Source organism: Enterobacter wuhouensis (assembly GCF_004331265.1).
Classification (GTDB): Bacteria; Pseudomonadota; Gammaproteobacteria; order Enterobacterales; family Enterobacteriaceae; genus Enterobacter; species Enterobacter wuhouensis.
In genome coordinates, this window is record NZ_SJOO01000007.1 from 170,928 (window position 1) to 227,812 (window position 56,885).

The 56,885-nt window shown below is 55.7% G+C and carries 52 protein-coding genes and 1 pseudogene (2 of these 53 cut by a window edge); 29 read left to right on the plus strand and 24 right to left on the minus strand.

Translation table 11 applies throughout. From position 1 onward, the window contains the following. A protein-coding gene (gene menE, locus E0L20_RS16505; protein WP_131634895.1) for an o-succinylbenzoate--CoA ligase crosses the window boundary here: on the plus strand, nucleotides 1-647 show its final stretch. The gene continues 715 nt to the left of window position 1, outside the view; 647 of the gene's 1,362 nt are visible here — the last part of the coding sequence; its start codon lies beyond the left edge, outside the window; the stop codon is at nucleotides 645-647. Here menE and E0L20_RS16510 read toward each other — a convergent pair whose 3' ends face one another. Genes E0L20_RS16510 through E0L20_RS16520 form a run of 3 tightly spaced genes read right to left on the minus strand, consistent with a single transcriptional unit; the run spans nucleotide 648 to nucleotide 3,597 of the window. Then, complete coding sequence (locus E0L20_RS16510) at nucleotides 648-2,162, minus strand: tripartite tricarboxylate transporter permease (protein WP_131634896.1); 1,515 nt, start codon at nucleotides 2,160-2,162, stop codon at nucleotides 648-650. Between the two features lie 11 nt (nucleotides 2,163-2,173). Then, nucleotides 2,174-2,605, minus strand: coding sequence for a tripartite tricarboxylate transporter TctB family protein (locus E0L20_RS16515; RefSeq protein WP_131634897.1), 432 nt, complete (start codon nucleotides 2,603-2,605; stop codon nucleotides 2,174-2,176). Between the two features lie 11 nt (nucleotides 2,606-2,616). Further along, nucleotides 2,617-3,597, minus strand: coding sequence for a Bug family tripartite tricarboxylate transporter substrate binding protein (locus E0L20_RS16520; protein WP_131634898.1), 981 nt, complete (start codon nucleotides 3,595-3,597; stop codon nucleotides 2,617-2,619). A 150-nt stretch (nucleotides 3,598-3,747) separates the two neighbouring features. Between E0L20_RS16520 and tctD the strand changes: the two genes are divergently transcribed. From tctD to E0L20_RS16545, 4 genes are all read left to right on the plus strand, one after another. After that, entirely contained in the window at nucleotides 3,748-4,422 is a 675-nt protein-coding gene (gene tctD, locus E0L20_RS16530; protein ID WP_131634900.1) for a transcriptional regulator TctD, read from the plus strand. Continuing rightward, on the plus strand, nucleotides 4,409-5,818 hold the full coding sequence (locus E0L20_RS16535) for a sensor histidine kinase (RefSeq protein WP_131634901.1): 1,410 nt from the start codon (nucleotides 4,409-4,411) through the stop codon (nucleotides 5,816-5,818). Before tctD ends, E0L20_RS16535 begins: the two co-directional genes overlap by 14 nt. A 129-nt stretch (nucleotides 5,819-5,947) precedes the next feature. Next, nucleotides 5,948-6,487 (plus strand): YfaZ family outer membrane protein, encoded by a 540-nt coding sequence (locus tag E0L20_RS16540; protein ID WP_131634902.1) that lies wholly within the window; start codon nucleotides 5,948-5,950, stop codon nucleotides 6,485-6,487. A gap of 94 nt (nucleotides 6,488-6,581) precedes the next feature. Then, nucleotides 6,582-7,781 (plus strand): nicotinamide mononucleotide deamidase-related protein YfaY, encoded by a 1,200-nt coding sequence (locus E0L20_RS16545; RefSeq protein WP_131634903.1) that lies wholly within the window; start codon nucleotides 6,582-6,584, stop codon nucleotides 7,779-7,781. Between the two features lie 32 nt (nucleotides 7,782-7,813). On the opposite strand, the gene glpC is transcribed toward E0L20_RS16545, so the two are convergent. Genes glpC through glpA form a run of 3 tightly spaced genes read right to left on the minus strand, consistent with a single transcriptional unit; the run spans nucleotide 7,814 to nucleotide 11,836 of the window. Further along, nucleotides 7,814-9,004 carry an anaerobic glycerol-3-phosphate dehydrogenase subunit GlpC gene (gene glpC / locus E0L20_RS16550; protein WP_131634904.1) on the minus strand — a complete coding sequence of 397 codons (1,191 nt, stop codon included), beginning with the start codon at nucleotides 9,002-9,004 and terminating at the stop codon, nucleotides 7,814-7,816. Then, nucleotides 9,001-10,218, minus strand: a complete 1,218-nt coding sequence (glpB, locus tag E0L20_RS16555; RefSeq protein ID WP_131634905.1) for a glycerol-3-phosphate dehydrogenase subunit GlpB — start codon at nucleotides 10,216-10,218, stop codon at nucleotides 9,001-9,003. The genes glpC and glpB overlap by 4 nt, the downstream gene beginning before the upstream one ends. Further along, entirely contained in the window at nucleotides 10,208-11,836 is a 1,629-nt protein-coding gene (glpA, locus tag E0L20_RS16560) for an anaerobic glycerol-3-phosphate dehydrogenase subunit A (RefSeq protein WP_131634906.1), read from the minus strand. The genes glpB and glpA overlap by 11 nt, the downstream gene beginning before the upstream one ends. Nucleotides 11,837-12,087: 251 nt before the next feature. Here glpA and glpT point away from each other — a divergent pair, with 251 nt between their 5' ends. Both glpT and glpQ read left to right on the plus strand, forming a co-directional pair. Next, the gene (glpT, locus tag E0L20_RS16565) at nucleotides 12,088-13,440 is read left to right on the plus strand and encodes a glycerol-3-phosphate transporter (RefSeq protein ID WP_131634907.1); all 1,353 of its coding nucleotides are present in this window, start codon (nucleotides 12,088-12,090) and stop codon (nucleotides 13,438-13,440) included. An 11-nt stretch (nucleotides 13,441-13,451) separates the two neighbouring features. Further along, entirely contained in the window at nucleotides 13,452-14,507 is a 1,056-nt protein-coding gene (gene glpQ, locus E0L20_RS16570; RefSeq protein WP_131634908.1) for a glycerophosphodiester phosphodiesterase, read from the plus strand. An 83-nt stretch (nucleotides 14,508-14,590) separates the two neighbouring features. On the opposite strand, the gene yfaE is transcribed toward glpQ, so the two are convergent. The 4 genes from yfaE to ubiG all read right to left on the minus strand — a co-directional run bounded on the left by yfaE (nucleotide 14,591) and on the right by ubiG (nucleotide 19,436). Beyond that, complete coding sequence (gene yfaE, locus E0L20_RS16575) at nucleotides 14,591-14,845, minus strand: class I ribonucleotide reductase maintenance protein YfaE (protein WP_119937067.1); 255 nt, start codon at nucleotides 14,843-14,845, stop codon at nucleotides 14,591-14,593. Beyond that, nucleotides 14,845-15,975: a class Ia ribonucleoside-diphosphate reductase subunit beta gene (gene nrdB / locus E0L20_RS16580; RefSeq protein ID WP_131634909.1), complete on the minus strand. Its 1,131-nt coding sequence runs from the start codon at nucleotides 15,973-15,975 to the stop codon at nucleotides 14,845-14,847. Before nrdB ends, yfaE begins: the two co-directional genes overlap by 1 nt. Before the next feature lie 100 nt (nucleotides 15,976-16,075). Continuing rightward, a complete protein-coding gene (gene nrdA, locus E0L20_RS16585; protein WP_131634910.1) occupies nucleotides 16,076-18,361 on the minus strand; it encodes a class 1a ribonucleoside-diphosphate reductase subunit alpha in 2,286 nt (761 codons plus the stop codon). Nucleotides 18,362-18,707: 346 nt separating this feature from the next. Next, complete coding sequence (gene ubiG / locus E0L20_RS16590) at nucleotides 18,708-19,436, minus strand: bifunctional 2-polyprenyl-6-hydroxyphenol methylase/3-demethylubiquinol 3-O-methyltransferase UbiG (RefSeq protein WP_131634911.1); 729 nt, start codon at nucleotides 19,434-19,436, stop codon at nucleotides 18,708-18,710. A 146-nt stretch (nucleotides 19,437-19,582) separates the two neighbouring features. On the opposite strand from ubiG, the gene gyrA reads away from it, so the two are divergent. Both gyrA and rcsC read left to right on the plus strand, forming a co-directional pair. Then, nucleotides 19,583-22,219, plus strand: a complete 2,637-nt coding sequence (gyrA, locus tag E0L20_RS16595; RefSeq protein WP_131634912.1) for a DNA topoisomerase (ATP-hydrolyzing) subunit A — start codon at nucleotides 19,583-19,585, stop codon at nucleotides 22,217-22,219. A 136-nt stretch (nucleotides 22,220-22,355) separates the two neighbouring features. Continuing rightward, a complete protein-coding gene (gene rcsC / locus E0L20_RS16600) occupies nucleotides 22,356-25,202 on the plus strand; it encodes a two-component system sensor histidine kinase RcsC (RefSeq protein WP_131634913.1) in 2,847 nt (948 codons plus the stop codon). 90 nt (nucleotides 25,203-25,292) lie between these two features. Here rcsC and rcsB read toward each other — a convergent pair whose 3' ends face one another. Both rcsB and rcsD read right to left on the minus strand, forming a co-directional pair. Next, entirely contained in the window at nucleotides 25,293-25,943 is a 651-nt protein-coding gene (rcsB, locus tag E0L20_RS16605) for a response regulator transcription factor RcsB (protein ID WP_003859405.1), read from the minus strand. A 16-nt stretch (nucleotides 25,944-25,959) separates the two neighbouring features. Next, the gene (gene rcsD, locus E0L20_RS16610; protein ID WP_131634914.1) at nucleotides 25,960-28,632 is read right to left on the minus strand and encodes a phosphotransferase RcsD; all 2,673 of its coding nucleotides are present in this window, start codon (nucleotides 28,630-28,632) and stop codon (nucleotides 25,960-25,962) included. A gap of 742 nt (nucleotides 28,633-29,374) precedes the next feature. On the opposite strand from rcsD, the gene E0L20_RS16615 reads away from it, so the two are divergent. The 6 genes from E0L20_RS16615 (at nucleotide 29,375) to mgtE (ending at nucleotide 36,744) form a co-directional block, all read left to right on the plus strand. Then, nucleotides 29,375-30,487 (plus strand): porin OmpC, encoded by a 1,113-nt coding sequence (locus E0L20_RS16615; RefSeq protein ID WP_131634915.1) that lies wholly within the window; start codon nucleotides 29,375-29,377, stop codon nucleotides 30,485-30,487. Nucleotides 30,488-30,603: 116 nt separating this feature from the next. Further along, nucleotides 30,604-31,659, plus strand: coding sequence for an FAD:protein FMN transferase ApbE (apbE, locus tag E0L20_RS16620; protein ID WP_131634916.1), 1,056 nt, complete (start codon nucleotides 30,604-30,606; stop codon nucleotides 31,657-31,659). A gap of 72 nt (nucleotides 31,660-31,731) precedes the next feature. After that, a complete protein-coding gene (gene ada / locus E0L20_RS16625; protein WP_427854511.1) occupies nucleotides 31,732-32,790 on the plus strand; it encodes a bifunctional DNA-binding transcriptional regulator/O6-methylguanine-DNA methyltransferase Ada in 1,059 nt (352 codons plus the stop codon). Beyond that, nucleotides 32,790-33,440 (plus strand): DNA oxidative demethylase AlkB, encoded by a 651-nt coding sequence (gene alkB / locus E0L20_RS16630; protein WP_131634918.1) that lies wholly within the window; start codon nucleotides 32,790-32,792, stop codon nucleotides 33,438-33,440. Before ada ends, alkB begins: the two co-directional genes overlap by 1 nt. A gap of 75 nt (nucleotides 33,441-33,515) precedes the next feature. Continuing rightward, nucleotides 33,516-35,159, plus strand: coding sequence for a multidrug ABC transporter permease/ATP-binding protein (locus tag E0L20_RS16635; RefSeq protein ID WP_131634919.1), 1,644 nt, complete (start codon nucleotides 33,516-33,518; stop codon nucleotides 35,157-35,159). Between the two features lie 148 nt (nucleotides 35,160-35,307). Further along, complete coding sequence (gene mgtE / locus E0L20_RS16640) at nucleotides 35,308-36,744, plus strand: magnesium transporter (protein WP_131634920.1); 1,437 nt, start codon at nucleotides 35,308-35,310, stop codon at nucleotides 36,742-36,744. Here mgtE and E0L20_RS16645 read toward each other — a convergent pair. After that, nucleotides 36,707-37,996, minus strand: coding sequence for a SulP family inorganic anion transporter (locus tag E0L20_RS16645; protein WP_131634944.1), 1,290 nt, complete (start codon nucleotides 37,994-37,996; stop codon nucleotides 36,707-36,709). The two genes, mgtE and E0L20_RS16645, sit on opposite strands and share 38 nt — an antisense overlap. Nucleotides 37,997-38,184: 188 nt before the next feature. Here E0L20_RS16645 and mqo point away from each other — a divergent pair, with 188 nt between their 5' ends. Further along, on the plus strand, nucleotides 38,185-39,834 hold the full coding sequence (mqo, locus tag E0L20_RS16650) for a malate dehydrogenase (quinone) (RefSeq protein ID WP_131634921.1): 1,650 nt from the start codon (nucleotides 38,185-38,187) through the stop codon (nucleotides 39,832-39,834). Between the two features lie 103 nt (nucleotides 39,835-39,937). Here the strand turns inward: mqo and eco are convergent, their stop codons facing one another. Beyond that, entirely contained in the window at nucleotides 39,938-40,447 is a 510-nt protein-coding gene (gene eco, locus E0L20_RS16655; RefSeq protein WP_131634922.1) for a serine protease inhibitor ecotin, read from the minus strand. A 201-nt stretch (nucleotides 40,448-40,648) separates the two neighbouring features. On the opposite strand from eco, the gene E0L20_RS16660 reads away from it, so the two are divergent. The 4 genes from E0L20_RS16660 (at nucleotide 40,649) to E0L20_RS16675 (ending at nucleotide 43,894) form a co-directional block, all read left to right on the plus strand. Further along, entirely contained in the window at nucleotides 40,649-40,909 is a 261-nt protein-coding gene (locus E0L20_RS16660) for a DUF2534 family protein (protein ID WP_010433451.1), read from the plus strand. 139 nt (nucleotides 40,910-41,048) lie between these two features. After that, on the plus strand, nucleotides 41,049-42,236 hold the full coding sequence (locus E0L20_RS16665; RefSeq protein ID WP_131634923.1) for an MFS transporter: 1,188 nt from the start codon (nucleotides 41,049-41,051) through the stop codon (nucleotides 42,234-42,236). Nucleotides 42,237-42,750: 514 nt separating this feature from the next. Next, on the plus strand, nucleotides 42,751-43,521 hold the full coding sequence (locus E0L20_RS16670; protein WP_131634924.1) for a hypothetical protein: 771 nt from the start codon (nucleotides 42,751-42,753) through the stop codon (nucleotides 43,519-43,521). Continuing rightward, a complete protein-coding gene (locus E0L20_RS16675; protein ID WP_112017773.1) occupies nucleotides 43,508-43,894 on the plus strand; it encodes a hypothetical protein in 387 nt (128 codons plus the stop codon). The genes E0L20_RS16670 and E0L20_RS16675 overlap by 14 nt, the downstream gene beginning before the upstream one ends. Before the next feature lie 29 nt (nucleotides 43,895-43,923). Here the strand turns inward: E0L20_RS16675 and E0L20_RS16680 are convergent, their stop codons facing one another. The 10 genes from E0L20_RS16680 to E0L20_RS16725 form a co-directional block, all read right to left on the minus strand. Then, nucleotides 43,924-45,120, minus strand: a complete 1,197-nt coding sequence (locus E0L20_RS16680) for a tyrosine-type recombinase/integrase (protein ID WP_131634925.1) — start codon at nucleotides 45,118-45,120, stop codon at nucleotides 43,924-43,926. Between the two features lie 2 nt (nucleotides 45,121-45,122). Further along, the gene (locus E0L20_RS16685; RefSeq protein WP_001515618.1) at nucleotides 45,123-45,332 is read right to left on the minus strand and encodes a hypothetical protein; all 210 of its coding nucleotides are present in this window, start codon (nucleotides 45,330-45,332) and stop codon (nucleotides 45,123-45,125) included. A gap of 44 nt (nucleotides 45,333-45,376) precedes the next feature. Continuing rightward, nucleotides 45,377-45,949: a 3'-5' exonuclease gene (locus E0L20_RS16690; protein ID WP_131634926.1), complete on the minus strand. Its 573-nt coding sequence runs from the start codon at nucleotides 45,947-45,949 to the stop codon at nucleotides 45,377-45,379. Between the two features lie 90 nt (nucleotides 45,950-46,039). Then, nucleotides 46,040-46,261 carry a TraR/DksA family transcriptional regulator gene (locus E0L20_RS16695; protein WP_131634927.1) on the minus strand — a complete coding sequence of 74 codons (222 nt, stop codon included), beginning with the start codon at nucleotides 46,259-46,261 and terminating at the stop codon, nucleotides 46,040-46,042. Then, nucleotides 46,258-46,722: a hypothetical protein gene (locus tag E0L20_RS16700; protein ID WP_131634928.1), complete on the minus strand. Its 465-nt coding sequence runs from the start codon at nucleotides 46,720-46,722 to the stop codon at nucleotides 46,258-46,260. The genes E0L20_RS16695 and E0L20_RS16700 overlap by 4 nt, the downstream gene beginning before the upstream one ends. After that, entirely contained in the window at nucleotides 46,719-46,916 is a 198-nt protein-coding gene (locus E0L20_RS16705) for a hypothetical protein (protein WP_016247400.1), read from the minus strand. The genes E0L20_RS16700 and E0L20_RS16705 overlap by 4 nt, the downstream gene beginning before the upstream one ends. Further along, nucleotides 46,904-47,443, minus strand: coding sequence for a hypothetical protein (locus E0L20_RS16710; protein WP_032667290.1), 540 nt, complete (start codon nucleotides 47,441-47,443; stop codon nucleotides 46,904-46,906). The genes E0L20_RS16705 and E0L20_RS16710 overlap by 13 nt, the downstream gene beginning before the upstream one ends. A 135-nt stretch (nucleotides 47,444-47,578) precedes the next feature. Further along, the gene (locus E0L20_RS16715; RefSeq protein ID WP_131634929.1) at nucleotides 47,579-48,409 is read right to left on the minus strand and encodes a YfdQ family protein; all 831 of its coding nucleotides are present in this window, start codon (nucleotides 48,407-48,409) and stop codon (nucleotides 47,579-47,581) included. Nucleotides 48,410-48,462: 53 nt separating this feature from the next. Further along, entirely contained in the window at nucleotides 48,463-48,834 is a 372-nt protein-coding gene (locus tag E0L20_RS16720; protein ID WP_131634930.1) for a hypothetical protein, read from the minus strand. Between the two features lie 634 nt (nucleotides 48,835-49,468). After that, nucleotides 49,469-50,095: a LexA family protein gene (locus E0L20_RS16725; RefSeq protein WP_131634931.1), complete on the minus strand. Its 627-nt coding sequence runs from the start codon at nucleotides 50,093-50,095 to the stop codon at nucleotides 49,469-49,471. Between the two features lie 99 nt (nucleotides 50,096-50,194). Here E0L20_RS16725 and E0L20_RS16730 point away from each other — a divergent pair, with 99 nt between their 5' ends. The 9 genes and pseudogenes from E0L20_RS16730 to E0L20_RS16770 form a co-directional block, all read left to right on the plus strand. Next, the gene (locus E0L20_RS16730; protein ID WP_001515606.1) at nucleotides 50,195-50,410 is read left to right on the plus strand and encodes a Cro/CI family transcriptional regulator; all 216 of its coding nucleotides are present in this window, start codon (nucleotides 50,195-50,197) and stop codon (nucleotides 50,408-50,410) included. A 22-nt stretch (nucleotides 50,411-50,432) separates the two neighbouring features. Beyond that, nucleotides 50,433-50,981 carry a YmfL family putative regulatory protein gene (locus E0L20_RS16735; RefSeq protein ID WP_131634932.1) on the plus strand — a complete coding sequence of 183 codons (549 nt, stop codon included), beginning with the start codon at nucleotides 50,433-50,435 and terminating at the stop codon, nucleotides 50,979-50,981. 172 nt (nucleotides 50,982-51,153) lie between these two features. Then, nucleotides 51,154-51,333, plus strand: coding sequence for a DUF4222 domain-containing protein (locus E0L20_RS16740; protein WP_131634933.1), 180 nt, complete (start codon nucleotides 51,154-51,156; stop codon nucleotides 51,331-51,333). Next, nucleotides 51,323-52,186 carry a conserved phage C-terminal domain-containing protein gene (locus E0L20_RS16745; protein WP_023294082.1) on the plus strand — a complete coding sequence of 288 codons (864 nt, stop codon included), beginning with the start codon at nucleotides 51,323-51,325 and terminating at the stop codon, nucleotides 52,184-52,186. The genes E0L20_RS16740 and E0L20_RS16745 overlap by 11 nt, the downstream gene beginning before the upstream one ends. After that, nucleotides 52,183-53,082 (plus strand): phage N-6-adenine-methyltransferase, encoded by a 900-nt coding sequence (locus E0L20_RS16750; RefSeq protein WP_427854512.1) that lies wholly within the window; start codon nucleotides 52,183-52,185, stop codon nucleotides 53,080-53,082. The genes E0L20_RS16745 and E0L20_RS16750 overlap by 4 nt, the downstream gene beginning before the upstream one ends. After that, nucleotides 53,075-55,012, plus strand: a pseudogene (locus tag E0L20_RS16755) (DNA cytosine methyltransferase). Before E0L20_RS16750 ends, E0L20_RS16755 begins: the two are co-directional and overlap by 8 nt. Nucleotides 55,013-55,026: 14 nt before the next feature. Continuing rightward, entirely contained in the window at nucleotides 55,027-55,719 is a 693-nt protein-coding gene (locus E0L20_RS16760; protein ID WP_131634934.1) for a phage antirepressor KilAC domain-containing protein, read from the plus strand. Then, nucleotides 55,716-56,777, plus strand: coding sequence for a DUF968 domain-containing protein (locus tag E0L20_RS16765; RefSeq protein WP_131634935.1), 1,062 nt, complete (start codon nucleotides 55,716-55,718; stop codon nucleotides 56,775-56,777). The genes E0L20_RS16760 and E0L20_RS16765 overlap by 4 nt, the downstream gene beginning before the upstream one ends. A 21-nt stretch (nucleotides 56,778-56,798) precedes the next feature. Further along, nucleotides 56,799-56,885 carry the 5' portion of a bacteriophage antitermination protein Q gene (locus E0L20_RS16770; RefSeq protein WP_131634936.1) on the plus strand. Its footprint extends 606 nt past the window's final position, so the window shows 87 of its 693 coding nt (coding positions 1-87); its start codon is at nucleotides 56,799-56,801; its stop codon lies off the right edge, out of view.

Sequence of the window (56,885 nt, forward strand, 5' to 3'; positions counted from 1 at the left end):
AGGCCGTTCTGCTCGGCGGGGCGGCCATTCCCGTTGAGCTGACGGCGAAGGCGCGGGAGAAAGGCATTCGTACCTTCTGCGGTTACGGCCTGACGGAGTTTGCCTCAACCGTTTGCGCGAAAGCGGCGGACGGCGAGCCGGATGTGGGAACCGCCCTGCCGGGTCGGGAAGTGAAGCTGGTCGAGGGGGAAATCTGGATCAAAGCGCAAAGCATGGCGGCGGGCTACTGGCGAGACGGTGCGCTTCTTCCGCTCACTAACGCGCAGGGCTGGTTTGCCACCCGCGATCGCGGGGAATGGCAAAACGGTCGTCTGACGATTTTAGGTCGTATGGACAACCTCTTTTTCAGCGGAGGAGAGGGGATCCAACCCGAATCGCTGGAGCGCGTTATCGCCACGCATCCGCAGATAAGCCAGGTGTTTATCGTCCCGCTGGACGACGCCGAGTTCGGACAGCGTCCGGTGGCGGTGGTGGAGTGCGAGCCGGGAACGGATATCGCGCAATTCCCTGACTGGATCCAGGGCAGGCTGGCGCGTTTTGAACAGCCGGTGCACTGGCTGGCACTGCCCGCAGAGCTAAAAAATGGCGGGATTAAAATCTCCCGCCAGGCGTTAAAACAGTGGGTCAATGCCCTGCTTAGAAGCTGATCAGCCGACGTCCGGCTGAGGCTTGCGCTGGCGCCGACGCACCAGGCGCAGTACCGGCGGCACCACAATGACCACGATCGCCATCGCCAGCAGAACCTTCGTCACGCTGCTCTCCCACAGGATCGCCATATTGCCGTTGCTGATGGAAAGGGCGCGGCGCAGGTTTTGCTCCAGCATCTCACCCAGTACGAAGCCTAAAATCAGCGGCGACATCGGGAAGTGCATCTTGCGTAAGATGTACCCCAGCACGCCAAGCAGCACCATCAGCACCAGGTCGAAGGTTGTGCTGTGCACCGCGTACACCCCAACCGCAGAGACGGCGGCGATAGCCGGAACCAGGAACCACAGGGGAATGGTCAGCATGCGGGTGAACAGGCCGATCAGCGGAATGTTCATCACCAGCAGCATCACGTTGGCAATCAGCAGCGCCGCAATTAGGCCCCAGACGATATCCGGCTGCTCTGTGAACATCGCCGGGCCCGGGGTAATGTTATAGAGCGTCAGCGCGCCCATCATCACCGCCGTGGTGCCGGAGCCCGGCACGCCGAGCGTCAGCATCGGGATAAACGAGCCGCAGGCCGAGGCGTTATTGGCCGCCTCTGGCGCAGCGACGCCGCGAATATCGCCTTTGCCGAAGCTGTCGCTGTTGCCGCTCAGCTTTTTCTCGGTCATGTAGGTGATGGCGCTGGCGATGGTTGCCCCCGCGCCGGGCAGGACGCCGACGAAGAAGCCAATCACCGACGAACGCAGGGTGGCACCGATACACTGCGCCCCCTCTTTGGCGTTAAAGAGCATTCGGCCGGTCTTGCGCACCAGCGTCTGCCCGCTGCTGGTATGTTCCAGCATCAGTAAGATCTCCGATACAGAGAACAGGCCAATCACGACGACGATAAACTGCACGCCGTCGGACAGGTGAACGCTGTCGAAGGTGAAGCGATAAACCCCGGTGTTGGCGTCAACGCCGACGGTGGCCAGACTGAGGCCAATCAGCGCGGACAAAAACGATTTGAGCGGGTTCTGCGCCATCATGCTGCCGAGGCAGGCGATAGCAAACACCATCAGCGCAAAATACTCCGCCGGGCCAAACGCCAGCGACCACTGGGCCAGCGCAGGGGCGAACAGAATGATGCCGCCAATGGCGATCATGGAGCCAAAGAACGAGCTGACGGCGGAAATAGAGAGCGCCACGCCGCCGCGACCCTGCTGCGCCATCGGATAACCGTCGAGGGCGGTCATAATGGCGGCGGCATCGCCGGGAACGTTGAGCAGTATCGACGAGATACGTCCGCCGTATTCGCAGCCGATATAGACCGTTGCCAGCAGGATCAGCGCGGACTCCGCCGGCAGGTGCAGGGCAAAGGCCAGCGGCAGTAAAATCGCCACGCCGTTGATGGGGCCCAGGCCGGGCAGCAGGCCGACGATCGTCCCCACAAAGCAGCCGATCAGGGCAATCACCAGGTTTTCAGGGGTCATCGCCACCGCGAACCCCTGCGAGAGGTAAATCCAGGTATCCATAGCGTGCTCCGTCAGTTAAACCATGCGCCAAGGGGTAGGGTCACGTCCAGCAGGCGGTCGAAGGCGTACCAGAGCAAAATGCCCAGCACCGCGCCCGACAGCCCGGCCGCGGGCAGGGTAGCGTTAAACAACATGCCGATGACCATCGTCAGAATGGCGGTAGCAACCGGGAAGCCGAGCCATTCAAAGCCCCAGGCGTACATCAGCAGCACGATCACCATCACCAGCAGGCGTTGTAAAATCCGACGTGGCGGCCACTCCACGGTATCCGGATGGCGCAGCAGCAGCGCCACCGAGCAGAGCAGCATCAGGCCGACAATGCCCATCGGGAAGGGGCGCGGCCCCACGGGTTCATAGCTGTACTCGCTGTGGATCTGCCAGGCGACGAACAGTCCGCCTACGCAGAGCAGCAGCCATATCCCGGCAAAAATACGATCGCTCATAGCGTCTCCGGTTATTTCGCCAGGCCAAAGGCTTTCGCCTGCTCGCGGTAGTCATTCACCTGTTTTTTGACGTAATCATCCAGCTGCTGACCGTTGAGGTTGAACTCAAACAGCCCGCGCAGATCGCGCTGCTTTTTGAACGCGTCGGTCTGCTGAAGTTTGGCGAAGGTCTCAACCCACCACTGGTACTCGGCGTCGGTCACTTTTGGCCCAACGAAGAAGCCGCGAATGATCGGCCAGACCAGGTTATAGCCCTGCTCTTTGGCGGTAGGAACGTTCGCCAGCTGGCCCGGCAGGCGGTTTTCCGCGAAGACCGCCAGCACGCGGATTTTGTCCCCGCTCAGGTAAGGCACCATTTCACTGAGATCGCCGGAGACCGCCTGAACGTGGTTGCCCATCAGCGCCGTGACCGGCTCGCCGCCGCCTTCAAAGGCCACGTAGCGCATCTTGTGCGGATCGACCTTTGCCTGCTGCGCCAGCAGGGCGGCTTTCATCCAGTCCTGGCTGCCGATCGACGCGCCCGCGCCAATCACCACGCTGTTCGGATCTTTTTCCATTGCGGTCAGCAGATCTTTCAGGGATTTCCACGGGGAGTCCGTGCGCACGGCGATCATGCCGTAATCCGTTCCCACAGTCGCGAGCCAGCGCACGTCGTTCACGTCGTAACGGCCAAATTTCCCCTGAGACAGGTTCAGCAGCGAGCCGCCGGAGAAGGCCACCACGGTGCCGGCTTCGGCAGGGCGCTGCGCCACGATGGCGTTGTAGGCTACCGCGCCCACGCCGCCGGGCATGTAGGTGACGCGCATCGGCTTCTCGATGGCCTTCGTCTCCAGCAGGCTGACCTGAATCAGCTTGCAGGTCAGGTCGAAGCCGCCGCCGGGCTTAGCCGGGGCGATGCACTCCGTGCGGGACGGAGCGTCCTGCGCCTGGACGACAGACGCGCTCAACAGCAATACGCTTGCAGCAAAAGTCGAAAGTAATTGTTTTTTCATCATTTATCCTCACGCCGGAAAACCGGGGGTACGGGTACAGGTCTTTTTTCTGATTATGTGAACCGCCTTGTAGCGGTTCCGTTGCGTGATTGTTAAAACAATAACCTTTCATTTCCCTTTCACTGCGACAACAACTTTACAGGATGTGATATGCGTCTCTTACTCGCGGAAGATAATCGTGAGCTGGCTCACTGGCTGGAGAAAGCGCTGGTGCAGGGAGGTTTTGCCGTGGACTGCGTTAACGATGGAAGGGCGGCGGACCATCTGCTGCAGGGGGAAAACTATGCCGTTGCGATTCTGGACATCGGCATGCCCGGCTTCGACGGGCTGGAGGTGGTCCACCGCCTGCGAAAGCGCGGGCAGACGCTTCCCGTGCTGTTTCTCACCGCCCGCAGCAACGTGGCGGACAGGGTGAAGGGGTTGAACGCCGGGGCGGATGACTATCTGCCGAAGCCCTTCGAGCTGGAAGAGCTTGATGCGCGCCTGCGCGCGCTGCTGCGCCGAAGCGAAGGACGCACGCAGGAGCGCCAGCTTCTGGGGGCGCTGGAGTATGACGATGAAGGCTTTTTCATGCTGCACGATGAACCGCTCTCCCTGACGCCGCGCGAACTTTCCCTGCTGAAGGTGCTGATGCATCGCCGGACCCGGCCCGTCTCGCGGCAGCAATTATTCGACCAGGTGTTCAGCCTGAACGATGACGTCAGCCCGGAGAGCATCGATCTCTATATTCATCGCCTGCGCAAGAAGCTGAGCGGCAGCGGCGTGAAGATCACCACCCTGCGCGGGCTGGGCTACGTGCTGGAGTGCGGCGATGAAGTGGGCTAAGCCGCAGTCGCTTTATCTGCAGCTATTGCTCTTTCTGGGCTTACCGCTGCTGCTGTTGTGGGGACTGTCGGCGTTTAACAGCTACGTTAGCGCCCTGCAGGCGGCGACGCAGGCGTATGACCGAACGCTGCTATCGTCGGCGCGAACGGTGTCAGAGCGGCTGGTGGTTCACGACGGCAGGCTGGAGGTCAACGTACCCTGGGTGGTGCTCGACAGCTTCGAGCTTAATATGAACGACAGGCTGTACTACAAGGTGGTCGATCCCGACGGGCGGGTGATCTCCGGCTACGACGACCTGCCAAAGATGCCGCCCTCCACGTCGCGCACCACGCTTTACCCGGCGCTGGCCTGGTTTTATCACACCGAATATCGCGGGCAGGCGATCCGCGTGGCGAAGCTGCTTCAGCCCGTTAATGAGGACAATATCGTCGGCATGGCGGAGATCTACGTCGCCGAAACGCTGCAGTCCCGTCGCTATCTCGCCAGCCAGCTGCTCTTTTCCTCCTGGGTTTCTCAGGGGCTGCTGGTGCTGCTGACGCTGATCTTAACGGCCTGGCTGTTGCGCCGCGTGCTCCGCCCGATGCGCCAGCTCTCCTCGCTGATGGTGCGGCGCGAGCCGGGACTGCTGGCGCCGCTGCCGGAGCTGCTGCCGTGGTCAGAAACCCGCCTGCTGATTGTGGCCTTTAACCGCTACATTGACCGGCTGCGCGGCGTGCTTTCGCGCCAGGAACGCTTTAATGCCGACGCCTCTCATCAGCTTAAAACCCCGCTCGCGGTGCTCAAAACGCAGGTCTCGGTGGCTTTAACCCGCAACGATCCCCCGCTGTGGCAGGAAAGCCTCCGGGCGATGAACGTGACGCTGGATAACACCATTGTGCTGACTGAGCGCCTGCTGCAGCTTTCGGCGGTGAAGCGCAAAGAGCAGGGAGAGCGCCAGTTCACGCCGGTAGATCTGGTGCAGGTGGTGCAGAACTGCTGCTTTTCCCGGCTGGCGCAGGCGCGCAGCAAAGCGATCGATTTGGGGTACGACGGCGAACAACAGCCGATGTTGATGGAAGGCGATGTTGTTTTACTGAGCGAACTCTGCGCCAACCTGCTGGATAACGCCATCAAATACACGCCGGAGAGAGGGATCGTGACGGTTTTCCTGCGCGCGGGTAGCGGGGCGGTTGAGCTAAGCGTAGAGGACAGCGGACCGGGTATTGCAGAAAATCTGATCCCACAGGCCGTGCTGCCGTTTCACCGTCTCGATAACGTGGGCGACGCGGCCGGATCGGGCATTGGGCTGGCGCTGGCGAGCGATATTGCCCGGCTGCACCGTAGCCATCTGCAGCTGACGCGCAGCGAAGCCTTAGGCGGACTGAGCGTGAAAATCCGTTTTTTGCTGATGGAATAAAGGCGGATATTATCAAATCGTTACAAACTAATCGTCCGACGCACGCAGAGTCCATTGATCCCAGAGAGACTCAGGTTAAAATCTCGCGGTTTTGGGACATCTCTAATTAAATTGTGCGGGATCACGACAATGAAAAAAGTGGCATTGATGGGCTTAGGCCTGATGATTATCTCTTCGGCGGCTAACGCCATCAGCTTTAACGGCTCGGCGGGTCAGGATTATACCCACCTGGGCTTTGGCCTGGGTACGGAAACCTCCGGCCTGGCGATGACCGGCGGCTGGACGCATAACGATGACGACGGCGATGCGGCAAGCCTCGGCCTGGGTCTGAACGTTCCGCTGGGCCCGTTCCTGGCGACCGTTGGCGGGAAAGGCATTTACACCAACCCGAACGACGGTGATGAAGGCTACGCGGCGGCAGTGGGCGGCGGCCTGCAGTGGAAAATCGGCGACAGCTTCGGCCTGTTCGGCGAGTACTATTACTCTCCGGACTCGCTCTCCAGCGGTATTGACAGCTATGAAGAGGCCAACGCCGGTGCGCGCTGGACCATCATGCGTCCGATCACTATCGAAGCGGGCTATCGTTATCTGAACCTGGCCGGTAAAGACGGCAACCGCGATAACGCGCTGGCCGACGGCCCGTACGTGGGCGTGAGCGCAGGCTTCTAATCTCTCCGGCGCGGCGTTCCGTCGCGCCTGTTTCTCTCTTCTCCCTCGTGCCATATGCGTTATAGTGTTTTGACCATAGAAGTGGGAGAACACAATGATAAACGTGGAAATGCTATCCACTGGCGACGAAGTGCTGCATGGTCAAATTATTGACACCAATGCCGCCTGGCTCGCCGATGTATTCTTTGAGCAAGGATTACCCTTAACGCGCCGCAACACCGTGGGCGACAATCTTGAGTCGCTGGTGAATATTCTTCGCGAGCGCAGCGAGCACTGCGACGTGCTGATTGTGAACGGGGGACTCGGCCCCACCAGCGACGATCTCAGCGCGCTGGCCGCCGCCACCGCCAAAGGCGAGGGGCTGGTATTGCACGAGGCGTGGCTGACGCAGATGGAACGCTTCTTTTCCGATCGTGGACGCGTGATGGCACCCAGCAACCGCAAGCAGGCCGAAATCCCCGCCAGCGCGGAGCTGGTGGATAACCCGGTCGGCACCGCCTGTGGATTCGCCGTTCAGCTCAACCGCTGCCTGATGTTCTTCACCCCGGGCGTGCCGTCGGAATTTAAGGTGATGGTTGAGCAGCAGATCCTGCCCCGCCTTCGCCAGCGCTTTACGCTGCCGGAGCCGCCGCTGTGCCTGCGCCTGACCACTTTTGGCCGCTCGGAAAGCGATCTGACGCAGAGCCTTGACCACCTGCAGCTGCCGCCGGGCGTCTCGATGGGCTATCGCTCGTCGATGCCAATTATCGAACTCAAGCTGACCGGCCCGGCGACGGAAAAAGCCGCCATGCTGGCAATATGGCCTGAAGTGCAGCGCGTGGCGGGCGAGAGCCTGATCTTTGAGGGAACGGAAGGGCTGCCCGCGCAGATCGCGCAGAACCTGCAGGCCCGCCAGCTGAGCGTCACCCTAAGCGAGCAGTTCACCGGCGGCCTGCTGGCGCTGCAGCTTTCGCGTGCCGACGCTCCCCTGCTGGCAAGTGAAGTCGTGCCGTTCCAGCAGGAGACGCTGGCGCAGACCGCGCGCTGGGCGTCCGAGCGCAGGGTGAAGCATTTTGCCGGGCTGGCGCTGGCCGTTGGCGGCGTGGACGACGAGCATCTGAATTTTGCCCTCGCGACGCCGGAAGGTACCCACGCCCTGCGGGTGAAAATGAGCATCACGCGCCACAGCGTGGCGGTGCGGCAGGAAGTGTGCGCCATGATGGCGCTGAACATGCTCCGCCGCTGGCTGAACGGTAAAGAGGTTGCCAGCGAGCACGGCTGGATCAACGTCGTAGAATCGCTGTTCGTTGAGTGAGCCGTGTGCCGGGGCCGTCGCCCCGGCAACGTTTAGCCCAGCGCCTTCGCCAGCAGGGTGATTGGATGTTCGCAGCGCTTGCTGGTGGACATCTCAATCTGCCATTTGCAGGTTTCGCAGTCGGTCACCACGATATCCGCGCCGCTCTCCTCAATCTGCCTGAACAGCGGGGCGACAATCGCCTGCGAGGTGGCATAGTTTTCACGCTTAAAGCCGTAGGTGCCCGCGATGCCGCAGCAGCGCGAGTCCAGCACCGTCAGCTCCAGCCCCGGAATAAGCCGCAGTAGCTCCAGCGTATAAAGCGACCAGCCCATCTTCTCCATGTGGCACGGCGTGTGATACACCACCTTAAGCGGTAAGGCCTTCAGCGGTAACGTTTTTCCGCTGTCCAGCCTGCGCCACAGGAAGCGCGTCGCCAGCTCAATGTGTTCGCGCAGGCCGGTGTTATCCACGTCCAGCAGGTGCGGATATTCGTCGCGCAGCGTGAAGGTGCAGGTGGACGAGGTGGCCAGCACCGGAATGCCTTTGTCGACAATCGCCTCGCGTAGGGAGGTGACGTTGGTGTTGGCCTGCCTGCGCGCTTTATCGGTAAAACCGTTGGCAATCAGCGGCACGCCGCAGCATTTTTCCTTACTCAGCAGCTCCACGCCAGTGCCCATGGCGTTCAGTACCTTGAGCAGATCTTTTCCCAGCTGCGGATGGTTGTAGTTCACGTAGCAGCCGTGGAAGAAGGCCACCCGATCGGCGTACTGCGCCTGTTCCGCCGCGACGGATTTGTACCAGCGGCGGAAGGTGCCGTGAGAATATTTCGGCAGGCTGCGGTGATGGTCGATTTTAAGCGTGGCATCCAGCAGCTGGCGCACCGGCTTGAGTGCGGTTGCGGCGTTCACCAGCGGGGCAAACGGCGTTGAAACGCTGCCCATTAGATCGGTATGGCTCAGGATCGCGTCGCGCAGTGTGGGTTTCTGCGTGCTGTAGCGCGCGCGGGCGCGCTGGATGATATCGCCGATTTTAACGTCCGACGGGCAGGCGACTTCGCAGCGCTTGCAGTTGATGCAGTATTTCAGCGCTTCATCGTAAAGCCTGCCGTCCTTCAGGCGCAGGCGCTCGCCGTCCGGCCCGGCCTGCTTCGGACCGGGGTAGCGCGGGTTGACGCCGCTGACCGGGCAGACGGTGGTGCATACCGTGCATTTGATGCAGCTTTCAAAACGGGTATCGTTCATCGCTCAGCCTCCGTGCGCTGGATAATCTGCTCTGCCACGTGGAGCGCCGTCACCGCGCAAACGCCGCCGCCGCAGCCCTGCACGATGGGATCGTAGCCGCCCAGCAGCGAGCCGATGGCGAAGAGATTACTGACGGGTTTACCGGAAAGTTGCGGATGCAGCTGGTTATCGACAATCACGCCGAACTGCTGCCAGGGCTGCGGGGTGAAGAAATCACTCTGATACCAGTCCGCGCGCGAGGCGCTTTGCCGGACGTCCAGCCCCAGGATCGCCTCCCGAATGCCCTCCCGGCTGCTGAGCAATCCGTTGCTGAAAAAGCTGCCGCTGGCCAGCACCGTATAGCGTGCCCGAAGGGGAATATCGCCGTGGTTTCGTGTCCACACCTCGCTGGCCTCGCCGCCGTTCAGCGTGATTTTTTTTACTTCATCACCCGCCATCCACACGCCGCCCTGCGCCACGAACCGGCGCTGCAGCTGGGTATGCAGGCGAATGCCCGGAATGGACGGTGGAAGCGTGGGAAGCAGCCCGAGGGTGCAGGAAAGACGTTCCGACAGCCAGCGCCAGAGACGGTTGTCCGCAAGGCCAAAGCAGGCGGGCATAAACAGCGCGTCGTATTTCTCACCGAGGGGTTTGAGCGCTTCATAGATCAGCGGCCACTTATCTTCGTTATCCAGCAGTCGGGCAATATTGACCGCACGGAACTCGCTGGGATTATCGCGCAGAACGTCAAGCTCGGGCAGGTCTATCTCCGCTGTTTCTGCATTAACGCCCTGGCGACAGAGCGATGCCGCCGCGAGGTGCGGCTGAAAATCGAGAAAACCACTGATGCCGACCACCAGCACGGTCTCATCCTTAAACGGTGCGACGGGAACGTCTTCCGGGCTGAGCCAGGCGGAGCGCAGGGTGCCAAGCGGCGTCACGCGCTTATGGTTTTGCCGCGCGCTGCCCTGCAGCCGCGCGCCGCACTCTGCCAGCAGCGCTTCGGTTTCAAGGGCAAAGCGGTCGATATGCTGCGCGCCAATCAGGTGATAGGGGTGCTCGGGCGGCAGTTTATCGCGCCAGGCGTCGTCCACCAGATCCAGCGATCCCGACGAGAAGTGCAGGGCGCTCTGGCCCCGGGTGATAATGGCGCAGCGCAGCCCCTGCTTCGTGAGCTTAATGCCGCAGAGCAGGCCCGCCAGGCCGCCGCCGATAATCACGGTATCAAATTTCATCCTGTGGCTCCTTTTCAAGGCCGCAAAGTCCCTGGTAGACCCAGCGGGTGAACTCGCTTTCGCGCAGGGCGTCCCCCCAGGCGACGGGCTGAATGCCTTTCCAGCGTTCGTTCAGAAAATCGCTGAGCTGAGCAAGCGACTGGGTAGAGGAAGTGGCGTGAAAACGCTGCAATAGCCCGGCGGCACGGCAGGCGCATAGCTCGCCCTGACAGGTCCCCATCCCGACGCGCGTGCGGCGGCGTAAATCGAGCAGGTTATTGACCGTCAGATTCTCCACGGCGTACTGCACTTCCCCGGCGGTGACCGCTTCGCACTCGCACACCAGGCTGCGGCTCAGGCGACCTTCACCCAGCCACTGCGGCGTTCTGTCGCCGTGGCGGTAGATAGCGGACCCGCGCAGCGGCGCGGGGAGCGAGATGATTTTTTGCAGCGTCTTCTCGGTGGACTGCCGCGAGCCGGGCAGCGGCTGTTCCGCCGTCACGCAGCGTTCGGTATTCCCCAGCTTGCGGCAGACGGCATCGGTAGCCCACTCGGCCATCAGGCGGAAGGTCATCAGCTTGCCGCCGGTGATGGTGATAAAGCCCTCCATGCCGTCGCGCTCGGCGTGATCGAGCAGCACGATCCCCCGGCTGACGTTGCGCCCGCTCGGGTCATTGTCGCTGGCAACCAGCGGACGCACGCCCGCGTAGGCCCGCAGAATGCGCGTCTGCGCCATGACCGGAGCCAGCTTTTCCCCTTCGCGCAGCAGGATGTCGACCTCTTCGGCGGTCACGCGGTTGTAGTCAATCTCGCTGTAGTCGACGTGCGTGGAGGTGGTGCCGATCAGCGAAATGGTATCGCCAGGCACCAGAATGTCGGCGTCGGACGGTTTGCGGCAGCGGTTGATGACATGGTTGTTGATGCGGTGATCGAGGATCAGCAGCGACCCTTTGGCCGGGAACATGCGGATCGACAGATCGGCGTACTCTGCGATGCGCTGCCCCCAGATCCCCGCGGCATTGATCACGACGGCGGCAAACAGCTCGCTGTGCTCGTTATACTGCGTATCAAAGACCCGTACGCCACGCACGGTACTGCCTTCGCGGATAAGCCCGGTGACCTCGTGCCCGGTCAGTATGCGCGCGCCGTGCTCGCGGGCGTCCAGCATATTGGCGGCGGTCAGGCGGAAGGGATCGACGGTGCCGTCAGGCACTTTCACCGCGCCGATAAGCGCCGGGTTCACCGAGGGTTCCAGCCGCTGCGCCAGCGCCGGGTCCATCGCCTCTGCCTGAATACCGGCTGCATTGCAGGCGGTGATAAAGGTCGACTGAAACGGCAGGTCATCTTCGGGAAGGGTAATAAACAGGCCGTCGGTGGGTTCAACGCAGTGTCGGGCGATGCGCTTGAGGATCTGGTTTTCGGCAATACACTCGCGCGCGGATTCGCCGTCGGTGACCGCATAGCGCGCGCCGCTGTGCAAAAGGCCATGGTTGCGCCCGGTCGCGCCGGTGGCGATATCATGGCGCTCCAGCAGCGTAACGCTTAGGCCTCTCAGGGCGCAGTCACGGGCGATCCCGGCGCCAGTGGCACCACCGCCAATGATTATCACATCGCTGTAGCGAGGATCGTGAATGGTCATTGTTTACCCTCTATGTTCGTTTTTTACCATTTAGCCACATCAATAATGTGGTTTGTTTGATTTCGAACATAAACGCGCGCAAATCGAAAGTGAAACGTGATTTCATGCGCTTTTTTGCGCATCCTGTCATATTTCTGTAACAATCTGTGCGTTGATTCACAGTAACAATCACCGTGATTTCTTAACATCCCCGCCTCTGGAATCCAGGTGCGAGCCACCTGCTCTCTCAATACAAGGCCACGGAGGCTGTTATGCTCAGTATCTTCAAACCTGCGCCGCACAGGGCGCGTCTGCCTGAGGCAGAAATAGATCCGCTTTACCGCCGTCTGCGTTGGCAAATTTTCCTGGGGATTTTCTTCGGGTACGCGGCGTATTATCTGGTACGTAAAAACTTCGCGCTCGCCATGCCGTATCTGGTGGAGCAGGGCTTCTCCCGCGGCGATCTGGGGTTCGCGCTGTCGGGGATCTCCATTGCCTACGGTTTTTCCAAATTCATTATGGGCTCGGTATCGGACCGCTCGAATCCGCGCGTGTTCCTGCCTGCCGGTCTGATCCTGGCCGCTGCGGTGATGCTGTTTATGGGCTTTGTGCCGTGGGCAACCTCCAGCATTGCGATTATGTTCGTGCTGCTGTTCCTCTGCGGCTGGTTCCAGGGGATGGGGTGGCCGCCGTGCGGGCGTACCATGGTGCACTGGTGGTCGCAGAAAGAACGCGGCGGCATCGTGTCGGTGTGGAACTGCGCCCATAACGTTGGCGGCGGTATTCCGCCTCTGCTGTTCCTGCTCGGTATGGCCTGGTTCAACGACTGGAAGGCCGCGCTGTATATGCCCGCCTTTGGCGCCATCGTGGTGGCGATTATTGCCTTCGCGCTGATGCGCGATACGCCGCAGTCCTGCGGCCTGCCGCCGATTGAAGAGTACAAAAACGACTATCCGGATGATTACAGCAAGGAGCACGAAGAAGAGCTGACCGCAAAACAGATCTTCATGAAGTACGTCCTGCCTAACAGGCTGCTGTGGTATATCGCGGTGGCGAACGTCTTCGTTTACCTGCTGCGCTACGGCATCCTCGACTGGTCACCAACCTACCTGAAAGAGGTGAAGCACTTCGCGCTGGATAAATCGTCCTGGGCCTATTTCCTGTATGAATATGCCGGGATCCCGGGCACGCTGCTCTGCGGCTGGATGTCGGATAAAGTGTTCCGCGGCAACCGCGGTGCGACGGGCGTGTTCTTTATGACCCTGGTCACCATCGCGACCGTCGTGTACTGGCTCAACCCGCCGGGCAATCCTGGCGTTGATATGGCCTGTATGATCGTGATTGGCTTCCTGATCTACGGTCCGGTAATGCTGATCGGTCTGCACGCGCTGGAACTCGCGCCGAAAAAAGCGGCGGGCACGGCGGCGGGCTTTACCGGTCTGTTCGGCTATCTGGGCGGTTCGGTCGCGGCGAGCGCCATCGTGGGCTACACCGTTGACTTCTTCGGCTGGGACGGCGGCTTTATGGTGATGATTGGCGGTAGCGTGCTGGCGGTACTGCTGCTGATTGTCGTGATGATCGGTGAAAAACGCCACCACGCCGAAGTGCAGGCGCGTCGTCAATAAGGAGCATTGCGATGAAATTAACTCAATTAGCGACCGGCCTGCTGCTGGCCGGTTTGATGACCGGCTCCGCGCTGGCGGCGGAGAAAATCGTTATCGCCCACCGCGGCGCCAGCGGATATCTGCCGGAGCACACGCTGCCGGCAAAAGCGATGGCCTATGCGCAGGGGGCGGATTACCTGGAGCAGGATCTGGTGATGACCAAGGACGACCGGCTGGTCGTCCTGCATGACCACTATCTTGACCGCGTAACGGACGTGGCGGAACGTTTCCCCGACCGCGCGCGAAAAGATGGCCGCTACTACGCCATCGACTTCACGCTGGCGGAGATCCGCTCGCTGAAGTTTACCGAAGGCTTCGAGATTGAGAACGGCAAGAAGGTGCAGGTCTATCCGGGGCGCTTCCCGATGGGCAAATCCGACTTCCGCATTCATACCTTTGAAGAGGAGATTGAGTTTGTTCAGGGGCTGAACCACTCTACCGGTAAAAACATCGGCATCTACCCGGAAATCAAAGCGCCGTGGTTCCACCATCAGGAAGGGAAGGACATTGCCGCGAAAACGCTGGAGGTGCTGAAACAGTACGGCTACACCAGCAAGCAGGACAAGGTCTACCTGCAGTGTTTTGACGCTGCCGAGCTGAAGCGCATCAAAACCGAGCTGGAACCGAAGATGGGCATGAACCTCAACCTGGTTCAGCTGATCGCCTATACCGACTGGAATGAAACCCAGGAGAAGCAGCCGGACGGTAAGTGGGTTAACTACAGCTACGACTGGATGTTCAGGCCGGGCGCGATGAAGCAGATTGCGCAGTACGCCGACGGCATCGGGCCGGATTACCACATGCTGGTGGCGGAAGGCTCTACGCCGGGCCACGTGAAGCTGACGGCGATGGTGAAAGAGGCGCACGCCAGCAAGATGCAGGTGCATCCGTATACGGTACGTGCAGACCAGCTGCCGGAGTATGCCACGGACGTGAATCAGCTTTATGAGGTGTTGTATAACCAGGCGGGGGTGGACGGGCTGTTTACGGATTTCCCGGATAAAGCGGTGAGCTTTTTGAAGGATTAACGCTGAAATTGCCGGGTGGCGGCTGCGCCTTACCCGGCCTACGAACTAACCCTCTCCCACCGGGAGAGGGGATAAGGAAGCAATCACATCTCGATCTCAATATCGCCTTTTGCCCGGCAGCAGCAGGGCAAAATTTCCCCATCGTTAATAAAGGCCAGCGGTTCGGTCAGCCAGTCCACCTGGCCTGCGACCAGGCGGCAGCGGCAAGAGCCGCAGTAGCCGGAACGACACTGGTACTCTACTTCTACCTGATGCGCCTCAAGCGCCACCAGCAGAGAAGGGTGCTCTTCCCGACACAGCACCTCAGTGCCGGAAAGACGTAGCGTCACGCGTGACATCAGAGCTGGAAGTCGCTCAGGTCGTCAGTATTCACTTCTGAGTCAATCTGACCGACCAGGTAAGAACTTACCTCTACTTCCTGCGGCGCGACCTGCACGTTATCGGACACCAGCCAGGTATTGATCCACGGGATCGGGTTGGAACGCGTCTGGAAAGGCAGATCCAGACCGACAGCCTGCATGCGGATGTTGGTGATGTACTCCACGTACTGGCACAGGATGTCTTTGTTCAGGCCAATCATGGAGCCGTCGCGGAACAGGTAGTCTGCCCACTCTTTTTCCTGCTGGGCCGCCAGCACGAACAGGTCGTAGCACTCCTGCTTGCACTCTTCGGCGATTTCCGCCATCTCCGGGTCGTCCGTGCCGCTGCGCAGAAGGTTCAGCATGTGCTGGGTGCCGGTCAGGTGCAGGGCTTCGTCACGGGCGATCAGGCGGATGATTTTGGCGTTGCCTTCCATCAGCTTGCGCTCGGCAAAGGCGAAGGAGCAGGCGAAGCTCACGTAGAAGCGAATTGCTTCCAGGGCGTTCACGCTCATCAGGCACAGGTACAGCTGCTTTTTCAACGCGCGCAGGTTCACGGTAATCGTTTTGCCGTTCACGTTGTGCGTGCCTTCACCCAGCAGATGCCAGTAGCTGGTCATCTCGATCAGCTCGTCGTAGTAGTGCGCAATGCCTTCCGCGCGCTTCTGGATCTGCTCGTTGGTTACGATATCGTCAAACACCACCGCCGGATCGTTCACGATGTTGCGGATGATGTGGGTGTAAGAGCGGGAGTGGATCGTCTCGGAGAACGCCCAGGTTTCCACCCAGGTTTCCAGCTCAGGAATCGAGATCAGCGGCAGCAGCGCCACGTTCGGGCTACGACCCTGAATGGAGTCCAGCAGCGTCTGGTACTTCAGGTTGCTGAGGAAGATATGCTTTTCGTGATCCGGCAGGGCCTGGAAATCGATGCGATCGCGCGAAACGTCCACTTCTTCGGGGCGCCAGAAGAAGGAGAGTTGCTTTTCAATCAGCTTTTCGAAGATGTCATATTTTTGCTGATCGTAGCGTGCCACGTTGACCGGTTGGCCGAAGAACATCGGCTCTTTGAGCTGGTCGTTTTTCGTCTGTGAAAAGGTGGTGTATGCCATTGTGGTGAGTCCTGTTGAGATTGTATTGCCCGGCGGCACTGCGTTTGCCGGGCCTACAAAACCGTAGGCCGGGTAAGCGTAGCGCCACCCGGCGAAGTGCTTAGATCTTACATGCGCCGCTTTCGCAGCCATCGTCCTGAATTGACGGCACCATGTCGTCCTGCGCGTCTTCTGCACCGTCACGGGTGTTGTGATAGTACAGCGTTTTCACGCCAAATTTATACGCGGTCAGCAGGTCTTTCAGCAGCTGCTGCATCGGCACCTTGCCGGACGGGAAGCGGGTTGGGTCATAGTTGGTATTGGCAGAGATCGACTGGTCGATAAACTTCTGCATGATACCCACCAGCTGCAGGTAGCCGTCGTTGTTTGGCATTTCCCACAGCAGCTCGTAGTTGCCGCCCAGGGTTTCGTAATCCGGTACGACCTGACGCAGCACGCCGTCTTTCGAGGCTTTGATGCTGACGTGGCCGCGCGGCGGCTCAATACCGTTGGTGGCGTTGGAGATCTGCGAGGAGGTCTCGGACGGCATCAGGGCAGAGAGCGTGGAGTTACGCAGGCCGTGGGTCTTGATGGACTCGCGCAGGCCTTCCCAGTCGAGGTGCAGCGGCTCGCTGACGATCGCATCCAGGTCTTTCTTGTAGGTGTCGATTGGCAGAATGCCTTTCGCGTAGGTGGTTTCGTTGAACCACGGGCACGCGCCTTGCTCTTTCGCCAGCTCGTTGGAGGCTTTCATCAGGTAGTACTGAATCGCTTCGAACGTCTGGTGCGTCAGGTTGTTGGCGCTGCCGTCGGAGTAGCGCTTGCCGTTTTTCGCCAGCCAGTAGGCGAAGTTGATCACGCCAATGCCCAGGGTACGACGACCCATTGCACCGCGTTTAGCGGCCGGGATCGGGTAATCCTGGTAATCCAGCAGGGCGTCGAGCGCGCGAACCGCCAGCACCGCCAGCTCTTCCAGCTCATCCAGGCTCTTAATTGCGCCCAGGTTGAATGCGGACAGCGTACACAGCGCGATTTCGCCGTTTTCGTCGTTCACGTCTTCCAGCGGCTTGGTCGGCAGGGCGATCTCCAGGCACAGGTTAGACTGGCGCACCGGGGCGACGACCGGGTCGAACGGGCTGTGGGTGTTGCAGTGGTCCACGTTCTGGATGTAGATACGGCCGGTAGAGGCACGTTCCTGCATCATCAGGGAGAACAGGTCGACCGCCTTCACGCGCTGCTTGCGGATGCTGTCGTCTTTTTCGTATTTGGTGTACAGACGCTCGAACTCGTCCTGATCGGCGAAGAACGCGTCGTACAGGCCCGGCACGTCGGACGGGCTGAACAGGGTGATGTCTTCACCTTTCAGCAGACGGGTGTACATCAGCTTGTTGATCTGCACGCCGTAGTCCATGTGGCGCACGCGGTTGCCTTCAACGCCGCGGTTGTTTTTCAGAACCAGCAGGCTTTCCACTTCCAGGTGCCACATCGGGTAGAACAGGGTTGCCGCGCCGCCGCGCACGCCGCCCTGAGAGCAGGATTTCACTGCCGTCTGGAAGTGTTTATAGAACGGGATACAGCCGGTGTGGAACGCTTCACCGCCGCGAATCGGGCTGCCCAGCGCACGGATGCGACCGGCGTTGATGCCGATACCGGCGCGCTGGGAGACGTATTTCACGATGGCGCTGGAGGTGGCGTTGATGGAATCCAGGCTGTCACCGCACTCGATCAGTACGCAGGAGCTGAACTGACGGGTTGGGGTACGCACGCCGGACATGATCGGCGTCGGCAGAGAAATCTTGAACGTGGATACCGCATCGTAGAAACGCTTCACGTATTCCAGACGGGTGTCACGCGGGTAGTTAGAGAACAGGCAGGCGGCCACCAGAATATAGAGGAACTGGGCGCTCTCGTAGATTTCGCCGGTTACACGGTTCTGAACCAGGTATTTGCCTTCGAGCTGCTTCACCGCCGCGTAGGAGAAGTTCATGTCGCGCCAGTGATCGATAAACCCGTTCATCTGCTCGAACTCTTCTTCCGTATAGTCTTCCAGCAGATGCGTGTCGTATTTGCCCAGCTCAACCATTTTCACCACGTGATCGTACAGCTTCGGCGGCTCAAACTGGCCGTAGGCTTTTTTACGCAGGTGGAAAATGGCCAGACGTGCGGCGAGGTACTGATAGTCCGGTGCGTCGCGGGAGATCAGATCCGCCGCTGCTTTGATAATGGTTTCGTGGATATCAGACGTTTTGATGCCGTCGTAGAACTGGATGTGGGATCGCAGTTCCACCTGGGAGATAGATACGTTATTCAGTCCTTCTGCTGCCCAGTCGAGAACTCGATGGATTTTGTCCAGATTGATACGCTCGGTGGTACCGTCGCGCTTTGTCACCAGCAGACTCTGATTCATTGGGTTTTACCTGTCCGTGAAATAAAAAATATCCCCCGTTTATCCACAGATCCGTCTTGTGACTAAGTCTGTGGATAAATACTACATATAGGGGGTTTGCGATAAGAGAAACGCTATATGGTGAGTATTCTAGTATCGAATCATTTCAGCACAAGGGTTGATTTTGAGGTTAAATTGAGGTTGTGAAAGGGTAAAAAAGCCTAAGTCCTCGTACCGTAAGGCCTGGACGACATGTCAATAATTAAGAAAAAAAATTCAAAATTTGATCGAGTGCTGATTTCTTCAACGGGAGGTCAGAATTGCGCAACATGATGTCGCGCAATCTTTATAAGAATAGTTGATGACGTTAGTCGTTTTTGGCGGTTGTATGCAACATATAGTTAACATCTACGCCCGGCGCGAGCTTGAATTTATCCGTCAGTGGATTGTAATGCAGGCCGGTGATGTGCTGCTCTTTGAGCCACGTTTGGTCAACCCAGCTCAATAGCTCAGCAGGCTTGATGAATTTCTTCACGTCGTGCGTGCCTTTCGGCACCATGCGCAGCACGTACTCCGCGCCTACGACCGCCATCAGCCAGGCTTTACCGTTGCGGTTGATGGTCGAGAAGAAGACCTGTCCGCCCGGCTTCACCAGTTTTGCGCAGGCCTGCACCACCGATTGCGGATCGGGCACGTGTTCCAGCATCTCCATGCAGGTCACCACGTCGTACTGGTGGGCATGTTTTGCCGCGTGCTCTTCCACGGTTTCCTGCACGTATTCCACCTGCACGCCGGACTCCAGGGCATGAAGCCGGGCAACCTGCAGCGGTTCAAAGCCCATGTCCAGGCCGGTAACGGTAGCCCCTTCGCGCGCCATGCTCTCCGCCAGGATGCCGCCGCCGCAGCCGACGTCGAGCACCTTTTTACCGAACAGACCGCCGGAACGCTCTGCGATGTAGCCCAGACGCAGCGGGTTAATGCGATGCAGCGGTTTGAACTCACCTTCGAGATCCCACCAGCGGGACGCCACCGCTTCAAATTTGGCAATCTCTTCGTGGTCAACGTTGTGAGCCACCGGGGATTTTTCGGCATTCATGGGCGCTTTTACTCCTTATTTAGCAAGACAAAGGAGTATATCAGGCAATCCCCGTGAATAAAGCGTATAGGTTTACCTCAATCACCGCGGCTGTGTTATAATTTGCGACCTTTGAATCCGGGATACAGTAGAGGGATAGCGGTTAGATGAGCGACCTTGCGAGAGAAATTACACCGGTTAACATCGAGGAAGAGCTGAAAAGCTCCTATCTGGACTATGCGATGTCGGTCATTGTTGGCCGTGCGCTGCCGGACGTCCGCGATGGCCTTAAGCCGGTACACCGTCGCGTACTATACGCCATGAACGTATTGGGCAATGACTGGAATAAAGCCTATAAAAAATCTGCCCGCGTCGTGGGTGATGTCATCGGTAAATATCACCCGCACGGTGATACCGCCGTTTATGACACCATCGTTCGTATGGCGCAGCCATTCTCCTTGCGGTACATGCTGGTAGATGGTCAGGGTAACTTTGGTTCTGTTGACGGCGACTCCGCAGCGGCGATGCGTTATACGGAAATCCGTATGTCGAAAATCGCCCACGAGCTGATGGCCGACCTGGAAAAAGAGACCGTTGATTTCGTCGATAACTACGACGGCACAGAGCGCATTCCTGATGTTATGCCAACCAAGATCCCGAACCTGTTAGTGAACGGTTCGTCCGGCATCGCGGTTGGTATGGCCACCAACATTCCGCCGCACAATATCACCGAAGTGATCAACGGCTGCCTGGCCTATATCGACGATGAAGAGATCAGCATTGAAGGGCTGATGGAACACATCCCGGGGCCGGACTTCCCGACGGCGGCGATCATCAACGGTCGTCGCGGCATTGAAGAAGCGTACCGCACCGGCCGCGGCAAGATTTACATCCGTGCCCGCGCCGAAGTGGAAGCGGACGCTAAAACCGGCCGTGAAACCATTATTGTTCACGAGATCCCGTATCAGGTGAACAAGGCTCGTCTGATTGAAAAAATCGCCGAGCTGGTAAAAGAAAAACGTGTTGAAGGTATCAGCGCGCTGCGCGACGAGTCTGACAAAGACGGTATGCGCATCGTGATTGAAATCAAACGCGACGCGGTGGGCGAGGTTGTGCTGAACAACCTGTACTCACAGACTCAGCTTCAGGTCTCCTTCGGTATTAACATGGTTGCCCTGCACCATGGTCAGCCGAAGATCATGAACCTGAAGGAGATCCTGAGCGCGTTCGTGCGTCACCGCCGTGAAGTGGTGACCCGTCGTACTATTTTCGAACTGCGCAAGGCGCGCGACCGTGCGCACATCCTTGAAGCACTGGCCGTTGCGCTGGCAAACATCGACCCGATTATCGAGTTGATTCGCCGTGCACCGACCCCTGCGGAAGCGAAAGCGGCGTTAGTGGCCCGTCCTTGGGCGCTGGGTAACGTCTCCGCGATGCTTGAACGTGCGGGCGATGATGCTGCGCGTCCTGAGTGGCTGGAACCTGAGTTCGGCGTGCGCGACGGTCAGTACTACCTGACTGAACAGCAGGCCCAGGCGATTCTGGATCTGCGTCTGCAGAAACTGACCGGCCTTGAGCACGAAAAACTGCTCGACGAATACAAAGAGCTGCTGGAGCAGATTGCTGAGCTGCTGCACATCCTGGGTAGCGCAGAGCGCCTGATGGAAGTGATCCGCGAAGAGCTGGAACTGGTCCGCGATCAGTTCGGCGACGAGCGTCGCACCGAAATCACCGCAAACAGCTCTGATATCAACATTGAAGATCTGATCAACCGCGAAGACGTGGTGGTCACCCTGTCTCACCAGGGCTATGTGAAGTATCAGCCGCTGACCGACTACGAAGCACAGCGTCGTGGCGGTAAAGGCAAATCTGCAGCACGTATTAAAGAAGAAGACTTTATTGACCGCCTGCTGGTGGCCAACACCCACGACACGATCCTCTGCTTCTCAAGCCGCGGTCGTTTGTACTGGATGAAGGTCTATCAGCTGCCGGAAGCGAGCCGCGGTGCGCGTGGTCGTCCTATCGTCAACCTGCTGCCGCTGGAAGCGAACGAACGTATTACGGCTATCCTGCCGGTGCGCGAGTACGAAGAGGGCGTGAACGTCTTTATGGCGACCGCCAGCGGCACCGTGAAGAAAACCGCACTGACCGAATTCAGCCGTCCGCGTTCTGCCGGTATCATCGCCGTGAACCTGAACGAAGGCGACGAACTGATCGGCGTGGATCTGACCTCCGGTTCCGATGAAGTGATGCTGTTCTCCGCCGCCGGTAAAGTGGTGCGCTTCAAAGAGAACGCGGTGCGCGCAATGGGCCGTACGGCGACCGGCGTTCGCGGCATCAAGCTGGCGGGTGAAGACGCCGTGGTTTCCCTGATCGTTCCACGCGGCGAAGGGGCTATCCTGACCGTCACGCAGAACGGCTACGGTAAACGTACGGCGGAAAGCGAATACCCGACCAAGTCTCGCGGCACCCAGGGCGTTATCTCCATCAAGGTAACCGAGCGCAACGGTTCCGTTGTGGGCGCGGTGCAGGTGGACGATGCTGACCAGATCATGATGATCACCGATGCCGGTACGCTGGTGCGTACCCGCGTGTCTGAGATCAGCGTGGTAGGGCGTAACACCCAGGGCGTTATCCTCATTCGTACGGCGGAAGATGAAAACGTGGTGGGTCTGCAGCGCGTTGCTGAGCCGGTGGATGACGAAGAGCTCGACTCCATCGACGGCAGCGTCGCGGAAGGTGATGATGAAATCGCGCCGGAAGCGGAGAGCGACGACGACGCAGCGGATGACGCTGACGAGTAATGTCTCCTGATGCAAAAAAGGGCCGATTTCCGGCCCTTTTCTTTTGCAGATGCAGAAACGTGAACGTTGCGACCTGTCGCGTTTACCGCTACCTTAACCACATTCTTTTTGACCCCGACGGCGGAGCCTCGCCCCTTTGAAATACCTCGTCTCCTTTCGTACCACGCTGAAAGTCTCTCGCTATCTGTTTCGGGCGCTGGCGCTCCTGCTTTGGTTGCTGGTGGCTCTGTTCTCGGTGTTCTACATCGTAAACGCGCTACATCAGAAAGAAGCGGAGATCCGCCAGGAGTTCAACCTCAGCTCCGATCAGGCACAGCGCTATATTCAGCGAACCTCCGACGTCATGAAGGAGCTGAAGTACATTGCCGAAAATCGCCTCACCGCTGAGAATGGCGTGCTTGCGCTGCGTGGGCGTAATGATAAAACCGAAGTGCCGGACTTTGAGCCGCTGTTTCCAGACTCCGACTGTTCCGCAATGGGCAATACCTGGCGCGGATCGCTGGAATCACTGGCGTGGTTTATGCGCTACTGGCGCGACAATTTCTCCGCCGCGTACGACCTGAACCGCGTCTACCTGATTGGCAGCGAGAATCTCTGCATGGCCGACTTCGGCCTGCGCGATATGCCCGTCGAGCGCGACGATGCCCTGAAGAGCCTGCACGAACGCATTGTGAAATACCGCAACGCGCCGCAGGACGAGCGCGGCAATAACATCTTCTGGATTAGCCAGGGCCCGCGCATGGGCGTTGGCTATTTCTATGCCCTGACGCCGGTTTACCTCGGCAACCGCCTGCAGGCGCTGCTGGGCATAGAACAAACCATCCGCATGGAAAACTTCTTTACGCCGGGCAGCCTGCCGATGGGCGTGACTATTCTGGATGAAAACGGCCACTCCCTGATTTCGCTCACCGGGCCGGAGAACCGCTTAAAAGTCGATCCGCACTGGATGCAGGAGCGCTCGTGGTTTGGCTACACCTCTGGCTTCCGCGAGCTGGTGCTGAAGAAAAGCCTGCCGCCATCCTCGCTGAGCATCGTCTATTCCGTGCCGGTCGACGTGGTGTTGGAGCGGATACGCATTCTTATCATGAATGCGATCCTGCTTAACCTGCTGGTGGGTGGGGCGCTGTTTACCCTGGCGCGTATGTACGAGCGCAGGATCTTCATTCCAGCTGAAAGCGATGCCCAAAGGCTGGAGGAGCACGAGCAGTTTAACCGTAAGATTGTTGCCTCCGCGCCCGTCGGGATCTGTATTCTTCGCACCCAGGACGGGACCAACATTCTTAGCAACGAGCTGGCGCATAACTACCTGAACATGCTGACGCACGAGGACAGGCAGCGGCTGACGCAAATCATCTGCGGGCAGCAGGTGAACTTTGTCGACGTGCTGACGAGTACCCATACCAATCTGCAAATCAGCTTCGTCCATTCCCGCTATCGTAATGAAAACGTGGCGATTTGCGTGCTGGTGGATGTCTCCGCGCGCGTGAAGATGGAAGAGTCTCTGCAGGAGATGGCGCAGGCGGCGGAACAGGCCAGCCAGTCGAAGTCGATGTTCCTTGCGACGGTCAGCCACGAGCTGCGAACGCCGCTGTACGGAATTATCGGCAACCTAGACCTGCTGCAAACCAAAGAGCTGCCGAAAGGGGTCGATCGCCTCGTCACGGCGATGAACAACTCCTCAAGCCTGCTGCTGAAAATCATCAGCGATATTCTCGACTTCTCGAAAATCGAGTCCGAGCAGCTGAAAATCGAGCCGCGCGAGTTCTCCCCGCGTGAAGTAATGAACCATATCAGCGCCAACTATATGCCGCTGGTGGTGCGTAAACAGCTGGGGCTTTACTGCTTTATCGAACCGGACGTACCGCTGACGCTGCACGGTGACCCGATGCGTCTGCAGCAGGTCATCTCTAACCTGCTCAGCAACGCCATTAAGTTCACCGATGTCGGCTGTATCGTGCTGCACGTCTGCAGGTCAGGGGATTACCTCAGTATCCGCGTGCGTGACACCGGCGTGGGTATTCCTGCGAAGGAAGTGGTTCGTCTCTTTGATCCGTTCTTCCAGGTCGGGACGGGCGTGCAGCGCAATTTCCAGGGCACCGGGCTGGGGCTGGCGATTTGCGAGAAGCTCATCAGCATGATGGACGGGGATATTTCTGTTGATACCGAGCCGGGCATGGGGAGCCAGTTCACCATCCGCATTCCGCTCTATTCTGCGCAGTATCCGGCGAAAACGACGGTCGACGGATTGAGCGATAAGCGCTGCTGGCTGGCGGTGAATAATGCCTCGCTAAACGATTACCTGACGGCGATGCTAACGTACAGCGGCATACGGGTATCGCGCTATGATGGGCAAACGCCGGACGTGGACGATATGCTGATAGCGGACGACATGCTGGAGCAGGCATGGCCGGGGCGTGGGGCGATTATCTTCTGCCGCCGTCACATCGGTATCCCGCTTGAGCATGCGCCCGGGGAGTGGCTGCACAGCGTGGCAACCCCGCACGAGGTGTTAGGGCTGCTGGCGCGTATTTACAGCGTTCAGCTGGAGGACAGCGATGGCGCGGCCGCGCTGCCGTCCCCGGACTCCCTGACGCCAGCGAATGACGATATGATGATTCTGGTGGTGGACGACCATCCGATCAACCGCCGCCTGCTCGCTGACCAGCTTGGCTCTCTGGGCTACCAGTGTAAAACCGCCAACGACGGCGTGGATGCGCTGAACGTGCTGAGTAAAAACCATATTGATATCGTACTGAGCGACGTTAACATGCCGAATATGGACGGCTACCGCCTGACGCAGCGTATTCGCCAGCTTGGCCTGACGCTGCCCGTCGTCGGCGTGACGGCAAATGCCCTGGCGGAAGAGAAGCAGCGCTGTCTGGAATCCGGCATGGACAGCTGTCTGTCGAAGCCGGTGACGCTGGACGTGCTGAAACAGACATTGTCGATTTATGCGGATCGCGTGAGAAAAACCAGAATATAAAAAAGGCCCTTACGGGCCTTTTACGTTTTTCACCCTCTACCTGTGGGAGAGGGGCGGGGTGAGGGCATCAGGCCGCACACCCGTCCGGGGTCAATCCTTGTCCGTTGCGCTCAGCGTCACGGAGGAGAGATAGTTGAGCAGCGCAATATCATTGTCCACACCCAGCTTCATCATTGCTGATTTCTTCTGGCTACTGATGGTTTTAATACTGCGGTTCAGCTTCTTGGCAATTTCGGTCACCAGGAAACCTTCCGCGAACAGACGCAGAACTTCACTCTCTTTTGGAGACAGACGTTTGTCGCCATAGCCACCCGCGCTGATTTTCTCCAGCAGACGAGAGACGCTTTCAGGCGTGAACTTCTTCCCTTTCTGCAGCGCAGCGAGCGCTTTCGGCAGGTCGGTTGGTGCGCCTTGTTTAAGCACAATCCCTTCGATGTCCAGATCCAGAACGGCGCTCAGGATCGCCGGGTTATTGTTCATGGTCAGAACAATTATCGAAATGTCCGGGAAGTGACGTTTGATGTATTTAATCAGCGTAATGCCGTCACCGTATTTATCACCGGGCATGGAGAGATCGGTAATAAGCACGTGTGCATCAAGCTTTGGAAGGTTATTGATCAGTGCTGTGGAGTCTTCAAATTCACCGACTACATTCACCCACTCGATCTGCTCAAGTGATTTGCGAATACCGAACAGTACAATCGGATGGTCATCGGCAATAATTACGTTCATATTGTTCATGTATAAGGCTACCTTGCTACAGCAAGCTCTTGACGTAGGCGTCAATGTCGCTGATGTATTTTTCAATGCCAGAGGCATCTTTCTCACGAATTAGATGTTCCAGCGTTTCACATAACTGCTTGCCGGGAACCAGATTAAGCATGGCAAACACCCCTTTAAGCCGGTGTGCTGTCTGTGCCAGCGCTGCAAAATCATTCGCAGCGGACTCAGTATACAACCGCTTAACATCATCTGGAACTGTATCAACAAAGAGTGAATAGTAGCCGCTGGCATGGAGCTCGGCATTTTCATTGCCGCCTAACGGTGACTCCGATATCTCTTCCTGCGCCAGCTGCTCTTCTATTAGTTGTAGTACAGCCTCCTGCATCGCATTGCTCATATTAAAGTTGACGCGCAGCTGGCCAGGGCCGATTTTTCGCACGCCTGACTCATCATCGCTTAAAAGCAAGCCCGAGGCAGTAAGATTAGACGGATTATCAGTTAAAAACAGATCAAATTCTTGACTCGCAAGCCTTTCGTCCGGCGTTACGCACGCTGCGCCCCAGTTTTCCAGCTGACGAACCACGATATTACGGATCTCATTAGAGGTCACATCCACCATCACCACGACGTCATCCAGCAGACGTTCTTCATCTTCTTCCTGCGGATTAGCCGCCATTTTAACGTGGAGGGAGTAACGTGTACCGAGCGATTCCCTTGCCTTGATATTCAGGTGGCCCCCCAGCTTACGTGCCAGCTGATCGCACAGCCAGAAGGTGAGGGCGTTCGCTTTGCCATAATGATCGCGTTGCGTGTCGTTCAGGAACGGGAAATGCAGATTATCAATTTCGCTCGTCGTCACGCCTTCACCGGTATCCAGAATGCGGAACGTCAGGCGATCCTCTGCCGATTCGTCCGTGCTGACCTCAAGCGTGATTTTGCCAATCTGCGTCGTGGTGACGGCGTACTGAATAATCATCAGCAAAACTCGACGCAGCGCTTCACGATCGCCGTGACGTTCGTCGTTTGCGGGTAGGTGGTTGTTAATCAGCAGCTGCAGCCCTTTACGTTTAATGACCGGCAGAACGTCAGGAACGACCTCGTCGATCAGCGCCTGGATGGAGAAGAGGGTAGGACTGCCCTTCCAGTTGTCATTTTCAAGCATATTTGCCAGCTGGATCTCATCAACCAGGCGAACCAGCGAGTCAGCCTGACTGGCAAGCTGCTGGCTTTGCGGCGTGCTTAACTCTGCTGCCTGCGCCGCCAGGGTTTTAAGCGGCTGCTTGAAGGCATCGCCAATATTCTGCATAAAGGCTGCGCGGCCCTGCTGGTTTTTCTCATACAGCCTTTGCGCCTGCTTGAGCTTTTTATTCACCAGCACTTCTCTGTCCTGATCGCGGATCACGAAGATTTGCGTGCGCGATGCCACCTGGCTGCGGAACTGGCGGATTTCGTACAGCTCGTTGTTGATGGTCGCCTGAATAATACCCTGGTGCTGATCGGCCATGGTGGTGATGTTTTGCAGATTCAGGTGCGGCAGCAGGTGATCGGCAATTTTATTGCTCATCACCGTGCGGTTCGCCTCCTGATCGTGAACCAGCACGCCGAGCGGCAGCACGGAGATGATCTCTTCATTCAGCGCGCGCAGCACGCGTAGCTCGTTGCTGGTGCCGGTGGACACCGAGGTTGAACCACTCTGACGTCCCGGCTGGAAACGAAACGTGCTGTAGCCAAACAGCGCCAGGGCCAGCAGACCGATATTCAGCAGCAGCGGCAGCAGGATATTTTGCAGCGTGTCGAGCAGCAATGTGCCAAACGGTACTTGCCACACAAGACGCATGCCGGTCGAGTTAAGGGATGATGCAATTTCAATCCTGGAGCCGTTGAAGGAGATGGATACGCTCTCCGCGGCCTCTTTGTCCGCTGGTGTACGCATATTTTGCGTGCTGTTGTCGGGGTCGAGGCGGAAGCTGTCGAGCGGCATATCCGGTGGGATCAAATCATTGACGGGCAAATCGAAGGCGACCACGGTCGCCAGATGGCCCGGCTGGTTAAAGGTTGTACGCAGGGTAAAGTAATGGCCGTTTTGCCAGGCCAGGCGACGCAGCGACGAGAAGCTCTCGCGCTCGTCAAGGGCGTTAGCCTGCTGGAGCATTTCTGCCCGGCGGGAATCGACGATACTGCCCACGGTGGTCTCTTTAAAACCGGAGGAGAGATCTTTCAGCGGCAGCGTTGAGATCAGGATCATGCTGTTGTCCTGACCGTTCAGATAGTACATCGACCACGGCACCGTCTCGGCACCCCAGAGGGTATCAAGGTAGCTTGAAATGCGCTGCGTCATCTCAAGCGTTGCGCTGTCGTGGGAGCCAAAAATGAGGGCTTCCGTCTTACGCTGCGGTTTTTCAAGATAATAGACATCCTGCTTGAGGCGTGTCTCCTGCAGCCCTTCTCCTGATGACGTTGATGGCGCGGCTGCAATATTGTCGTAAATCTGCCAGGTGGCATAGCGCCAGGTATCTATACGCTTGTGCACGGCATGGGTGATATCAACCACCTGATAGCTTTTATCCTTCAGCCATGCGTTGACGGCGCTCTGAACCATGACACCCATTGTGACCAACAGCACCACGATCAACAGAAGAAAGAAACGGGTAATACTCCCGGGTAGAAGGGAGAACTTACTGGCGGGAGTTGTTTCAGTCTGACTCATTGATATGTTTAACCCGTGATGGCCGTGCTGTAAGGGGATACGGCAGTATAAAGGGTAATAGTTGAATTTCCAGCGTCACTGTCAGAGAAGATGCGACTTTTTCCGCTGCGGTTATTCGACGTTAGCCTTGGGTTAAACATGTACAACTCATCGAGGAGTGTACAAATAAAGAACAAGAACGCCTCAGGAATAGCACGAATAAACAAGAAATTATGTTTTTCATTCAAAAATTGCGAGTGGGAAGGGTCTTGAGAGGATTTAGTTAATAGTCGTTACAATTTCATGGCGGTAGCACAAAAAAATCATAATTACGTAAAGAAAGGTAAAAAAAAACCGAATGCAGAGCATTCGGTAGAATTTGGGATAAACAGACATTCAAAGCTGAATGACGGTAATAAATAAAGTTAATGATGATAGCGAGAGTTATTTTAGTGATATTGCGTCATTTTGTTTTGTCATTCAGTGCTGTAAATGTTTGCTTTGTAACTTATTGATTTTTATGTTTATTTATAACTGTTTGATTATGCGTGCTATATTTTTAAGCTCTTTGTGCTTTGTAAAAGTTCCCTGATGTTTACATATTGAAACATCTTGGGCGATAAATGAAACATCTTCAAAGTTTTCGTATCATATTCCCATTGGATTATTCTGTAATTTTAAGGAGAATGAACTTGCCGACTGGTTAAGAGGGTTGATCAGTAAGCAGTGGTAATAATAAGGCATATAACAGAGGGTTCATAAAATGAAAGTTAAAGTACTGTCCCTCCTGGTACCAGCACTGCTGGTAGCAGGCGCAGCAAATGCGGCTGAAATTTATAACAAAGACGGCAACAAATTAGATCTGTACGGCAAAGTTGATGGTCTGCACTATTTCTCTGACGACGACGGTCAGGATGGCGATCAGACCTATATGCGTCTCGGCTTCAAAGGCGAAACTCAGGTTAACGATCAGCTGACCGGTTACGGCCAGTGGGAATACCAGATTCAGGGCAACACCGACGAAGGTGATAACCAGTCCTGGACTCGTGTGGCGTTCGCAGGTCTGAAATTCGCAGACGCAGGCTCATTCGATTATGGTCGTAACTACGGCGTTATCTACGACGTGACTTCCTGGACCGACGTCCTGCCAGAATTCGGCGGCGATACCTACGGTGCAGATAACTTCCTGCAGTCTCGTGCTAACGGCGTAGCAACCTACCGTAACCAGGACTTCTTCGGCCTGGTTGACGGTCTGAACTTCGCTCTGCAGTATCAGGGCAAAAACGGCAGCGTTGACGGTGAAAACGACGGCGGCCGCAGCCTGTTGAAACAAAACGGTGACGGTTACGGCGCATCCGTGACCTATAACCTGGGCGAAGGCTTCAGCATCGGTGGTGCGATGGCTTCCTCCAAACGTACTTACGATCAGAACAACTCTGCGGCGCTGGGTGATGGCGATCGTGCAGAAGTCTACTCTGGCGGCCTGAAATACGATGCGAACAACATCTATCTGGCAACCCAGTATTCTCAGACCTACAACGCAACTCGTTTCGGTACCTCTAACGGCAGCAACCCGAGCACCGTTTACGGCTTTGCTAACAAAGCGCAAAACTTCGAAGTGGTTGCACAGTACCAGTTCGACTTTGGTCTGCGTCCATCCGTGGCTTACCTGCAGTCTAAAGGTAAGGACATCGAAGGGTACGGCGATCAGGATCTCCTGAAATATGTTGATGTTGGCGCGACTTACTACTTCAACAAAAACATGTCTACCTATGTGGACTACAAAATAAACCTGCTGGATGACAACGACTTCACCCGCCAGGCTGGTGTCGGTACGGATGATATCGTAGCGCTGGGTCTGGTTTACCAGTTCTAATCGCTCGCCGATATGACTTAGGGGCCTGCTGGCCCCTTTTTTCATGCCTTTTTTAAGGTCTTACAATTCACCCGTTTTGGTGTACTCTTGCCGCCCTGGCATGAGGATAATAATGAATGGATATGACTTTTTTACGCGCCAGCGTTCTGGCTACCTTTTTTTTCCTGACGGCATGTGACTCATCAACCCCTCCTGTAAAAACCAGCGCGCCAGCGGCAACGGTGCTGGAAGGCAAAACGATGGGCACTTTCTGGCGCGTAAGCGTCATGAATCTCGACAATGCGCGTGCTGACGAACTGCGCGGCAAAATTCAGTCGCAGTTGGACGCCGACGATCAGCTGCTTTCTACTTATAAAAATGACTCGGCGCTGATGCGTTTTAACCTGTCCAAAAGCACCTCGCTCTGGCCGGTGAGTGAATCGATGGCCGATATCGTTACCGAATCCATACGCGTGGGCTACAAAACCAACGGTGCGATGGACGTGACGGTCGGGCCGCTGGTGAACCTCTGGGGATTTGGCCCGAACAAACAGCCGGTAAAGACGCCTGACCAGGCGGCCATTGATGACGCCCGCGCCCGCACCGGGCTACAGCACCTGACGGTGATTAACCAGTACGGCCAACAGTATCTGCAAAAAGACATACCCGATCTGTTCGTCGATCTTTCGACGGTAGGGGAAGGCTACGCGGCGGATCATCTGGCGGCGTTAATGGCGCAGGAGGGGATCTCACGTTACCTGGTGTCCGTGGGCGGTGCCCTCGTTAGCCGGGGAATGAACGCCAGCGGAAAACCGTGGCGGGTGGCGATTCAAAAACCGACCGACGAGCAGAATGCCGTGCAGGCGATTGTTGACATCAACGGTCACGGCATCAGCACCTCCGGCAGCTACCGTAACTATTACGAGCTTGACGGTAAGCGCATTTCGCACGTTATCGATCCGCAGACCGGTCGTCCGATCCAACATAACCTCGTGTCCGTCACGGTGATCGCGCCAACCGCGCTGGAGGCCGATGCCTGGGACACCGGATTGATGGTTCTCGGTACGGAGAAAGCCAAAGAGGTGGTTCGCCAGGAAGGGTTGGCGGTGTACATGATCACCAAAGAGGCTGACGGCTTTAAAACCTGGAGCTCACCGCAGTTTAATAGCTTCCTGGTGCGCGAAAAAAATTAAAAAGCAAGGTTGCAGGTTTTTGTTCGCTGGCACTCAGGCACGCTGTATGTATGCTTGTAAGAGGAGCCGATGATGATGAAAACCAACTTTACGACCGATGACGATCGCTGGCTGGCCGTGCTGGCCCGCGATCCCCGCGCAGATAGCCAGTTTGTTTTTGCCGTGCAGACGACGGGGATTTACTGTCGCCCGTCCTGCCGCGCCCGTCACGCATTGCGTAAAAATGTCTGCTTCTACCCTGATGCTCAACATGCCGCTTTGGCGGGGTTTCGTCCGTGCAAGCGCTGCCTGCCGGACCAAAGCGATCCGCAGGCGCAGAAGCTGGCAAAGGTTGAGCAAGCCTGCCGCCTTCTGGCACAGGATCCTGCGATAACCCTCGACGCGCTGGCGCAGCAGGTTGCCAGCAGCCCTTTCCATTTCCATCGCCTGTTCAAATCCGTCACCGGCCTGACGCCGAAAGCCTGGCAGCAGGCGGCACGAGAACAGCGTCTGCGCAGCGCGCTGGCTCAGGGGGATAACATCACCGATGCCGTTCTGGCCGCGGGATTTCCCGATAGCAGCAGCTACTACCGCAAAGCGGATGATGCGCTGGGGATGACCGCAAGGCAGTACCGAACGGGCAATGTTGCGGTGCGTTACGCCATCAGCGATTGTTCCCTTGGGCGTTGCCTGGTGGGCGAAAGCGAGCGGGGGATCTGCGCAATTTTATTGGGTGACGACGATGCGTCATTAATCCTCGAGCTGCAGTCCTTGTTTCCGCATGCCGAATCAGAGCCGCTTGAAGGCGCCTTTGCGCAGCGCATCCGGCAGGTGATTGCCAGTATCGATAGCCGCGACGTGCCGTTCACGCTTCCGCTGGATATACGCGGCACGGCCTTTCAGCAGCAGGTCTGGCAGGCGCTCCGCGCCATTCCCCGCGGTGAAACGGCAAGCTATCAGCAGGTGGCCCGGGCGATTGGCAAACCTAACGCGGTGCGCGCAGTTGCGGGAGCCTGCGGTGCAAACAAGCTGGCGATTGTGATCCCCTGTCATCGCGTTGTCCGTAACGATGGCGCGCTGTCGGGATACCGCTGGGGGACGACGCGAAAGGCAATGCTGCTAAAACGAGAGGCCGGGGGCCGGGAGGAATAATGCTCGATCTATTTGCAGATGCGGAACCCTGGCAGGAGCCGCTTGCGCCAGGGGCGGCGATCCTGCGGCGCTTTGCGCTCTCCCGAGCGGCGGCGCTGCTGGAGGCTATCGATGAAGTCGCAGCCGCGTCGCCTTTTCGTCATATGGTCACGCCGGGTGGCTATACCATGTCGGTGGCAATGACCAACTGCGGCCAGCTTGGCTGGGCAACGAATGCGCGCGGCTACCTGTACGCATCGGTTGACCCGATGACCGGCACGCCCTGGCCGCCCATGCCTGACGTCTTTCAGACGCTGTGCCGCGATGCCTCAGCCGCGGCGGGCTACGCCGACTTCAGGCCGGATGCATGTCTGGTTAACCGCTACGCGCCGGGCGCAAAACTCTCTTTGCATCAGGATAAAGATGAACCCGACCTGCGCGCGCCGATCGTCTCGGTATCCTTAGGCTTACCCGCTGTTTTTCAGTTCGGCGGATTACATCGTAACGATCCGCTCAAGCGCCTGATGCTGGAGCATGGCGACGTGGTGGTGTGGGGTGGCGAATCGAGGCTGTTTTACCACGGCATACAGCCGCTTAAGCCGGGCGTTCATCCGCAGACGGGCGAATACCGCTATAACCTGACCTTCCGGCAGGCATCGTATAGCGAATAAAAATAAGAATTATTCTTGATGTAGCCGTAAGGCAGTTTACACTGCTGGCTGTTTTTATTGCCTGGACTGTTCTGCATGCAACTTCTTCTTCTTGTCTGGCGTCAGTATCGCTGGCCCTTTATAGCGGTAATGGCGCTCAGCCTTGCCAGCGCGGCGTTGGGTATTGGCCTTATTGCCTTTATCAACGTGCGCTTAATTGAAATGGTCGATACCTCACTTTCCGTGTTACCGGAATTTCTGGGCTTACTGCTTTTGCTGATGGCGGTCACGCTGGGTTCGCAGCTCGCGCTGACGGTACTGGGCCACCATTTCGTTTTCCGCCTGCGCAGCGAATTTATCAAGCGCATCCTCGATACCCAGGTTGAGCGCGTGGAGCAGCTTGGCAGCGCCTCCCTGCTGGCGGGCCTGACCAGCGACGTACGCGCCATTACCATCGCGTTTGTCCGTCTGCCTGAACTGGTGCAGGGCATCATCCTGACCTTTGGATCGGCGGCCTATCTCGCCTGGCTCTCCACAAAAATGCTGGCCGTCACCGCAGTATGGATCGTCATCACCATCTGGGGCGGATTCCTGCTGGTATCGCGCGTCTATAAACATATGGCGGTGCTGCGTGAAACCGAAGACAAGCTCTATAACGATTATCAGACGGTGCTGGAAGGGCGGAAAGAGCTGACCCTTAACCGCGAGCGCGCCGAGCATATCTTCAACAATCTCTACATTCCCGATGCGCGTGAGTATCGCCATCACATCATTCGCGCCGACACCTTCCACCTGAGTGCGGTGAACTGGTCGAACATCATGATGCTGGGCGCCATCGGCCTGGTGTTCTGGATGGCGAACAGCCTCGGCTGGGCGGATACCAACGTGGCGGCAACCTACTCGCTGACGCTGCTGTTTTTACGCACGCCGCTGCTTTCTGCCGTTGGCGCATTGCCCACATTGCTGAGCGCACAGGTGGCGTTTAATAAGCTCAAGAAATTCGACCTTGCGCCATTTAAGGCTGAATTCCCACGCCCGCAGGCCTTCCCGAACTGGCAGACGCTGGAGCTGCGTAACGTGACGTTCCGCTATCAGGATAATGCCTTCTCCGTCGGGCCGGTCAATCTGACGATCCATCGCGGCGAACTGCTGTTCCTGATCGGCGGTAACGGCAGCGGAAAATCGACGCTGGCGATGCTGCTGACCGGGCTTTACCAGCCGCAGTCAGGCGAGATTCTGCTGGACGGCAAGGCGCTGAGCGCTGAGAAACCGGAAGATTACCGCAAGCTGTTCTCCGCGGTATTTACCGACGTCTGGCTGTTTGACCGTCTCCTCGGGCCGGAAGGGCAACAGGCTAACCCTGCGCTGGTGGATAAATGGCTGGCGCACCTGCAGATGTCGCACAAGCTGGAGCTGCAGGATGGCAAGATCCTGAACCTCAAGCTTTCGAAGGGGCAGAAAAAGCGCGTGGCGCTGCTGCTGGCGCTGGCCGAGGAGCGCGACATCGTCCTGCTGGACGAGTGGGCGGCGGATCAGGACCCGCACTTCCGCCGCGAGTTCTATCAGGTGCTGCTCCCGCTGATGCAGGAGATGGGTAAAACCATTTTCGCCATTAGCCACGACGATCACTACTTCATTCACGCCGATCGTCTGCTGGAGATGCGCGACGGCAAGCTGAGCGAGCTGACCGGCGACGAGCGCGATGCGGCCTCGCGTGACGCGGTGGCGCGTACGGCCTGATGCCTTCATCATGACCCTCTCCCACGGGGAGAGGGGATAAATCGTGGCCGCAATGCCGCTTTTTTCTCCATCCCGCCCCGTTGTTTATTCTTATTTACATATCCCCGCGCTATGCTTAGCAACAACTCATTTAATGGATTTATGATTGATGTCGGTATTAAAGAAAAACAGCGCCAGGCAGCGTGACCAGGAGCGCGCGCGTCTCATCTGGCTCCTCACGACCGATAAAGCGGTCACCTCCACCTTATTAGGCAAACTGACTCTGGCTGAGCAATATGATGTCGGCACGCTGGCCGACGATATTGCTGAGGTAGGTGCGCTGGTTGCTCATTTACCCCCGCCCGATCTGGCGGATACCCTTGAAGCGTTGCCATCCGAAGAGCGCCACGCCCTGTGGCGGCTGGTTCAGGATCACGAGCGCGGGCAGGTGCTGCTTGAGGCCTCCGAAAACGTCTGGGATGACCTCATCGATGAGATGAGCGACCGGGATATCCTCGACGCCCTGCAAACGCTGGATATCGACGAGCAGATTTACCTGGTTCAACACCTGCCGCGCAACCTGACCGGGCGCCTGCTGGCGTCTCTGCCTGCCGATGAACGCGCGCGCGTGCGTCAGGTGATGCACTACGAGAAAAACACCGTCGGCGCGATTATGGAGTTTGGCGTCATTACGGTCCGCCCGGACGTCACGCTCGGCACGGTGCAGCGCTACCTGCGCCGCCTGGGCAGTATGCCCGACAACACCGATAAACTGTTCGTGACCTCGCGGGATAAAACCCTGCTCGGCGAGCTGGAGCTGAAAACGATCCTGCTGAACAGCACCCAGCGGCGGGTGAGCGAGGTCATGGAAACCGAGCCGATGGTCTTCTCCCCGGAGGACGACGCGGAGAAAGCGGCGCGCACCTTCGAACGTGATGACCTCGTGAGCGCGGCGGTCGTGGATTCTGTCGGCAAGCTGATGGGGCGTCTGACCATCGACGAAATCGTTGATGTGGTTTACGAAGAAACCGATAACGATTTACGTGCTCTTGGCGGGATCAGCGCCGAAGATGACGTTCATGCCTCGGTAGGGAAGGCGGTTAAAACCCGCTGGGCGTGGCTGGCCATTAACCTGTGTACCGCCTTCATCGCCTCGCGCGTGATTGATGGTTTCGAACACACCATTTCGCAGCTGGTCGCGCTCGCCTCCCTGATGCCTATCGTCGCCGGGATTGGCGGTAATACGGGCAACCAGACGATTACCATGATTGTTCGCGCGCTGGCGCTGGAAAATATTCAGCCCGGTAACTTTACGTGGCTCATCTTTAGAGAGATGGGCGTCGCGCTGATCAACGGCCTGGTGTGGGGCGGGATTATGGGCGGCATCACCTGGTGGCTGTACGACGACATGGCCTTGGGCGGCGTGATGATGCTGGCGATGGTGCTGAACCTGCTGGTGGCATCGATGATGGGGGTGATTATCCCGCTGACGATGACCAAACTGGGGCGCGACCCCGCGGTGGGGTCGAGCGTGATGATCACCGCCATCACCGATACCGGCGGTTTCTTTATTTTTCTTGGGCTGGCGACGATTTTTCTTCTTTAAGCCGACGCCTGATGCGGGCGGGAAGCAGGACCATGACGATAATCCCGCCCAGCACGCCAATCGCCAGATTGCCGGTTGATACCGTGGCGGCAACGGTGACCAGCATCACGACGGTTTCCGCAATCGGGGCATTTTTCACGGTCGCTGGCTGAACGCTGTGCCAGCTGAAGGTTTTGATGGCGACAATCGCCATAATCCCCGCCAGCACCGCCATCGGAATTTTTGCCATCACCTCGCTGAGCGCCGTCACCAGGATCAGCAGTACGACGCCTGCCGCAACGGTTGAAATGCGGCTGCGGCCTTTCCCCATCTCCACGTTGACGATGGTTTGACCAATCATCGCGCAACCCGCAATCCCGCCGTAGAGCCCGGCCAGAATATTTCCCACGCCCAGCCCGATGCTTTCACGACGCTTGTTCGACGGCGTTGCGGTCAGTTCATCCACCAGCTTTGCCGTCAGCAGGGATTCCAGCAGGCCGACAAAGGCAATGCTTAACGCACATGGCCAGATGATGCTCAGCGTCTGGAGATTAAGCGGCACCAGCAGCGCCGTGAACCCCGGCAACCCGCCGCTCATCGAGCCCTCATCACCGACGGTCGGCAGGATTTGCCCGGTGGTGACGGTAAACAGGGTTAACACCACAATCGCAATCAGCGGGGAGGGGATGCTTTTGATAAAGCGAGGTACCCACAGCACAATCAGCAGCGTCAGCACGAACAGGCCGACAATCAGCGGGCTTCGGCTCCAGAAATGGGGCACCTGCGCAAAGAAAATCAAAATCCCGAGGGCGTTAACAAATCCGGTCATCACCGACTGCGGAATAAATCGCATCAGCCGCGCCATGCCCAGCGCGCCGAAAAGGATCTGGATAACGCCGGCCATCAGCACGGCCGGTAAAATGTACTGCACGCCGTGCTGATGCACCATCGGGCCAATCACCAGCGCCACGGAACCGGCTGCTGCGGTCACCATCGCCGGACGACCGCCGAGCACAGACAGAGAAAGACACAGCACCACGGAGGCGATCAGGCTGACTTTTGGATCAACGCCCGCCACCACGGAAAACGAAATGACTTCGGGAATAAGCGCCAGGGCGGTAATGACGCCCGCCAGCGTTTCACGCATGAGATGTTTGGGTGAACGTAGCACCGTGGCGACTTGGCCTTCAGGGGATACAGCAGAATGAGGTAATGACATAGAACTTCGCTGGTTAGGGCAGGCTTCCGTGCGCGCGATCGCAAAGTGCAGCATAGTATCCACAAAATTTCGTGATTGCCAGTTGCCAGCGCAATTCCCTACAAACAATCCATCATTAAATTTCACAATTACAATAATTTCGTAACCTTTAAACAATATTTAAAAGTTGCTACCGTTCCCCCCGCAGCTTTTTTCACCTGCATTTTCCACGCATCACGCACTAGTAAACTAAGGCATAAATTATGAAAAAAATGACTGCCATGCTCTTTTCTCTGGCCGTCGGGCTCAACGCCGTCTCAATGGCAGCGAAAGCAGACGCACCTAAAGAGCAGGAAACGGACGTCCTTTTAATTGGTGGCGGCATCATGAGCGCCACGCTGGGAACCTACCTGCAAGAACTGCAGCCGGACTGGTCAATGACCATGGTCGAGCGCCTCGACGGCGTGGCGCAGGAGAGCTCTAACGGCTGGAACAACGCCGGTACGGGCCATTCGGCACTCATGGAACTGAACTACACGCCGCAGAAAAAGGACGGTTCCATTAGTATCGAGAAGGCGGTCGAGATCAACGAAGCGTTCCAGATCTCGCGCCAGTTCTGGTCTCACCAGGTCAACAGCGGCGTGATGCACGATCCGCACTCCTTTATTAACACCGTACCGCACATGAGCTTTGTGTGGGGCGACCAGAACGTCAACTTCCTGCGCGCGCGCTACGCTGCCCTGCAGCAGAGCACCCTGTTCCGCGGCATGAAGTATTCAGAAGATCACGCTCAGATCAAAGAGTGGGCACCGCTGGTGATGGAAGGGCGTGACCCGAACCAGAAAGTGGCGGCGACCCGCACCGAGATTGGCACCGACGTCAACTACGGTGAAATCACCCGTCAGCTGGTGACGTCTCTCAAGAAAAAAGAGAACTTTAACCTGCAGCTCAGTACCGAAGTGCGCGGCTTCAAGCGCAACGCGGACAACAGCTGGAGCGTGACCGTTGCCGATCTGAACAACAATGACGCCGAGCGCGTGATCAAGGCGAAATTTGTCTTCATCGGCGCGGGCGGCGCGGCGCTGAAGCTGCTCCAGGAGTCCGGTATTCCTGAAGCGGACGATTACGCGGGCTTCCCGGTAGGCGGCCAGTTCCTGGTCTCTGAAAACCCGGAGGTGGTGAATCGCCACCTGGCGAAAGTGTATGGTCAGGCTTCCGTGGGCGCACCGCCGATGTCCGTTCCGCACATCGACACCCGTATGCTTGACGGCAAACGCGTGGTGCTGTTTGGGCCGTTCGCGACCTTCTCCACCAAGTTCCTGAAAAATGGCTCGCTGTGGGATCTGCTCAGCGCAACCACCACCTCAAACGTTAAGCCAATGATGGACGTGGGCCTGGATAACTTCGATCTGGTGAAATACCTGATTAGCCAGGTCATGCTCTCTGATGACGATCGTTTTGAAGCGCTGAAAGAGTACTATCCGCAGGCGAAGAAAGAAGACTGGCGTCTGTGGCAGGCCGGCCAGCGCGTGCAGATCATCAAGCGCGATCCGAAAGAGGGCGGCGTGCTGCGTCTGGGTACCGAAGTGGTGAGCGATAAAGAAGGCACCATCGCCGCGCTGCTGGGCGCGTCACCGGGCGCGTCTACCGCCGCGCCAATCATGCTGCACCTGATGGAAAAAGTGTTTAAAGATAAAGTTTCCAGCCCGGAATGGCAGGCGAAGCTGAAGACCATTATTCCTTCTTACGGTACAAAGCTGAACGGTAACGTGGATGCGACGGAGCAGGAGCTGGAATACACCAGCCGCGTGTTGCAGCTGCAATACATCAAGCCACAGGCTGCGGATGCTGCGCCAAAAGCGGAGCTGAAGCCTCAGGCGGAAAACAAACCGGTTGCGGATATCGCGCTGTAAGGTAAAAGCAAAACGGTAACATCCGTTACCGTTTTTAGTGTTTTCTCCCTCTCCCGGTGGGAGAGGGTTGGGGTGAGGGCATCAGAGCGCACCCGACCTGGTTTTAACGTACTACCGCTTGTCCGACGTTCTCACCCGCCTGCCACACGCGATACTTCACTTCCACGTTTTCAGGCGTATAGACCACGATCGGCAGCTTGCTGTTGTAGCGCAGCAGGCTGTTATCACCCAGATACGCAGTCACAAATTTCTTCTCTTTCTTACCGTCCGGACACGCCATCATGGTGGAAACCGGCGACGTCACTTTGTCAAAGACGTAGTAGTCATAACCCCAGCCTTCCAGGGTTTTGCTTTCCAGCTGGCCGCCGAGACGGTGCTGGTTGCAGTCCACCTCCAGCGTCTGGCCAATTAACAGCTCAACTTTAAAGTTTGCTTCATCCTGCTGAACAGGCAATTGGATCACCTGACGCTTCATGCCTTTATCCGCCTGCGGGTAAGGTGCCACTTTTTCCAGCGGCTGCTCTTTTGGAGCCTCGTTCGCGAAAGCGCTGGTGCTAACACAGGCAGCGGCGATAAGGGCGATAGCAAATTTAGGTGCGTTTTTCACAGTCATTCCTTAATGTCAAAACGATCGTGTCCAGATTAGCATAACTCAAATGAATGATTAGAGTGATTTACTTACATTTTCAAAATGATCAGATTTATGAACTGCTTTGTAGGCGTTGTTTTGGTGTTTAATGCTGGGTGGAGTCGGCTGGGAGATCGTGTTATTTTAAGCGGCAGAATATGTTATTCATCTGTAAAGGGAAGAGAGATGGTTCGTGCAAAACTGAAAACACCTGAAGGCCGTAAGTTCCTGCTGGCGCTGCTGGTTGTGTTTATGATTGCTGCCGCATGCGTTGGACGGGCAACCATTGTCGGCGTCATTGAGCAGTACAATATTCCCCTCTCCGCATGGACGACCAGCATGTACGTTCTGCAGTCGGCGATGATCTTTGTATATAGCCTGGTGTTCACCGTACTGCTTGCCATTCCGCTGGGCATTTTCTTCCTCGGCGGACGCGATAAGCACTAAGCTATCGCTTTCGCTCATTAAGCCAGCCCACGGGTTGGCTTTTTTTATCCCTCCCTATTTATTAACGATATTTATTCGCATTTCCAGGATATTCTGTCCCGAACATAATGATTGTTCTACAGAAAGCAGGAGATGCTCAATGTTATCCCGGTTTGCAACGCTCAGCCGGATCCCGAAGGGAGTCTGGGTTGTGGGCGGCGTCAGTATGCTGATGGATATCTCTTCGGAGATTATTCATAGCCTGCTGCCGCTGTTTATGGTGACAACGCTGGGTGCCAGCGTGATATTTATCGGCCTGATTGAAGGCCTGGCTGAAGCCACCGCGCTATTTATCAAAGTTTTTTCCGGAGCCATCAGCGACTATCTGGGCAAGCGTAAAGGGCTCGCGGTGCTTGGCTATGGGCTGGGTGCGTTGAGCAAACCCCTGTTCGCCATCGCTTCCTCTTCCGGCATGATTCTGGGGGCGCGGTTAATCGACCGCGTAGGGAAGGGGATTCGCGGCGCGCCGCGCGATGCGCTGGTTGCAGACGTCACGCCGCCGGAACTGCGCGGCGCGGCATTCGGGCTACGCCAGTCGATGGATACCGTCGGAGCGTTTCTTGGGCCGCTGCTGGCCGTCGGGCTAATGCTGCTGTGGAACGATGATTTTCGCACCATTTTCTGGATAGCGGTGATCCCCGGCGTACTTGCCGTGGCGCTGCTTTTTTTTGGTCTGCATGAGCCGAAAACGCCTGTTGAACATAAACGAACGAATCCGATAAAAAAAGAGAACCTGAAGCGTCTGGGCAAAGGCTGCTGGTGGGTCATAGGGTTGGGTGCGGTGTTTACGCTCGCGCGCTTCAGTGAGGCATTCCTGGTTCTGCGCGCGCAGCAGTCTGGCGTGCCGCTGGCGTTGATCCCGCTGGTGATGGTGGCGATGAACCTGCTCTATTTTCTCTCAGCCTATCCGTTTGGCAAATTATCGGATGCCATGAGCCACACCCGGCTGTTGCAGTGGGGGCTGGTCGTGCTGATTGGCGCAGATATTGTGCTGGCGCTGAGCACTCACTGGGCCGGGATTATCCTGGGCGTTGCGCTCTGGGGCGTGCATATGGGGATGACGCAAGGGCTGCTGGCGGCGATGATTGCTAAAACCGCACCCGCTGATTTGCGCGGTACGGCATACGGTATTTTCAGTCTGGTCAGTGGCGTCGGGCTGTTAATCGCCAGCGTCGGGGCGGGGGCGATCTGGGAAACGCTCGGCGCAGAATATACGTTTTATGCCGGGGCGGTGATTTGCGTGTTAACGCTGCTGTATCTGCGCAAAACGCCGGATGAGGTGCAATAAAAAAAACCAGCCAAACGGCTGGTTTTTTTTATGTGTGTTTGGTCGGCACGAGAGGATTTGAACCTCCGACCCCCGACACCCCATGTCACTGCGTTAAAGCCGCTGCAACCCTTGTAAATACTGGTGCTACGGCATGTTTGACTGTATATGCAAACAGTGCATTTTTTGCAAAATCTGCACTATATACATCAATAAGTTAGAGGTGGTTTTACCCCAGGGGATAACGAGCGACGATCAATTAGGCGCCCCTACGAACCGCACTTTTTGTACTTCTCGAAAAGAACGATTTTGTGGATAAATTAGAGTTATCCACAGCCTTATTGTCTTTTCATAGTCTCGAAGTAATGAGGTGTTGAGTAAGACTGTATATTTTCTAAAGTCAACCCTTGACATACACGAAACAACGAATTTCATATTGGAAATCTGCTCACCTGTGCTGTAACCTTAGCCATCATGTGAAGATTGCTTAGTTAGAAAGCAACTAGGTTCCTTACCGAAGCACAAGGACAGATTGATGCCAGAGGCGTTGCCAAAATACATAGAAATCAGCGGTGAGTTAGTTGATTATCTTAAATACAGAAATAAGCTCGATGATTTCAGTTTCCATAAGTACATTCGTGAGATTGAGAAACTGAACGATCCGCTTTCAGAAGATTATCTGAAGGCTTTAGCTTGTGCTGCAAATGGCCGCCAGGAAGATGCGATCCTCTTTTTTGAGGAAGCTTTGCGCTTAGGTATTGATACCTATGCGCTAAACTATGCTACATACCTTTCAGATTACGGTACTCATAAGCAGCTCTCAGCCCTCACTAAGAGACTGATTGGTACTTATGGCTGTAAAACCATGCTTACCTTTGCTTGGGAAACTAATTTATTTAGCGGAAACATTGACCAAGCTTTAATATATGCAGAACGTTTCATTGATGCTGCTGATAAAAAGGATGCAGAAAAAATGAAAGAGGATTCAGTAGATATCGTAATAGATACCGCAAGATTTAAAGAGTCTTCTTCACTTACTCATGAGCAATATATGTTTGTGGCTCAAAGTATGCTGGATATTGCTGATAATTATAATGTGCGACCAGCATCAATCGCTTTTGTTTTTGTGCCGGAAGAGAAAACGGCATCATATATAATGACGTTAAAAACAAACGATGTTGATGTAATTTCTGATATGAATCTAGATATAGCTTTTTCACTTGCAGAAAATGATTCTTTGTTGGGTAAGAATTTTAGCGTCTGGTACCAAGGTCTCGAAGAGGTAGATAGCCATGCCTGTAACTAGTACAGATTTTATTGAGTTAGCAAAATTTTGTGCTTCTCGTAAAGATGAAATTGGTTATAGAAATGCAGTGGCGCGAGCTTACTATGGTGCTTATCACCATGTCCTTCCGCACCTTAAGCAAGGGCCGAAAGATAATCATCAGGGTTTGATAGATTACTTGACTACAATGGCTTGGAGAGATGATGCGGAACCATACCCTAAAAAGACTCTTATAGGGTTAGGAATTGCTCTTCAATCGTTAAAAGACCAGCGTATCATCAGTGACTATAAGCTTGAGGCGACTATTTCTGAGTTAGATTCTCAAGTCGCTATTAAGACAGCTGAGAAGTTACTGAATAGATGTGCAGAGATGGTAAAGACTAAAGCATCCTAAGAATAGGGACCGATATCGGTCCCTATTCTTTATGCTTTTCTAACTATATTTTTAAAAATCTCCCCATGAGGAACTTCGACCCATTCAACATGGTTTTGGGTGTAAATTTTTGTAGATTTTGCATCACTGTGGGCCATTCTTGCCTGCGGATCGATACCTTGCTTTTCGAACATATGAGCTGCCAGTGCTCTTATCTCGTGGAACGTTGGCCTTTCTTTGATAGGCAGCTCTGCCGCTACACCTAACTGGTCACGCAGCTCTGAAAATGTCCTGCTCAAATAATCAGGGGCCACCTGTGTTGGGTGGTTAACTTCCTTGCTTATAGGATTGCTTCTCTTTTCCAGAAGCCGGTGAACAACATAAGGGCTGGCCACATTGTCTCTGCTGTTGTCGATGATCTCTTTCAGGGCCCTGCCGATCGGAATGGCAACGTGTGAGGCCTCTTTGTGCTGTACTTTTTGCCGATGAATGTAAAGCGTTCCGAATATGCCAGCCTCTTCCTGATCGAACCATACACAGCCGCAAACCCCTTCTTTAGGTTCCGTAATCGAGTACCGGATCCGGGAAACTTCCAGGCGCGCTTGCGTAGTTTGTAATGCAAGGTCCATTGCAGTCTTCAGCCAAGGTTCAGCAGCTGCATGTATGGTCAGGAACTGTTCCAAAGTAAGTCGCCGGCGGACCTTTTTATCGACACGCCGCATTTTTTTCCGTGTTGCAGGGTTATCCATCATGAGCGATTCATCAACAGCATAAGAGAATAGCTTTTTCAGGAAGCTAACTTTTCGGTTCTGAACATTGGCCGACGATTCAGAATGGTAATTTCGTATGTAGGCATTTACGTGCTCAAGCTCTATGTCGCATGCGGGTATGTTATTAAAAAATTCTTTAACCCTGATGGCATCATTATTCCAATCGTCAAGTGTGCTTTTAGACGGCTGCTCATCTTTGATCGCTCTCTCCATAATGCGATCAACATGTTCAGAAAACGGGTGGGCTTCACCATTCAGCCCTCCCGATTCCCGAATTAATGAATCTATCGATGGTGTATTTTCAGGGCGCATCCTCAGGTTATATTCTCGGGCGATGGCGATAGCCATTACTCGATCCGAACCGAGAGTTTTCTTTTTCCCAGTTATAAGCGTGAACTTATACACGCCACGATCTTTATCAAAAAAAAGATAATCAGGAAGGTGGCGGTATTCTTTTTTTCGTGGCCTTGCTGCCATGGTCAACCCTCAATTATTAACTGACGTACCGCCTGATTAACAATTGAGTCAACTCCCCACTTTTCGGTTTCATAGACAAAAACTGAACCATCTACAATCCTTCCCATGAGTAATCCGTTTTCGACCCAACGTTTAATTGTACGGTTGTCAGGAATGGAGTCTTTGGTAAATTCGCGCTTACTCCAGAGACTCGCTTTCATTAGCTTTGCCATGGTTTCCTTCTCCATAAAGCCCGGCTGCACCCGGGCTGAGTGGTTTACTCGTTGGTGCTGGTGGCAGGGATAATTTTCTGCCAAATTGCTGACACATATTTTGCCTGATGGCGCGCATCAGCCAGGGCGTTGTGAACATCGCCAATAAAAGGCATGTCACGCTTCGGATCGAAACCAACACTGCGACCGAGGGTAACAATCGTGCGTACATCATGATCGTTCCAAAATTCCCACGGGCAAATGCGTCCGGCGCGTTCGTAAGCTCCGCGCAGAATCACATTGTCAAAGGTGGCCCCGTTACCCCAGACCTTCATGTATTTGAGATTATATGCATGCCGGTGAATGAAATGACTAAGTTCCGACAGTGCATCAGTGATAGGCATCGCATCATCAACGCAAATAGCTGAGCGCGCTTCAGGGCTTTGTTTCAACCACCAAAGAATTGTATCTCCATCCGGTACACCGCCTTGAGCCATTGCGCTTTCAAGCGAGACGGCCGAGTAGAACTCTTGGCCAAGTTCACCTGTTTGAGGGTTAAAAAAGACGGCACCAATTGAGACGATCGGCGCGTTTGGCTTTTTCCCCATTGATTCGAGGTCAATCATTAAGTCGTTCAACTGCTTTCTCCATTGGTAATTCTGCGATTAAAGCCGAGGGGACAACCACCGGCATTGGTACTCTGACGATCTATGCGCGTACTCTATCAATTACCCCTTACGCTGCTTAATCATGAGCTCTAAAAATTCCTGGCAACTGGCGCACGTTTGGCAGCCAGGCATGGCAACCCGGCGCGCCTCAGGAATGTCCTCTCCGCATTCAGAACAGTGCTCTGCAGAGACTGCATTCTGATCAATACGGTGTTTTTGTATGGCCAGCTGCAGGCGGTGCTCTACCAGCTCGTTTGCCTGATCGATGATGTCTGAACTCATACGGCACGCTCCTGGCGAAGTAATGCATCATGCAGTGCCATAGCACCCGCTTCACGGAGTGCAGCATCTTCATAACTGATGCCGTTCGAATCCATGATGCAGTCCCTATCGAGGCACTCCGAACAATCGTTAAGCGCGGATTTGATAGCGTTGGTAATCACTTCAGCCTGAAAATCGTCGGTGGCTGGGGTTTTGATTTTCTTCGCTGCGGCCTCAATTTTTTCTTTCGTTTCGCTACCAATTTCGCTTGAGCCCAGCTTTCCGATGAAGCCAACGATTTGGTCAGGAAACTGCTTCAGCCATGCATTCTCCGTAGCCAATTCAGCAATCTGCTTCTCAGCGTTTGACAGTTGGAGAAGGAGTTCTTCAACTAACGTCACACGCATCACTACCTTGTGACAGTCGTTGCGTTTAGCTCTGGCGATTGTGCCGCGCAATGTCGCGTATTTGTTGGTGGTCATTGGACGGACTCCTGACGAAGATGGTTAATTTCGGCGTCAAGGCTCATTCGCTGGTCCATCGATTCCGTCAAGGCGGCAAATGTAACGTCCAGGCGAGTGGCTACCTCACGCATCAGAGAGGCTTCTGCTGGTGGCAGTTTCCCCGCCGCAGCATGGGCTGCGGCTACCAGTTCTTTTATCTTCATGCGAGGCATGCGCGTGATTCCATAAGCTCATTGAAACGGTTAATGAATAAGCCATATGCCTGGCCTGGGCGAAGAGGCACGATCTGGATAATGTCGCTGGCCGGAATACCTTCGAGGCAAGGCCAGAGTGAACCGTCGTCGATATCCAGATCGCGGCGTTCAGTGGCAAGCATCACCAGATCGGCATATTTCACTACCGCTGACATATCAGGGGTGATACTGAATTTGGCCCGGATCAGCTGTTCTACCTGCTCTTCAATGCGACGGTAATCTGGAAGTAACGCTTTCAGGGGGGCAGGGATGTCCTGGCAATACGCTTCTGCTGCGTCATGCATCAGGGCTTCAAAGGCGAACTCTGGCGGAACGAGCTGGCTGCACAGCACAGAGTGCTGGGCCACGCTGTAAAATTCCGGCAGATGACCAGTGAAGCGGCAGATGTGGGAAAGCGCGGTCGCGATATCCTCGATCTCCACATCGTCAGCAGTTGAATTGAGGTAATCGAATTTCTTACCTGAAAGTGTCTGGATATAACTCATCGTATTTTCTTCTCCATATTTGGCAGCTGCACCTGCGCCAGTTTTTGGTTGTACGAATCCCTCGCCATTGGCGATTAATAAAGGGAATTACGCTTCAATAAATCCCCGCGGCGCCGGGGATTTAATGCAGAGAAATTACGCTTTAAAGTTACCGATAAAGGTTTCAACCGGCTTGTCGGTGAACTTCTCGATCAGCAGGTCACGGAACTCGTTGGCGATAGCTTCTTCCTGGGCTTCCAGTTGAACGATGCGGAGTACAAACACCGGTTCCCCGCTTTTAAGCAGGCTGTTACGCAGGCTAAAGCGGCGTTCGCTCAGGCCTTCATATGGCACGCATTTGAACTCGAAGGCGACAGGCATCACGTCTTTACTGCTGGCTTCAACGCTCTGCATCAGGGACTTTCTGCCGCCAAAATCTTCGTCTTCATGAGCTGCTTCCGAGACTTGTTTGATATTGACGCGACGAACGGCACCAGATGCCTGCGCGATGGACAACACATTCCCGTCGGCATCAAATGCGGTCAGGAAGTCGGCCCAGTCCTCCAGCCATTCAGCAATTTCCTTCTGGCCCAGTCGATCGCCATTTACCTGAAGTAGGGCTCGGAATGGCGCTGTCTTTTTGAGGGTGATAGATGCGACGTTATCAGCATGGCCAGGGTTAGCCAGCGTACCGATATTGAACACGGAGCGTGCGGTCATGTTGTCAGCATCGATAAAGCATCGCGCTGGTTCAGCTTCGTTGGCATAGCCAGCTGCATAACGCACAAAGTCAGGAATACTGGTTGTGGTCATGGCGCCACGGAAGCGAAAACGCTCAAACTCGAAACGCTCGAGGCTTTCTACGTGAACCCCTTCAGGAAGCAGGGCTGTCGGGCATGCCGTAACTTTTGCTGCATCCAGGTGGTAACCGGAAAGAACCAGGTCTTTCACCTGCTGCAGGGCATTGCCGTCTAAAATCTGGGACATAAAATTTCCTTAATATGTGGTCATAGGGATGTCAGTGATTTGTCTGCTGCGGATCACTGTGCCGCTTTAAGCTTTCCGTCAATGCCGCCGTTGATCCCGAACAGCTGCCCCTGATCTTCCTGCAGGATGGTCAGCTTGCCGCCTTTGTTAACCCACATTGGTGTTTCGGTGGTGTCTTCTTCGGAGGCTTTACCGCGCGGGGTTGGGGTGACGTAGTTCAGCTTGTGCTTGATCTTGACGCGCTTCTCTTCGACGGAGTTACCCATACGCTCAATATCAAAGGTGAGGACTACTTTGCCTTTGGTACCGTTGTTCAGAACGCCAAGCGCGGTAGTGTTTAAAGCTGCCGCGATCTTGTTCATGAACACGCCGGCATCCAGTTCGCCCAGAAAATCGGGCACTACGGTCATGCGGTCACTACTCATGGTTTAACCCTCTGTTAGGCGGCTGCCACCGCCAGTGGAACTTCTCCATACACAACAGAGAAGGGCACCCGCGCGATTGTTATGGGTAGACAGGCCACTTCCCTCGCGCCCGGGTGGATTGGGTTATGAGCCCGTCGCCCGGTGATGCCCTTGTCTCTTGTGTAAAAAAGGTGCCCACCGATGTGATGGGCAAAGACTACACACAGCAATGAATTTGTTGTGGCGGTGGTGCCTCCACCTGCCGGACCGGCCAGAACCGGCGACGCTACACCTCAAGAAACGTATTCATTTCAAAAGTTGAAATAAAAACTTGTTGGCCTCGTCACGTGCGCAGAGCCGCATTACCACAACGGTGAGAGCACTGTTTACCTGCTTTACCGAGTCGCGTCTCACGCAGTCCGATAATCAGCAATGCTCTCGCCTGTTGTGCCCTTAAAAAGCTGGCTGTCACCCTCAAGGGGAAAGTGAGCAGCCAGAACAGGGATCACTTCTTATTGCTTTGGCCTGCTTTTAACCACATCAGGCGCGGTGGTTTGGTGTCGACAGAAAAAAATCTAACTTAACTTAGTTTGTTGGTCAAGTGAAAACATCAAACTAAACTTAGCTTGATGCTTAGGGGAAGAGCGGGAAGGGATTAGAGTTCGTACTGAACGCCTTTAATTACGCCAATAATGAGGCAATTACCATTGATCGGGATGTTGGGGTAGCGAGGATTTAGTGGGACTAAAAATTTTTGAGGGCCATCAATGACCAGTTTTTTAACAGTCGCCTCGTTAGTGCCATCAATACGCGCAACAACAATCTTGCCATGAAGGGGTTCGGCATCTGGATCAACAATAACGGTAGCCCCTTCAGGGATTGTTGGGAGGCCATTTGGATTGGTCATTGAATCCCCTTTGACCTCTAAAGCGAACGAGCTGTCCCCAATGCGTAGTGATGTTTCAACCCATTTATCGACATCACTGAATAAATCAGCGGCCTTACATTCCGTAAACTGCCCAGCTTGAACCCAGGAAATCACGGGCACACGCCTCATTTTAGTTATGAGGGTACCTTCAAATTCAGTGCCGTAAAGAATGTAATCTATTGATGTATTGAAGAATTTAGCCAGCTTAACCAGCGATTCTCCGTTTGGGATATTCACATCCTTTTCCCAATAACCCACCGCTACGTCACTAACCCCGCAGAACTTACCCAGTTCTTTTTGAGAGGTTTTTGTAACCCTGCGTAGGGCTTTAATGCGCTGACCAACCGTTTCCATGAAAGCACCAAATTTAAAAAAGACTAAGTAATCTTAGTTTTTATTGACCAAAGTTAGATTGGTTATTAATATCTAACCAAACTTAGCTAAGGGGGCTTCATGACAACCGACGAGATTGAACAACATTTCGGCAGCACTGAGAAAGTTGCCGAATTTTTTGGCATCACCAGTGAGGCTGTTTACCAGTGGCGTAATCGCCCCGGACGCTTAATCCCTAAAGGACGAGCTGCTGAAGCTGCGTATCGAACTGCTGGTGAACTGGAATTCAACCCAGAACGTTATGGCAAGAATACATCGCCTAACGATCAGAAATAACCACAGAAGGGAGGACCTAGCCGTGGGTATAGAACCTGAATGGAAAGTAGATAAGCAGCCAGCTTGGCTGGTGGCCGCTATCAAAAAAACGATAACCGAGCTTCCGGGCGGATATTCCGAGGCAGCTGAATGGTTGGGTGTGACCGAGAACGCGCTGTTTAACCGGCTGCGTACCGATGGTGATCAGATCTTCCCGCTCGGTTGGGCGATGGTGCTTCAGCGTGCTGGTGGATCAAACCACATAGCGAACGCTACTGCACGTCACTCGAACGGTGTTTTTGTGCCATTGGCTGATGTTGAAGAGATTGAGAACGGCGATATCAACCAGCGTCTCATGGAGTCAGTTGAGTGGATCGGAAGGCATTCGCAATACGTTCGTAAAGCTACCGCTGACGGCGTTATTGATGCTCAGGAACGCGCCCAGATCGAAGAGAACAGCTATCAGGTGATGGCTAAGTGGCAGGAACATTTGACGCTGCTTTTCCGTGTGTTTTGCGCGCCGGAAAAGAATGACGCCCGCGAGTGTGCAGCTCCGGGCGTCGTGGCAGACAAATCTTGTATGGAGAAGTAATCCGCATGACCAGTTTAACGGCTTTTAACCGTTTACCGCAACTCAGGATGATCCCGGTACCGGGCTCACCGTTGTTTCGGTATGAACGCAGAATAGCAAACCGCTGGGTGCCATGTAACCACAGTCGGGCAGTCGCAATTGTGGGGGTTTACTACAGGAAGGCGAAACGCTTATGCGCGAAGTTAACCGAAAGTTCAAAGACCACAGAGGGATCCCCGTTCGGGTTATCCGGTGGGAGCCAGAGACTCAACGAGTTATCTACCTGCGGGATGGTTATGACCACGAATGTTTCAGCCCGCTCGAACAATTCAAGCGCAAGTTTACCGAGTTAAAGGACGACCATGAGCACTAAATTAACGGGTTACGTTTGGGATGCTTGTGCCGCTTCTGGCATGAAGCTATCCAGCGTTGCCATCATGGCGCGTCTGGCAGACTTCAGCAGTGATGAAGGGGTTAGCTGGCCTTCCATCGCTACCATCGCGCGCCAGATTGGTGCTGGTGAGAGCACGGTTCGCACAGCCATATCTCAGCTGGAAAAAGACGGTTGGTTAACCCGCCAGCAGCGCCGTAAAGGCAACCGCAATGCATCGAACGTTTACCAGCTCAATGTTGCGAAATTACAGGCTGCTGCCTTTTCTCACCTGTCAGATTCTGACGCATCAAAATCTGATGCCTCAAAAACCGACGCGTCAAAATCTGAGGCATCAAAAAACGATGAAAAAGGCGGTTTTCACCCGTCAGAATCTGGGGGGGATCCGTCAGTAAATACAACTACTGATCCATCAGATAAAAAACATTCTTGTCCGGTTGCTGCGCAACCCGACCCTGTGGTGGTTATCACCGATCAGGCGAAGCAGGTTTTATCACATCTGAACAAAACCACCGGATCACGGTATCAGGTCTGCAAATCATCCTTGGAAAACATCCGGGCTCGCCTGGCTGACGGGTTTACGCCCGATGAGCTGCTGTTGGTGGTGGATTACAGCGTCGAGAAGTGGGGCGAGGATCTGAAAATGGCCGAATATCTGCGCCCAACAACGCTGTTTCTGCCAACAAAATTCCCAGGCTACCTGCAATCCGCAAATAAGTGGAACGCAGCAGGACGTCCAGAACGACAGTATTGGGGCTCAATCCGTAAGCATGATCCGATGAAATTTGGTGGACCAGATAAAGCCATTCCAGCTGGCTTCAGGGGAGCGAAATGATGAGCATGAATGCTGATAACAAATATTGCCGCGCGCTGGCTGAACTGCGCTCAAAGCCAGCGCATGAATTGAAAGAGGTTGGCGATCAGTGGCGCACTCCAGATTTGTTGTTTTGGGGCATCAATTCGATATTTGGGCCGATGGTTCTGGATCTGTTTGCAGACGATAGCAATGCTAAATGCCCTGCATGGTATACCGCCGAAGATAACGCGCTGACGCAGGACTGGTCAGAGCGTCTGGCAGAACTCGGTGGCGCCGCGTTTGCAAATCCGCCATATAGCCGTTCTCAGTACCATGAAAAGCAGGCCATCACTGGCATGACCCACATCATGAATCACACAATGGCGATGCGTGATAAAGGTGGTCGTTACATATACCTCGTGAAGTCAGCCACGAGTGAAACATGGTGGCCGGAAGATGCCGATCACATCATGTTTATTCGTGGTCGTATTGGGTTCGATCTTCCTGTTTGGTTTGTTCCTGCTGACGAGAAGCAGCAACCCACCAGCGCATTTTTTGCCGGGGCAATCGCTGTCTTCGACAAAACCTGGCGTGGTGAAAGCTTCAGCTATATCAATCGCACCGAACTGGAAGAAAAAGGGCGTGCAGCATTGTCATTAGCTCAATTCGCCGCGGCAAAAATGGCCCTTCCGTCGGTGTCGGAAAAAGCAATGCCTACTCCCATTGCAACGGCAGATGTAGAGTCGCGCATCTGGCCTCTGGAGGTTGGTCTGGTATTCAATCAGGTCGAGGGGGCGGATTCTCTGGGGGTGAACCAACAGAACAAGTTGAAGGCCAACATCAACCAACTCTGGCTGGAGCGTGTACCTACCAGCGAAATAATTAGCGTGGCCGGTGGTCTGGTTAGCAGTATGCAGGGGGCCGTCAATGCGTGAAATTATCGTTGATAACTTTGCTGGTGGTGGCGGCGCGAGTACCGGCATTGAACTGGCGATCGGGCGTAGCGTGGATATCGCTATCAACCACGACGAAAACGCTATTGCGATGCATAAGACGAATCACCCGGACACGCTGCATTATTGCAAGTCGGTGTTTGACGTTGACCCAAGCGCAGCCACCAGCGGTAAACCTGTCGGTCTGGCCTGGTTTAGCCCTGATTGCCGCCACTTTTCCAAAGCGAAGGGCGCTAAGCCGGTTAAGAAAGAGATTCGCGGGCTGGCGTGGATTGTCCTGCGCTGGGCGCTGGCAGTACGTCCCCGCGTCATGATGCTGGAGAACGTCGAAGAATTTAAGACATGGGGCCCGCTGCTGGATGAAGAATTACGCCCGGATCCTGAGCGTGCTGGCGAAACATTCGAGGCATTTGTCGGCATGCTGTCGACTGGTATCGCGGCGAATCACCCAGCATTGGCTGAGGTTTGCGAATTTCTTGCCATTGAGCCGCACGGCCAGCAGGCGCAACAGCTGATCGCCGGGCTTGGCTATGAGGTCGATTATCGTGAGCTGCGCGCTTGTGACTACGGCGCGCCGACGATCAGAAAGCGTTTCTTCATGGTCATGCGCTGTGACGGCCGCAAGATTCATTGGCCTGAAGCGACTCATGGGGATCCAAAATCACTGGAAGTACAAAGCGGCAAGCTGGCGCCATGGCGTACCGCGGCGGAGTGCATTGACTGGAACATCCCGGCCCGTTCCATCTTCGACCGCAAAAAGCCGCTGGCGGAAAATACGCTCAAACGTATCGCGCGCGGCATCCAGCGCTTTGTTATCGAAAGCGCATCACCTTTCATCGTGAAGTGTAACCACACCACGACGAAAGGTGGTTATGACTGTTTCCGCGGGCAATCGTTGTTAGAGCCATTGCAGACCATCACTAAAAAGCATGGCTATGCGCTGGCGGTACCGCACCTGACTAAATTCCGCACCGGAGCCACCGGGCAGCCTGTGACCGAGCCGGTACCAACTGTCACCGCTGGTACGTCGGCGCGCCCGGGCGGGAATGGGCATGCGCTTGGCGTAGTTGAGGCTGCCCTGACACCGTTCCTGGCTGGCAATGGCGGCAGTGAGTACCAGGCTAAGCCGCGCCCGCTGGATAAACCCGCTCATACAATCCTCAAGCAGTCCCGCGCGTGCGTGGTTGCGCCGGTCATCGCCCGCCAGTTTGGTGCCAGTGTTGGGCACAGGGCTGACGAACCGAGCGCGACAATTACTGCAGGTGGTGGCGGTAAGTCGCAGCTGGTAACCCCAACACTGATCCAGATGGGGTACGGCGAACGCCCAGGGTAAGAACCGCGTGTTCTTCAACTGAATAACCCGCTCGGCACGGTCACTGCTGGTGGTAATAAGTTTGTAACGGTGAGCGCGTTCCTGGCGAAGCACTATGGTGGGAATTACACGGGGCCGGGTGTTGGTATGGATGAGCCTGCCCACTCAGTCACTACTGTTGATCATCACGCGGTAGTTGCGTCTCACCTGGTGAAGCTTCGCGGAACCTGCCGCGACGGTCAGACCATGGATACACCTATGCCGACGATTACCGCTGGTGGCCAGCACGTTGGCGAGGTCCGGACATTCCTCGAAACCTACTGCGGTGATAGCGAGGATGAATGGCTGGTGACGATCGAGGGGGTTAAGTACCAGATCGTCGATATCGGAATGCGCATGCTGCAACCGCATGAGCTTTATAAGGCGCAGGGCTTCCCTGACGGCTACGTTATCGATCAGGACTATCGCGGCAATCGTTACGCCAAAGACAAGCAGGTAGCGCGCTGTGGTAACGCAGTACCGCCGCCGTTCGCTCGTGCGCTGGTAGAAGCAAATCTTCCTGAATTATGTGCAAATCAAAAGGCGGGTGCAGCCGCCTGATATGGAGAAATAGCATGAATCAGTTAACCGCAAAGGGTGTTGTGACAATGTCCAGCCGTGAAATTGCCAGGCTGGTGCAGAGCAAACATGGTGATGTGAAGCGCTCAGCTGAGCGCCTTGCATCTGCTGGTATTTTAACCGCGCCGTTGGCGCACACCCCCTACACACACCCGCAAAACGGGCAAACCTACGAGGAGTATTGGTTCAACAAACGTGATTCTCTGGTGATCGTCGCCAGGATGTCGCCAGAATTTACCGCCGCTGTTGTCGATCGCTGGCAAGAGCTGGAGAACAGTCAGGCCGTAAGTGTCCCGCAAACATTGCCGGAGGCATTACGTCTCGCCGCGGATCTGGCCGAGCAGAAAGAACAACTGGCCCAGCAGTTAGCCGCTGCCGCGCCGAAAGTTGAGTTTGTCGATCGGTATTGTACTGCTAAAGGCTCAATGTCTTTCCGCCAGGTGGCAAAGCTGTTGCAGGCCAAAGAGACCGATTTCCGCTTGTTCCTCATTGAGAGCGGCATTTTGTACCGGCTCAGTGGAGTGCTGACACCGCGGCACCAGCACATTGCTGCCGGGCGGTTTGAAGTGAAAACTGGCACCACGAGTGAAACAAACTACGCCTTTAGCCAGGCACGTTTTACACCCAAAGGCATCGAGTGGATCGGCGGCCTGTGGACGGCACACATCGCTAAGGGGCATGCCGCGTGAGAGGACTGTTTACAGCCGAGACTGTTCCGCGCCTGGGGCTTGTGGTGTTAAAGCCGGGCAGCGAACTGATGTCTCTGTTTCAACAGGGGCGTGTGCTGGTGGAGCCTCAGCCAAAAAGCATGGCTGGGCTTCCGTCGGGCCTCGTCCCTGATGCCAGGCAGCCGCTGGCAGAAGATAAGTCCCTCGAGGAATTCTTCACCGACGAGAGAGTAATCCGTGCAGCAGGCGGTTTGACCGCGTTGGAATCCTGGTTAGAGCGTAACGTGAAGGAATGCCAGTACCCGCACACTGATTATCACCATCATGAGCTGGTAACGATGCGACATCCCCCCGGATCAATGTTGCTCTGTTGGCATTGCGATAACCAGCTGCGCGAGCAAACCACCGCAGCGCTGGCAGAACTGGCCCGGCGTAATCTCATTAACTGGCTGATCAGTTCCATCCTGTCTTCGCTGGGCTACAACAAAGAGCGTGAACTATCCCTCGGTGAATTGTGCTGGTGGGCCGTTTACTCAGGCATTGCTGACGCAATCACGGAAAGGATGGCCCAGCGTGCGCTTCGCTTACCGGACGGGCCGTTTTTATCCGTATATCGAGAAAGTGACATTGTGCCGATGCCCCCCGCAAAAAGCTTTTTGCAGAAGAAGGTCACCCCTGCGGTCACGGCTGCGAAATTAAAGCATGGAGCAAATCAGGAAGTGGTCTATGACCAGCCAAAGGTTCTGGCTCTGCATGCGGATCCTGAATCCCCTGAATCATTCATGTTGCGCCCAAAACACCGCAGGTGGGTGAATGAGGACTATACCCGGTGGGTTAAAACCCAGCCCTGTGAAGGTTGCCGGCGGCCAGCGGATGATCCACACCATGTCATTGGTCACGGCATGGGCGGTACCGCCACTAAAGCACACGATTTGTTCGCGATCCCTCTGTGCAGAGAGTGTCACGACAAATTACATGCTGATGTTGCAGCGTTCGAGAAAAAACACGGTACCCAGCTGGAGCTGCTATTCCGGTTTATGAATCGAGCGCTGGCGATCGGCGTAATAACAAAAGCGTAATCGTATGGAGCGCTGAGCATAATGAATTTACAAGAACTGGAATTTACGCGGATTGAACTGCGCCGCGCGCTGGCGGATTTATCAGGATCGACAAAAGGACAGCTGCAG

What these genes read in the sequence shown, in the direction of transcription:
- glpQ (WP_131634908.1), top strand. Translation starts at nt 13,452, where the DNA reads ATGAAATTAACTCAATTAGCGACCGGCCTGCTGCTGGCCGGTTTGATG.
- E0L20_RS16665 (WP_131634923.1), top strand. Translation starts at nt 41,049, where the DNA reads ATGTTATCCCGGTTTGCAACGCTCAGCCGGATCCCGAAGGGAGTCTGG.
- rcsB (WP_003859405.1), bottom strand. Translation starts at nt 25,943, where the DNA reads ATGAACAATATGAACGTAATTATTGCCGATGACCATCCGATTGTACTG.
- E0L20_RS16675 (WP_112017773.1), top strand. Translation starts at nt 43,508, where the DNA reads ATGCCTGTAACTAGTACAGATTTTATTGAGTTAGCAAAATTTTGTGCT.
- ubiG (WP_131634911.1), bottom strand. Translation starts at nt 19,436, where the DNA reads ATGAATGCCGAAAAATCCCCGGTGGCTCACAACGTTGACCACGAAGAG.
- yfaE (WP_119937067.1), bottom strand. Translation starts at nt 14,845, where the DNA reads ATGTCACGCGTGACGCTACGTCTTTCCGGCACTGAGGTGCTGTGTCGG.
- E0L20_RS16535 (WP_131634901.1), top strand. Translation starts at nt 4,409, where the DNA reads ATGAAGTGGGCTAAGCCGCAGTCGCTTTATCTGCAGCTATTGCTCTTT.
- E0L20_RS16635 (WP_131634919.1), top strand. Translation starts at nt 33,516, where the DNA reads ATGCAACTTCTTCTTCTTGTCTGGCGTCAGTATCGCTGGCCCTTTATA.
- E0L20_RS16715 (WP_131634929.1), bottom strand. Translation starts at nt 48,409, where the DNA reads ATGTCCCAGATTTTAGACGGCAATGCCCTGCAGCAGGTGAAAGACCTG.
- glpC (WP_131634904.1), bottom strand. Translation starts at nt 9,004, where the DNA reads ATGAACGATACCCGTTTTGAAAGCTGCATCAAATGCACGGTATGCACC.
- E0L20_RS16705 (WP_016247400.1), bottom strand. Translation starts at nt 46,916, where the DNA reads ATGCCTCGCATGAAGATAAAAGAACTGGTAGCCGCAGCCCATGCTGCG.
- mgtE (WP_131634920.1), top strand. Translation starts at nt 35,308, where the DNA reads ATGTCGGTATTAAAGAAAAACAGCGCCAGGCAGCGTGACCAGGAGCGC.
- E0L20_RS16760 (WP_131634934.1), top strand. Translation starts at nt 55,027, where the DNA reads ATGAATCAGTTAACCGCAAAGGGTGTTGTGACAATGTCCAGCCGTGAA.
- nrdA (WP_131634910.1), bottom strand. Translation starts at nt 18,361, where the DNA reads ATGAATCAGAGTCTGCTGGTGACAAAGCGCGACGGTACCACCGAGCGT.
- glpA (WP_131634906.1), bottom strand. Translation starts at nt 11,836, where the DNA reads ATGACCATTCACGATCCTCGCTACAGCGATGTGATAATCATTGGCGGT.
- tctD (WP_131634900.1), top strand. Translation starts at nt 3,748, where the DNA reads ATGCGTCTCTTACTCGCGGAAGATAATCGTGAGCTGGCTCACTGGCTG.
- E0L20_RS16545 (WP_131634903.1), top strand. Translation starts at nt 6,582, where the DNA reads ATGATAAACGTGGAAATGCTATCCACTGGCGACGAAGTGCTGCATGGT.
- glpT (WP_131634907.1), top strand. Translation starts at nt 12,088, where the DNA reads ATGCTCAGTATCTTCAAACCTGCGCCGCACAGGGCGCGTCTGCCTGAG.
- apbE (WP_131634916.1), top strand. Translation starts at nt 30,604, where the DNA reads ATGGATATGACTTTTTTACGCGCCAGCGTTCTGGCTACCTTTTTTTTC.
- E0L20_RS16710 (WP_032667290.1), bottom strand. Translation starts at nt 47,443, where the DNA reads ATGAGTTATATCCAGACACTTTCAGGTAAGAAATTCGATTACCTCAAT.
- E0L20_RS16645 (WP_131634944.1), bottom strand. Translation starts at nt 37,996, where the DNA reads ATGCTGCACTTTGCGATCGCGCGCACGGAAGCCTGCCCTAACCAGCGA.
- eco (WP_131634922.1), bottom strand. Translation starts at nt 40,447, where the DNA reads ATGACTGTGAAAAACGCACCTAAATTTGCTATCGCCCTTATCGCCGCT.
- E0L20_RS16730 (WP_001515606.1), top strand. Translation starts at nt 50,195, where the DNA reads ATGACAACCGACGAGATTGAACAACATTTCGGCAGCACTGAGAAAGTT.
- E0L20_RS16520 (WP_131634898.1), bottom strand. Translation starts at nt 3,597, where the DNA reads ATGAAAAAACAATTACTTTCGACTTTTGCTGCAAGCGTATTGCTGTTG.
- E0L20_RS16680 (WP_131634925.1), bottom strand. Translation starts at nt 45,120, where the DNA reads ATGGCAGCAAGGCCACGAAAAAAAGAATACCGCCACCTTCCTGATTAT.
- E0L20_RS16660 (WP_010433451.1), top strand. Translation starts at nt 40,649, where the DNA reads ATGGTTCGTGCAAAACTGAAAACACCTGAAGGCCGTAAGTTCCTGCTG.
- gyrA (WP_131634912.1), top strand. Translation starts at nt 19,583, where the DNA reads ATGAGCGACCTTGCGAGAGAAATTACACCGGTTAACATCGAGGAAGAG.
- E0L20_RS16615 (WP_131634915.1), top strand. Translation starts at nt 29,375, where the DNA reads ATGAAAGTTAAAGTACTGTCCCTCCTGGTACCAGCACTGCTGGTAGCA.
- E0L20_RS16670 (WP_131634924.1), top strand. Translation starts at nt 42,751, where the DNA reads ATGCCAGAGGCGTTGCCAAAATACATAGAAATCAGCGGTGAGTTAGTT.
- E0L20_RS16720 (WP_131634930.1), bottom strand. Translation starts at nt 48,834, where the DNA reads ATGAGTAGTGACCGCATGACCGTAGTGCCCGATTTTCTGGGCGAACTG.
- nrdB (WP_131634909.1), bottom strand. Translation starts at nt 15,975, where the DNA reads ATGGCATACACCACCTTTTCACAGACGAAAAACGACCAGCTCAAAGAG.
- E0L20_RS16700 (WP_131634928.1), bottom strand. Translation starts at nt 46,722, where the DNA reads ATGACCACCAACAAATACGCGACATTGCGCGGCACAATCGCCAGAGCT.
- E0L20_RS16695 (WP_131634927.1), bottom strand. Translation starts at nt 46,261, where the DNA reads ATGAGTTCAGACATCATCGATCAGGCAAACGAGCTGGTAGAGCACCGC.
- alkB (WP_131634918.1), top strand. Translation starts at nt 32,790, where the DNA reads ATGCTCGATCTATTTGCAGATGCGGAACCCTGGCAGGAGCCGCTTGCG.
- E0L20_RS16750 (WP_427854512.1), top strand. Translation starts at nt 52,183, where the DNA reads ATGATGAGCATGAATGCTGATAACAAATATTGCCGCGCGCTGGCTGAA.
- E0L20_RS16510 (WP_131634896.1), bottom strand. Translation starts at nt 2,162, where the DNA reads ATGGATACCTGGATTTACCTCTCGCAGGGGTTCGCGGTGGCGATGACC.
- E0L20_RS16745 (WP_023294082.1), top strand. Translation starts at nt 51,323, where the DNA reads ATGAGCACTAAATTAACGGGTTACGTTTGGGATGCTTGTGCCGCTTCT.
- glpB (WP_131634905.1), bottom strand. Translation starts at nt 10,218, where the DNA reads ATGAAATTTGATACCGTGATTATCGGCGGCGGCCTGGCGGGCCTGCTC.
- mqo (WP_131634921.1), top strand. Translation starts at nt 38,185, where the DNA reads ATGAAAAAAATGACTGCCATGCTCTTTTCTCTGGCCGTCGGGCTCAAC.
- E0L20_RS16515 (WP_131634897.1), bottom strand. Translation starts at nt 2,605, where the DNA reads ATGAGCGATCGTATTTTTGCCGGGATATGGCTGCTGCTCTGCGTAGGC.
- E0L20_RS16725 (WP_131634931.1), bottom strand. Translation starts at nt 50,095, where the DNA reads ATGGAAACGGTTGGTCAGCGCATTAAAGCCCTACGCAGGGTTACAAAA.
- E0L20_RS16685 (WP_001515618.1), bottom strand. Translation starts at nt 45,332, where the DNA reads ATGGCAAAGCTAATGAAAGCGAGTCTCTGGAGTAAGCGCGAATTTACC.
- rcsD (WP_131634914.1), bottom strand. Translation starts at nt 28,632, where the DNA reads ATGAGTCAGACTGAAACAACTCCCGCCAGTAAGTTCTCCCTTCTACCC.
- E0L20_RS16740 (WP_131634933.1), top strand. Translation starts at nt 51,154, where the DNA reads ATGCGCGAAGTTAACCGAAAGTTCAAAGACCACAGAGGGATCCCCGTT.
- E0L20_RS16540 (WP_131634902.1), top strand. Translation starts at nt 5,948, where the DNA reads ATGAAAAAAGTGGCATTGATGGGCTTAGGCCTGATGATTATCTCTTCG.
- ada (WP_427854511.1), top strand. Translation starts at nt 31,732, where the DNA reads ATGATGAAAACCAACTTTACGACCGATGACGATCGCTGGCTGGCCGTG.